We start from the raw sequence: 56,433 nt of genomic DNA on the forward strand, positions 1-56,433 counted from the left end.
CTGACCGCGGCTCGCGGGGCGGCCCGTTCGCCGCACGGGCGGGCGGCCTCCGGAGGCCGCCCGCCCGTCCCCGAGTGCCGCCCGGGGCCCGTGAGCGCCGCCGCGGCGCGTATCCTCGCTGCGTGATTGACACGCGGCGGCTGCGTACGCTGCGGGCGGTGGCCGACCACGGCACGGTCACCGCCGCCGCGGCCGCGCTGCACCTGACGCCCTCCGCCGTGTCCCAGCAGCTCGCCGCGCTGGAGCACGAGGTGGGCCACCGCCTGCTCAACCGCGACGGGCGCGGCGTGCATCTCACCGCCGTCGGCAGGATCATGCTGTCCCACGCCAACGAGGTGCTCGCCCAGCTCGAACGGGCCGAGGCGGAGGTGGCGGCGTACACGACGGGCGAGGCGGGCGAGGTCACGGTGGCCTGCTTCGCCACGGCCATCAGCGCCGTGCTCTCCCCCGCGATCGCCGCGCTGCGCGGCACCGCGCCCGGCGTGCGGGTCCGCGTCCACGACGCCGAGGGCGACCAGGGCCTCGCCATGCTCCTCGACGAGCGCGCCGACCTGACCATCGCGGTCGAATATCGCGGCGCCCCCGACGCCGCCGACCGCCGCCTGTCGCGCCACCCCCTGTACGCCGAGCCGTTCGACCTGGTGCTCCCCCGCGACCACCCCTTGGCGGGCTCGGCGACCCTCGTCTCGCTGGCCACCGAGACCTGGATCGGCCCCTACCCGGGCAACCCGGTGCACGACGTGATCACGTTCGCCTGCCAGCAGGCCGGCTTCACGCCCGGCCTCGTCCACTGCTCCGACGACTTCCGCGCCGTGGTCGCCCTGGTCGGGGCCGGTGCCGGGGTGGCGCTCGTGCCACGGCTGGCGCTGCGCGACATGGCGCTGCCCGGCGTCGTCGTCCGCCACACGCCGGGTCCTGAGCGCCGGGTCTTCGCCGCCGTACGCCGGGGGTCCGACGCCCATCCCCTCCTGCGCCCGCTCCTCGCCGCGCTCCGCGAGGTGGCCGGATCCCTCGGAACGGGCGACGCGCCGACCCCGACGACATCGCGGATGTGATCGCCGAGACGTCCACCACCGCCTGGCACCTGGCTGCTGACCGTCTCCCCCGCCGCGCTCAGCATCGAGCAGGAGGGCGGCTGCCCGATCGCCTGATCTTCGAGAGGTAGCCTGCGCCCATGACGGGCGACCTTTCCTACCGGAGGCTGCTCGGCCTGCCCGGGGTCGCGGCGCAGGCCGTGCTCGGGTTCCTGGCGCAGCTCACGCAGCAGGTGGCGCCCGTCGGCATCGTGCTCGTGACCCAGCACGCCACCGGCTCGCTGGCCTTCGCGGGGGCGACGGCGGCGGCGTTCGCGGTGGGGGCGGGCATGGGACGCCCGGTGCAGGGGCGGCTGATGGACCGGCGCGGCGCCGGCCCGGTGCTGGCCGGCACGGCGGTCCTGCATGTGGCGGCGCTGCTGGCGCTGCTCGCCTGCGCCCGCGCCGGCCGGCCGTGGTGGCCGCTGCCCCTGCTGGCCTGGACGGCGGGCATCGGCCTGCCGCCGATCTCGGTCAGCATGCGCATCGCGTGGGGCGCCAGGATGGCCGCCGAGGGGCGGACGGCCGCCTACAGCCTCGTCTACCTCGTCCAGGAGACGGCCATGATGGTCGGGCCGCTGGTGTTCGGGCTGCTGATCGCGGTGGCCTCGTCGTCGCCGGCGCTGGGCGTGGTCGCGGGGGCGGCCGGGGCAGGGACGCTGGCCTTCGCCCGCGCGCTGCGCACGGGGCATGTCGCGGCCGTCCGGCAGCGGGGGCGGGTGTTCGCCGACCGGCGGATGCTCATGCTGCTGGCCGTGACCACGCTGCTCGGGGCCGTCGTGGGGGCGCTACAGGTGGGCGTGCCCGCGCTGGCCGCCGCCCGCGACGTCCCGGCCGCGACCGGGCTGCTCGTGGCCGCCCTGTCGCTGGGCGGCATCGCGGGCGCCGCCGCGTACGGGGCCCGCGTCTGGCGGTCGCGCGTCCCGGTGCGGCTCGCCTCGCTGCTGCTCGTGCTCGGGCTCGTTCTCGCGCCGCTGGCGCTGGCGGGGCCGCTGGCGGTGTTCTGGGTGGCGCTGTTCGCGGGCGGGCTGGTGCTCAATCCGTCCCTCACGACGTCGTCCCTGCTGGTGGACGAGTACGCGCCGGCCGCCCAGGGCGAGGCGTTCGGCTGGGTGTCCACGGCGATCGGCATCGGCGGCGCGCTGGGCTCGGCGGCGGCCGGCGTGGCGGGCGAACGGTTCGGCCCGTCGGCCCCCTTTCCCGCCGCCGCCGTCTTCGCCCTGCTGGCCGCGGCCCTCGCCGCGACCCTGATCAACCGCGGGCCACGGTGACGGCTTCGGTGAAGCGGGCGTAGGTGGCCAGTTCCGCATCCACCGGCTCCAGCACCAGCTCACGGCCGACCTGCGCGATGGCCGTACGGAGTGCCTTGGCCGTACGCCTGGCCCTGCGCCGCCCGCCCAGCCAGGCCGCAAGCCGCGACGCCAGCGCGATGAGCACGCCCGCCACCGCCCCGCCCAGCAGCAGCACCGTCGGCCACGGCACCTCGCCGGCGGTCGGGAGCGGCGGCTGCGGCAGCCGCAGGTAGTCCATCGCGAACAGCACGCCCAGCCACAGCGCCCCCGCCAGCAGGGCCCCGAAGACCAGCCACTGCAGGACGTTGACCGCCCGCCACCACCGTGGCCGCCTGGTCGCGCCCGCCGAGGTCGTGGCCACCACCCGGTCCACGGCGTCCGTCAGCTCACCGGCCCGCGACCGCGCCGCCTGCCGCACGGCCGCCGCCCAAGGGCCGGGCAGGCCGTCCGCCGCCGCCTCGCCGACGTCCCTGATCGCGGTCTCGACCCGAGCCCGCTGCGCCCCGGACGCGGCCGGCACCGACGTCCGCCCGACGACGTCCTCGCCCCGGCCCGCCTCGATGCGCAACCTGCGCAGCGGATCGGGCCTGAACCTCCTCAGCCACCGCGTCACCGGCCACCCGGTCGCCACCACGGCCCGATGCCGATGCCCCTTGGCCACCGCCTCCACGACCACCGGCACCCCGGCCGCCACGCACAACGCCTCGGTCAGCCCCCGCTCCGCCCCACCCGGCCGCTTGCCCGTCCCCTCCCGCCCGGTCGCGTCCGGCTCACCGGTGGCTTGTGGATCGGTGGCGAGGTGACCGGCGGCGGTGGTCACGTCGGCGGAGAGGCGGGCCGACCACGAGCGGCGGTCCGCGACGCGCTCGGCCAGCAGACCGCGCAGGTCGTCGAGGCCCTGGCCGGTCCTGGCCGAGACCGCGAGCACCGGGACGCCGGTGAGGCCGTCGCCGTCCAGGAGGCGGCGCAGGTCGTCGAGACAGCGGTCGACGGCGGCGGGCGGCAGCCGGTCCACCTGGTTGAGCACCACCACCGTCACGTCGCGATGCCCGGCCAGCGGGCGCAGGTAGCGCTCGTGCAGCGCGGCGTCGGCGTACTTCTGCGGGTCCACCACCCACACCAGCACGTCCACCTGGCGTACCAGCCGGTCCACCTCCAGGCGGTGGGACAGGCGGATGGAGTCGTGGTCGGGCAGGTCGAGCAGGACGAGCCCGGCCAGGTCGCCGGTCTCGCCCGCCGGGTGGCGGTGCGGCACCTCCAGCCAGTCGAGGAGCGGGCCCGCTCCGTCGCCGTCCCACAGGGCGGCCTGGGCGGTCGAGGTCGTGGGCCTGGTGACGCCGACGTCCGCGAGCTGCCGTCCTGCGAGGGCGTTGTAGAGCGAGGACTTGCCGCTGCCGGTGGCGCCGGCCAGGGCGACCACGGTGTGCTCAAGCGACAGCTCCCGCCGCGCCCCGGCCCGCCCGGCCACCTCCCGAGCCGCCGCCACGACCCCATCCGGCAACCGCCCCGCTCCCAGCTCGGTGGCTTCAACGAGAGCGGCCAGCCGGACGTCCAGCGACGGCCCCTCCTTACGCCGCAGCACCTTCACGCCCCCTCCTCCCGTCCAGAGCCGGGCCGCCCACGCCCCTCCTCGGCAGCAGACGGCCCACGCGGGCCCTCTCCCAGCGCGGGGAGTTCGGCGGTCGGAAGCTCCCTGCGGTGCTCCTGGATGCGGCGGGCGGCGGCGCGCAGGGCGTCGGCGGTGTCACGGGGCGGCTCGACCGCGTCCAGCAGGTCGAGGAAGCGGTCCGCTTCGTCGGCCAGCAGCTCGCGTACGCGGTCACGGAGGTCCTCGCGGGCGCGGGCGGTGAGCGTGCGTACGGCCTGGTCGCCGAAGACGGCCTCCAGGATCTTCTGGGACAGCACGCTCGTGCCGCCCGCGATCCCCACCTCGATCCCGGTGAGCCCGCCGGTGGAGGCGAAGACGGCCAGCATGAGCAGGAGCCCGGCCCCGTTCACGCTGAAGGACGCCATGCGAGCGGCGGTGCGCCGTTCGGCGCCCTCCTCGCGGACGAGGTCCAGCACGTACGCCTGCCACCCCCGCACCGCCGCCTCCGCCCGCTGCGCGAGGTCGGCGGAGGCCCGGCCGAGGCGCGCGGACTCGACGGCGCCGAGCCGGTCGAGCAGCCCTGGACCGCCGGGCGCGGCCGACCACCCCTCAAGGGCGCGTTCCGCGGCGCCGTCGGCGGAACCCCTGATGAGCGCCTCGACCCCACTCTCCAGCGCGTCGCGAAGCTGCACCTCGGGCGCCCGCCCGGTGAAGAACCCGACGACCCGGTCACGCAGCCACCCGACCCGGCTCTCCAGGGAGCGCATGAGGTCGCCGGTGCCGATGAAGTCCTGCCACCGGGCCAGCACCTCGCCCCGCAGCAGGGACCCGTCGCGCATGCCGGCGTCGAAGTCGGCCATGCCGCCCGCGTACGCCGCCTCGACGATGTCACGCAGCGACTCGAAGGCGCCCTGCTGGCGTTCGACGGCGGCGGCCAGCGCCGGCACGCGGGTGGCCAGGCTGTCGAGCGCCCCGGTGAGCGTCTGCCGCACGACCAGGGAGCGCTGGGCGGCGTCGGCGGCCAGCTCGGTGAGCCAGCCGGCGATGGGACGGACGGATGCGGCGGGCAGCCGGGCCTTCTCGTCGGGCAGCGCCGCCTCGGGCACGGTGAACAGCCGGGTGCCTTGGAGCCCGTTCTCGCGCAGCAGCCGTTCGAGGTCGCGGGAGACGGGCTCGACGGCCTCGGGCGGCACCCGGTCGAGGACGACGGCGAGCGCGGTGCTGCGTTCGCGGGCCGAGCGCAGGAAGCTCCACGGCACCTCGTCGGCGTACCGGGCGGCGGTGGTGACGAACAACCACAGGTCGGCGGCGGCGAGCAGCTGGGCGGCCAGCTCCCGGTTGGCGGTCACCACGGAGTCGATGTCGGGCGCGTCGAGCAGCGCGAGCCCCGCCCCGAGCGCGGGCGAGGTGACGACGCGCAGCGCGCCCGGCCCGTCGCCGGTGACGCGGGACAGCCCCGGCAGCACGTTCTGGCCCATGAACCAGGAGCGGTCGGCCGGGCTGACGACGAGCGTCGGCACCAGCGTGGTGGGCCGCAGCACGCCAGGCTCGGCCACGTCGGCCCCGACCAGCGAGTTGACCAGCGTGGACTTGCCGGCCCCCGTGGAGCCGCCGACGACGGCGAGCAGCGGCGCGTCGATCGAGCGCAGCCGCGGCAGCAGATAGTCGTCGAGCTGCCCGGTCAGGTCGCGCAGCGCACGCCGCTCGGCCGCCACATCGCCGACGGCCAGCGGGAACAGCTCCCGGTCCAGCGGCCGCCGCAGCGACTCGAGCGCGCCGAGCAGGTCCATGCCTGCACGCTAACCCGCAGGCGGCTCCCTAAGCACGTACCCGACGCTGCGTAGTGTGTGGATGAGCCGCGGCTCGACGTCGTCCACCTTGCGCCGCAGATACGACACGTACGACTCGACCACTCCGGCGTCGCCGCCGAAGTCGTAGTTCCAGACGTGGTCGAGGATCTGCGCCTTCGACACCACCCGCCCGGCGTTGACCATGAAGTAGTGCAGCAGCTTGAACTCGGTCGGCGACAGGCGTACCTGGCGGCCGGCCCGCCACACCTCGCGCGAGTCCTCGTCCAGCTCCAGGTCGGCGACCTTGAGCTTGCTGACCGGCGCGGCGTCGCCGCGCGTGCGGCGCAGCACGGCGCGGATGCGCGCCTGCACCTCTTCCAGGCTGAACGGCTTGGTCACGTAGTCGTCGCCCACCCGCAGCCCGGCGATCTTGTCCTCGGTGGCGTCGCGGGCGGTGAGGAACAGCACGGGCGCGTCGATCCGCTTGGCCACCTCGAACCCGTCGAGGTCGGGCAGCATGACGTCGAGCACCACCAGGTCGGGCGAGGCGCGTACGGCGACCTCGACGGCCTCCTCGCCGTCGCTGGCGGTCAGCACCTCGAACCCGGAGAAGCGCAGGCTGGCGGCGAGCAGGTCCCTGATGCTGGGCTCGTCGTCCACGACCATGATCAACGCCTCGGCATTCGTCACCTACTTAGAGTGACGCAGCATGCTGAGGGTTTGCTGAACGCTCACTCCAAGGCGAGTGGGAGTTCGACGCGGAAGGTCGAGCCCGACTCGGGCGAGCTGGTCACGGTGACCGTGCCGTCGTGTGCCTTGACGAGGGCCTGCACGATGGCGAGGCCGAGCCCGCTGCCGCGGTCCTCGGCGGAGCGGCGGCGCGAGCGGGCCGAGTCGGCCCGGTAGAAGCGCTCGAAGACGTGCTCGACCTGCTCGGAGGTCAGCCCTGGGCCGCTGTCCGCGACCTCGACGAACACCTTGGCCGTGGTGCCGCCGGCCCGCACGATGATCGGCGAGCCCGGCTCGGTGTGCACGATGGCGTTGGTGACGAGGTTGCTGATGACCTGGCGCAGCCGCACCTCGTCGCCGGAGACGATCAGCGCTGCGCCGCCGACCACGTCGAGCTTGATCTGCCGGTCGGGGGCGATGATCCTGGCATCCTGTACGGCGTCCGCGGCCAGCGCCAGCATGTCCACCGGCTGCACCCGCAGCGGACGCTGCTGGTCCACCCTGGCGAGCAGCAGCAGGTCGTCCACGAGCAGGCTCATCCGCCCCGCGGCCTTCTCCACGCGCTGCATCAGCTCGGTGGTGTCGGCCTGGGGGTTCTGCCTGGCGTACTCGGCGAAGCCGCGGATCGAGGTCAGCGGGGTGCGCAGCTCGTGGGAGGCGTCGCCGACGAACTGCCGCATGCGGTCCTCGGAGCGGCGGGCCGCCTCCTCCGACGCCGACCGGGCGGCGAACGCGGCCTCGATCTGGGCCAGCATGCCGTTGAGCGACCTGGCCAGGCCGCCGACCTCCGTACGCGGGTCGCCGTCGGGCACCCTGCGGCCCAGCTCGCCGCCCGCGATGGCCTCGGCCGTACGCTCGATCTCGCCCAGCGGCCGCATGCTGTGCCGCACGGTCGTGACGCCGGCCACGGCCAGGATGAGCAGGATCCCGCCGCCGCCGAGCAGCTCGATGAGCGCGAGCCGCCGGGTGATGGCGTCCACCTCTTCGAGGTCCACCGCGACGACGAGCGTGCGCCACTGCCCCACGGTCTCCAGCACCCGCCACTCGCCGTCGCCGCTCAGGGCGGGCGCGGTGTAGGGGTCGCGGCCGGGCGCGGCCGACAGCACGGGCTTCGGCTTGGCGTCCACGTCGCGGTCGGTCAGCATCGGGACGAACGCGCCGTCGCGCTCCTTGACCAGCGCGATCGCGTCCGACTCGATGAGGATCGGCCGCTCGTCGGTCTCCCTGTCCTTACGCCAGTCGCTCCTGACCTTCTTCTCCATGCGCGCGCTGAGCAGGTGGAGCTGGCTGTCCACCCGGTCGAGCAGGTAGCCGTGCAGGACGGAGACGCTCACCAGGCCGATGAAGAACATGCCCATGCCGAGCAGGGCCAGCATCGACGCGATGAGCTTGATCCGCAGCGGCAGCCCGCGCATCAGGAGCTCGGTGGCAGGCGCATGACGTATCCGACGCCACGCAGGGTGTGGATGAGCCGGGGGCTGCGGTTGTCGATCTTGCGGCGCAGCACGGACACGTACGACTCGACGATGCCCACCTCACCGCGGAAGTCGTAGTCCCACACGTGGTCGAGGATCTGCGGCTTGGACAGGACGCGGCCGGCGTTCGTCATGAAGTAGCGCAGCAGCTTGAACTCGGTGGGCGACAGCGCGACGGCGGTGCCGCCGCGCCACACCTCGTGGCTCTCCTCGTCCAGCTCGATGTCGGCGAACGTCAGCCGGGGCGGCGCGGCCTGGGCGTCCCCGCTCGTACGGCGCAGCACGGCGTGGATCCTCGCGACCACCTCCTCCAGGCTGAACGGCTTGGTGACGTAGTCGTCGCCGCCGATCGTGAGCCCGCGGATCTTGTCCTCGGTCTCGTCACGCGCGGTCAGGAACACCACCGGCGTGTGCAGCCCGCCGCCGCGCATCCGCCTGACGATCTCGAAACCGTCCAGGTCGGGCAGCATGACGTCGAGCACGACGAGGTCAGGGCGGTGTCGTTGGACGGCGGCGACGGCGTCGTGGCCGCTCTTGGCCGTGGTCACGTCGAAACCCGCGAACCTCAGGCTCGCGGCGAGGAGCTCGAGGATGTTGGGGTCGTCCTCGACTATCAGCAGGCGTGATTCCATCACGTCCTAGGATGCCCTCATTGGACGAGTGCTGGGACAATTCCGGCGATGTGCCGGGCGATCGCGAGGCTCGACGTGGCCGCGGGTGAGGGCGCGTTGCGGACCAGGACGACGCGCCCGTGCACGTCCACGATGAAGTCGTCCACGAGCCTGCCGTCCCGCGCGACGGCCTGCGCGCGGACGCCGCCCTGCGCTCTTTCCAGGTCGGCGGCGGTGAGCTCAGGGACGTAGCGGCGCGCGGCCTCCAGGAAGGCGCGCTTGACGAGGGAGCCGTAGACCTCTTTGACGCCGGTACGCCAGTGGGTGCGCGCCATGCGGAGCGTGCCCGGCCAACCCAAAATTTGCCGAAAATTGTCGCAATTTCGCCACTTGTAGCCTTCGTACGCGAGCGCCAGCACCGCGTTCGGCCCCACCAGCACGCCCCCGCCGATCCGCCGCGTCAGATGCACGCCCAGGAACGGGTAGCGCGGATCGGGCACCGGATAGATGAGGCCGCGCACCAGGTCCTGCGCGACGCCCTTGAGCGCGTAGTACTCGCCCCTGAACGGCACGATCCGCACCTCGCCTGGCGCGCCCGCCATCCGGGCCACCGCGTCGGTGCCCAGGCCGCCGCAGACCACCAGCCGGTCGAAGGCCGGCCGCTGCCGCCCGGCCACCACCTCGACCTTGCCGGCGCGTTCCCTGATGGCCCTGACGGGGGCGTTCAGGCGTACGGACCCGCCCAGCTCCTCGACGTCCCGCGCGAGCCGGCGAGCGACGGCGGGGAAGTCGCAGATCGCGGTGTGCGGCGAGTGGATCGCGCCGACGCCGACCGCGTGCGGCTCCATCTCGCGCAGCGCGAGCCCGTCCAGCTCGGCGATGTCCGGCACGCCGTTCGCCCGCGCCCGCTCGGCCAGGGCCGCGAGCAGCGGCCGCTCGGCGCGCGTGCTCGCCACCACCAGCTTGCCGACCTCCTGGTACGGCAGGTCGTGCGCGGCGCAGTACTCCTTGAGCAACGCCACGCCCTCCCGGCAGAGCCGCGCCTTGAGCGAGCCGGGCGGGTAGTAGATGCCCGCGTGCACGACGCCGCTGTTGTGCCCGGTCTGGTGGGCGCCGACGTGGCCCTCCTTCTCCAGCACGGTCACCTCGGCGCCCCTGGCGCCGGCCAGCTCGCGCGCCACCGCCAGCCCGACGATGCCCGCGCCCACGACTCCGATCTTCTCCGTCACAAGCCGATTTTCCGACTTACCGCCCGTCCCCGCCATATCCGGCACGGGTCCACCGCTGGATCACGTATCAGCGGCGAGGAATCGCGTGACCGCGCCCAGCCACGCCTCTGGCTGATCAATGTGCGCCATGTGTCCTGCCTCCTCCAGAACGACCGCATCCGTGCACGGCGTCAACGGCACCAGCGAGGCCGGGAACGTCATGTCCTGGCGTCCGTGCAACAGGAACAGCGGCACCCCCGACAACCGCTCGACGGCATCGGGATAGCGGGCCGACGGAAACCGGCCCTCCCGCCAGGCCCGCAGATAAGTACCGGTGAAGGTCACCTGCTCCAGTCGCTTGAGATAGCCGGGGAGCGACTCCTCCCGCCAGACATCCAACGGAGCGGTCGCGAACGCCTCGGCCCGTGTCAGGTCTGCCCCTTGCAGCGGCGAGGTCTCCCAGATCGACGGGTGAGCGGCGCTGCGGCGCTCGTACTCCTCCCATCCCTCGAACGCGTCCGCCGGCACCGGCAGGACGCTGCTGGAGGCGACGATCAGGCGGCGGACCAGGTGGGGAGCCTGAATGGCCAGCCGCTGCGCGATGAGACCGCCATAGGAGAAGCCGAGCACGTCCACCTGTGACGCGCCGATGAGTTCGACGAGATCGGCCACCATCGCGTCGGGAGTGAGCGGCTCTGCGGCAGGAGAACGGCCGCACCCGCGCAGGTCGGGGAAGAGCAGGCGATGCTCGCCGGCCAACCTGTTCAGCGGCTCCACGAGGTAACGGTGATCCCAGTCGGGGCCACCATGGATGACCAGCAAGGTGCGATCCGCGGGCCCGTCGAACTCTCGTACGTGAAGACGCATGCCGGGATGCTAACCGCCCACAGTGACCTGAACATCCTGACGACCTCGTGACCCGGAATCGAACGTGAGTACGATGGACTCATGTATCTGCCGCCGGAGTGGCCGCCAGAGGTCCGTCCGCCCAGCGTCCCCGACTGGGAGACCTCGGCCGTGGCCTGGCTGCTCGACGCGGTGCCGCCCGACTACCGGGCGTACGACGTGCTCAGGCGGCACCCCGTGGCGCTGGCCGCGATGGCCCGCCACCACGTCAGGTCCGCCGTCGAGGCCGCCCGCGCCGGCTACCGCGCCGCCGCCGTCGATCTCAAGGGCCACCTGCCGCCCCACGCCATCGAGGCCGTGCTCGACACCTACCGCGAGGAGGGGCCCCGGCTGGTGCGGCTGCAGCGCTCGATCGAGGTGGTCGAGCGGGCGCTGCGCGGCGACATCTTCACCGCCACCATGCGCCGCTAGCGGGTGCGCCGGGCCAGGAGCGTGATCACGCCGATGGCGAGCACGGCGGCGGCCAGCCAGATGAGGACGTCCGTGCCGGTCAGGCCACCGGAGCCGGCGGCCTGCGCGCTCTCCTCGGCATCGGCCTCGGTCTCGTTCTCCGAGGGCGTGGGCGTCGGGGTCGGCGTGGGCGTGGGCTGGGCGGCCTCGGGGATCGGCACCCGATAGACCGGGCTGCGCGGCCCCTCGCTGCCGGTGAGCAGCGCCTTGCCGTCGGCCGTGTACGCGATCGACTCCGCCTGCTTCAGGTCCGGCATCGTCACCCTGGTCAGCACCTCGCCCGAGGGCTTGTAGACGGTGGCGGAGAAGTAGGTGCGGACGACGTACGAGGAGCCGTCGGGCGCGTACGCGGCGTCCGTCGCCATGATGGGCGCGCCGGCGACCTTGCGCAGCACGTTGACCCGGTCGGTACGGAGCTTCTTGGGCGCCGCGTAGACCGACCCGGCGAACTCCTTGGACACGACGTACAGCCGCCCGGTCCTGGGGTTGACCATGATGCCCTCGGCGTTGCGCGCCCCGTCGGCGTACCGGAACCGGTAGCGGACGGCGGGCAGCGTGGCGTCGGTGAGGTTGCGCGGCTCCATCACCTTGTAGACGGAGACGTTCGGCCAGGCGCCGTCGAGGTTGTCACCGATGTCGGCGAACCAGAGCACGCCCCGCCCGGTCGCCGGGTCCTTGGAGGCGGCCATGGCCTCCCAGTCGCGCGCCTCGGCCCCGCGCAACTGGAAGGTGGCGAGCGTGCGCCCGCCGCCGTCCACCGCGTAGAAGGTAGGCGCGGCGGCGCTGTCGTTGTGGGTGTAGTGGACGCCGTCGTGGGTGGGCGAGACGGCGAGGCCGCTCGACTCGGTGATGCGCTCGTCCTTGAAGGTGAACAGCTTCTCCATGCCGTCGTCGCCGGGCGCCGCCAGCGCGGGCGCGGCGGGCAGCAGGCACGCGGCCGCCACGGCGGCGAGCAGTCTGATCACGAAGTCCCCCACGCCGCCATCATGCCCCACCCGCCGCTCAGGCCGTCGCGACCGCGCCGACGCGGGCGCTGTGCCGGTGGAAGCCCAGCCCCTGCAGCACCACCAGCACCGCGTTGGCCGCCGTCATGGCCACCCACAACCCGGTGATGCCCCAGGTCCGCGCCACGGGGACGACGGAGACGAGCAGCAGCCCGTACGCGAGCGCGAAATACCCGAGGCTGGACGACGACCGCTTGAGCGCCGTCAGCCCCATGCCGCGCACCGCCTGCGCCGCGTCGAACGCCGCGGAGGCGAGCATCAGCGGCAGCAGCCCGAGCACCCGCTCCCGCACGGCCGGGTCGTCGGTGAACAGCCCGATGAACGGTTTCCCTGCCACCAGCAGCAGCACCGCGACCACGAGCGTCCCCGAGACGGCGAGCAGCGCCGCGACGCGCCCCGCCCGCCGAGCTCCGGCGGTGTCGGGGGCGCGGGCGATCTCGGGCACCGCGGCCTGCGCGATGGACAGCGACACCATCATGATCAGGCCCGTCAGCGTGGTGAGCACGGCGTGGGCGGCGGTGTCGCGGGTGTTCGTGGTGCCCGCCGCGAACGTCACCACGCCCAGCACCGCGAACTTCACCAGCACGGTCGCGGCCAGCGGGAGGCTGACCCTGGCCAGCTTGACGATCTCGCGCGGCCGCGGCCGGCTCTGCCCCACCGGGCGGCCGACGGCCCTGCGCACGTTGAAGGCCGCCACCCCCGCCGACGTCACGCCGCCCACCAGCCAGGCGATGCCCACCCCCGTCAGCCCCAGCGACGGCACGAGCAGCGCGGTGAGCCCGCCCAGCGCGACGCCGTAGGTCAGGGTGGGCCAGAGCACGTTACGGTTGCGGCCGAGCGCGACCAGGATGGTGCTGGCACCGCCGGTGGAGGCGAAGATGAGCACGTATCCGGCGAGGAACCAGGGCAGCAGCCCCATCTCGGCCACCACCTCGTCCGGCACCCCGGTGGCGGTGGCGAGCAGCGGCACGCAGACCACCGCGACCGCCCCCAGCGCGCCCGCCGCCAGGCTGAGCCAGCGCGCGTCGCGGATCACCGGCACGGCCGCCCCAGGATCGTCGCGGAAGGGCGCGACGAACGGCCCCAGCCCGCGCAGCGCCCCCTGCACGGCCGCGGACGCCGGGTTGAGCACGGCCGTCACCACCGCGAACGCGGCCAGCGTCACCGTGTCGTGCTGCCCCAGCACCGAGGTCACCACCAGCGAGCCGACCATGCCGGCGATCATCGCCAGGCAGAGCGGCACCGCCGCCCGGAGCAGGGTGAGCACGAGCCGATGACCGGGGGGCGACGCGGCGGATTTCACCCGTCGAGCGTATGGCCTGGAGTGCACTCCAGGTCTTTAGGGTTGGACGACATGGACTACGTCACACTCGGACGCAGCGGTCTCCTCGTGAGCCCGCTGTGCCTCGGCACCATGAACTTCGGCCCGCGCACGACGGAGGAAGACTCCTTCGCCATCATGGACCGGGCTCACGAGCTGGGGCTGAACTTCTTCGACACGGCCAACGTGTACGGCGGCGTCAAGGGCGAGGGCATCACCGAGACCATCGTGGGCCGGTGGTTCGCCCAGGGCGGGGGCCGCAGGGAGCGTACGGTCATCGCGACCAAGGTCTACGGCGACATGGGCGACTGGCCCAACGAGCGCCGGCTGTCGGCGCTCAACATCCGCCGCGCCGCCGACGCCTCGCTCAAGCGGCTGCAGACCGACTACATCGACATCTACCAGGCCCACCACGTCGACAGGCTCACGCCGTTCGACGAGTTCTGGGAGGCCATGGAGGTCCTGCGGCAGCAGGGCAAGATCATTTACGTGGGTTCGTCCAACTTCGCCGGCTGGCACCTCGCCAAGGCGCAGGAGACCGCGGCCCGCCGCAACTTCATGGGCCTGGTCAGCGAGCAGACCCACTACAACCTCCTGACCCGCGCGCCGGAGCTGGAGGTGCTGCCCGCGGCCGAGGACTACGGGCTCGGCGTGATCCCGTGGAGCCCGCTGGCCGGCGGCCTGCTCGGCGGCGTGCTGCGCAAGATCGACAAGGGCCGCTCGGCCGCCGAGAACATGGTCAAGCAGCTCGACAAGCACCGCGACAAGATCGAGGCGTACGAGAAGTTCTGCGACGAGCTGAACGAGGACCCGGCGAACGTGGCCCTGGCCTGGCTGCTCAAGCAGCGCGCGGTCGCTGCCCCGATCATCGGCCCGCGCACGATGGAGCAGCTGGAGGGCAGCCTGCGGGCGCTGGAGATCGACCTGGACGAGGCCGCCCTGGCCCGCCTCGACGAGATCTTCCCCGGCCACCGCACGGCTCCGGAGGACTACGCCTGGTAGACCCGGACCGCGTCGCCGTCCGTCAGTGTGGCGGCCGGCGACGCGACCCGGCGAGCAGGAGGGGGCCACACGTCGGGCACAGGCCCTTGCCAGGCGGCCAGGAGCGCCGGCCGGACCCCGGCCGGGCGGTCAGGTGAGCGCGGCTCCGACGATGACGATCAGCAGGAGCAGGCCCAGCACGACGGGCAGCAACCAGGAGCGAGGACGGTCCACGACGTGGAGCCTAGCTCCGCTCGGCGGGTGCCAGCGCCCATTCGGCGAGTGACTCGTACCTCATCTGGGCCCCGGTGTGGCTGCGGACGAGCCGCACCCGCTCGGCCCGCCAGGGCGACCCGCTGAACCCGGAGAGGGCTTCGACCAGCGGCCGGAGATCGGTCTCCGTCTTGGCGCGGGCCAGCGTGAGATGCGGGTGGAAGCGTTTCTCATCCGTCTGTACGGCCCCGGCCCGCCGCGCCCCCGCCTTGACGGAGTCGGCCAGCCTGACCATGGAGTCGCCGGTGAGGCCGGCCCAGAAGACACGTGCACGGCGTACGGACGAGAAGGCCCCGAACCCGTCGAAGGCCAGCTCAGGGGCGGAATGCCGACGTACGGCGCGAGCGAGCCGCACCTCCAGCTCGGGCAGCACCCGCTCGGGCACCTCACCGAAGAACCCGAGCGTGATGTGCCAGAACGCCCGGTCGGGCCACCGCAATCCGGGCACCTGCCCGACGAAGGGCTTGATGGCCTCAGCGACCTCGTCCAGCACCGCATCGGGCGGCACCACCGCCGCGAACAACCTCATGTCCCCTCATCCTGCCGAACGACCCACGCCATAAGAAGCCGCCCAGATGGCACCGGTGTGTCAGGAGAGGTCGAACTCCCCCCTCGACGCGCCGTCCAGGAAGGCCCGCCACTCGTCCCGCCGGAACGTCAGGACAGGCCCCTTCCCGTGGTCCTTGGTGTCGCGCACCACGACGCTGTCGTCCGCCCGGCGCATCACCTCGACGCAACTCCCACCGTTTCCGCCCGACGCCTTGGCCTTCGTCCACACGCCAACGGTCAATCCGACTGTTTCAGGCATAGCTCGCCATCACCTCAGAAATCGTCTCCCGGCTCCTGTCCAGCGGGTACGCCACGCTGGACAGGATCTCCCACCGCACGATAAGCGCTTGTACGGTCTCCGCGCGATTGGTCACACGCCCTTCCTCCGCACTTTCCAAGTACGCGTGGTCCGCGCCGCCGTCGAGGAGCGTCGCCACCTCGAACGCGCCGAGACAGCCCGTCGTCAGCCCTGCTGAGAGCGGCACGATCCGCACCGTGACGTACGGCGGCCGCAGGACGTCGAGGATCTTGGCCAGCTGCGCCCGCATGACCTCCCTCCCGCCGACCGGGCGGCGCAGGACGCTCTCGTCGATGAGGGCCGAGTAGAGCGGCGGGCGGGGGCGGGCGAAGACGGCCTGCCGGTGCATACGGAACCGGACGGCCTGCCGCATGCCCGCCTCGGCGACCCCCGGCTCCCCCAGGAACACCTGAGTGGCGTAGTCCTCCGTCTGCAGCAGCCCGGGGATCAGCATCGGCTCCCACGTCCTGATCGTGTGCGCCGACGTCTCGACGCGCGGCCACTCCCTGAACCACTTCGGGGCCATGGCGTGCCCCTGGATGACCGGCACCAGCTCCATGAGCTGACCGTCGAGACCGAGCGCCTTCTCCACCGCACGGGTGTAGTCGCCGGTCGGCTTGCGCATGAGGCGCTCGACATGGCCGACGGCGCTCTCGCTGTAGGGCAGCAGGCTCGCGAGGCGCTCCTGGCTCAGGCCCCGGCCCCTGCGGAACCTGCGCTGCCGCCTGGCGAACTCCTTCCACGCCTCCCGGCCCGGATCGTCCCCCTCAGCTGCCATCTCGTGCTCCTCGGACACGCAGCGTGCTGGCTTACTAACTGTAAGGGAACTGTAGGTCCGCTCTCAGCCCTTGCCGGCTGGCGGAAAGCTCATGCTGGGGAGATTCCGCGTACGAGCCGGATCGGTGGTGTATCCCCTGCGACGGGCCGAGGTGACCATGCAAAGAGCGCTAGCGTACACGAGCTTCAAGGTCTGGCTGATCGACGAGCTGGACGACCCGAGACGGCTGCCCGCGCTGGCGCGGCGCGAGGTGCGCGCGTGGGTGCGGGACCAACCGGTGCTGGACGACCTGCAGCTCATCGCCTCCGAGCTGGTGGCCAACGCGGTGGAGCACGGCGGCGGCCGCTGGGTGCGGCTGAGCCTGCTCCCCGTCCAGGAGGGCGGAGGCGACTACTGGCGGCTCGCCGTCATCGACCCGGGCGGAGGCGGAGCCGTGCCGCTGCCGCGGCGGCCGGCTCCGGAGGACACGCGAGGCAGGGGCCTGTGGCTGGTGCACGGCCTCACGGGCGGCTGCTGGGGCACGGACGTCACCCGCGTGGGCGAGCGCGTCGTCTGGGCTCTGATCCCCCGCGCAGAACGAAGCGGGCGCCCGCGTACGGACGCCCGCTTCCCCCACGACGACGGCGGAAATGACTCATGCCATCGCTAGCGCCGACCTCTCCACCCGAGTGGTGATGAGGCGGGTCATCAGGACGGCCGCCCCGGTGCCGACGAGGACCAGCACGCCGGACAGCAGCACGCCCGTCCGCGGCCCGCCCAGCTCGGACAGCCAGCCGATCAGCGGCGCGCCCAGCGGCGCCCCGCCGGTGAAGACGAGCATGTAGATGCCCATCACGCGGCCCCGCATCTCGGGCGAGGTGGCGATCTGCACGCTGGCGTTCGCGGCCGTGTTGATGGTGATCAACGCGATCCCGGTCGGCACCAGCAGCAGCAGGTAGATCGGGTAGAACGGCGCGACGGCCGTGGCGATCTGGAACAGCCCGAATCCGATCGCCCCCGCGAACAGCACCTTGCGCGACAGCCTGGCCCGCCGTGCGGCCAGCAGGGCGCCGGCGAGCGCGCCGACCGCGAACATGCTGGAGGCCAGCCCGAACGAGGACGCCCCAGCGCCGAACACTTCGCGGGCCATGAGCGCGATCGACATCGAGAACGACTGCGAGAACATCGACACGAACGCGATCAGCAGCACCGGCATGAGGATCTCCTCGTGCTGGAGCACGTAGCGCAGCCCCTCGCGCAGCTGCCCCTTGGCCCTGGGAACGGGCTCGGACAGGTTGAGCTCGGACTTGCGCATGAAGACCAGGCTGGAGATCACGCCGCCGAAGGTCAGCGCGTTGATCAGGAAGATCGGCCCGGTGCCGCCCAGCACGTAGATCAGCACACCGGCCAGGGCCGGCCCGACCACGCGCGCCAGGTTGAAGATGGAGCTGTTGAGCGCGATCGCGTTGGGCAGGTCGGCGCGGCCGACCATCTCGACCACGAACGCCTGCCGGGTCGGCACCTCCACGCAGGAGATCATGCCGAGCACGAACGCCATCACGTACACGTGCCACACCTGGGCGCTGCCGGTCATCGTCAGGATGCCGATGGTCAGCGCGAGCCCGGCCATGAGGGTCTGGGCTCCGATGAGGATGGGCCGCTTGGGGTAGCGGTCGGCGAGCACGCCGCCGAACATGCCGAACAGCAGCATCGGCAGGAACTGCAGGGCGGTGGCCGTGCCGAGCGCGGAGGCGCTGCCGTGGGTCAGGTCGAGGACCAGCCAGTCCTGGGCGGTGCGCTGCAGCCAGGTGCCCACGTTGGAGACGGCGCCCCCGGCTGCGAACATGCGGTAGTTGCGAATCTTGAGAGACCGGAACATCCCGGTCCTGGGTTCTTCAGGCTCTAGATCTGGCTGAGCTTCTCCAGAATCGGCGCCGCCTGCCTGAGGATCGACCTCTCCTCCGGCGACAGCTCCTTCAACCGCTGCGCCAGCCACGCCTCCTTGCGGCGGCGTTCCTCCTTCAGCAGCTTCTCTGCGGCCTCGGTCACCGAGACGGTCACCTGGCGCCGGTCGGTCGGATGCGGGGTGCGCGAGACCAGCCCGCGTTCCTCGAGCGCGGCGATCACGCGCGTCATCGAGGGCGGCTGCACCTTCTCGAGCTCGGCCAATTCGCCGGGGGTTATCCCGGAATGCCGATGCACCGCGGCGAGTGTCGCGAACTGGGTGGCCGTCAGCGAGTGTGCTGCCGCCTGTCGTCGAAGTCTTCGGTTCAGCCTGGCGAGTGAAACGCGCAGGGCTGAAGCGAGACCTGCGTCGCTGCGCAGGTCCATCTTGGGCTTGGTGTTGGTTAGCATGAGTCATTACCTTTGCTAACTATACGGCATGGCAGGATATTTCCCGAAATCAAGGTCTTCTGTCCCCTTGATACCCGAGAGCCGCCCCGCGTGCGCGGAGCGGCTCCCGAGCCCTCTTTCTACAGGTCCGTACGGCCTCCTCGGGCCGTCAGATGCCGAGCAGCGCCCTGATCGGGCCGATCGCGAAGTAGAGCGCGAACAGCACGGCCACGATCCACAGCAGCGGGTGCAGCTCGCGGCCCTTGCCGCGAACCACCTTGATCAGCACGTACGTGATGAACCCCGCGCCGATGCCGTTCGACACCGAGTACGTGAACGGCATGATGACGATCGTGAGGAACGCCGGGATGGCGATCTCGAAGTCGTTCCAGTCGATGTCGCGGACGGCGGTCATCATCATGAAGCCCACCAGCACCAGCGCCGGGGCGGCGGCCTCGTAGGGGACGACCGTGACGAGCGGTGCGAAGAAGATGGCGACGAGGAACAGCGCGCCGGTCACCACGCTGGCCAGCCCGGTGCGGGCGCCCTCGGCGACACCCGAGGCCGACTCGATGTAGGTGGTGTTCGAGGAGACCGAGCCCGCGCCGCCGGCCGCCGCGCCGATCGAGTCGACGAGCAGAATCTGCTTGGTACGCGGCAGCGTGCCGTCCTCCTGCACCAGCCCCGCCTGGCGGCCGACGCCGACCATCGTGCCCATGGTGTCGAAGAAGTCCGTGATGAGCAGGGTGAACACGAACAGCCCCGCCAGCAGCACATCGATGCGGACAAAGCCACCGAACGGGTCGAACTCGGTGAACAGCGTCAGCGGGTTGTGGAAGCCGAAGATCTGCTCGGGCACGGAGGGGCGGTTGAGCTGCCAGCCGCCGGGGTTCTCCGGCGAGAAGGCGCCGGCCTTGGCGATCGCCTCCACGATGATCGCGAGGACGGTGGTGCCGACGATGCCGATGAGGATCGCGCCCTTGACCTTGCGGGCCACCAGGGCGGCCGTGGCGAGCAGGCCGATGATGAAGACGAGGATCGGCCACGAGGTGAGGTTGCCGCCGATGCCCAGCTCCAGCGGCGTGCCGGCGGCCTTGCGCACGAACCCGGCGTCCACGAACCCGATCAGCGCGATGAACAGGCCGATGCCCACGCTGATCGCGGTCTTCAACGGGGCCGGGATGGCGTGGAAGATCGCCGTCCGCAGCCCGGTGAGCACCAGGATCGTGATGATGATGCCCTCAAGGAAGACCAGGCCCATGGCCTCCTCCCAGGTCATGACCGAGGCGATGGTGAACGTCACGAAGGCGTTCAGGCCCAGCCCGGCCGCCATGGCGAACGGCACCTTGCCGACGACGCCCATGAGGATGGTCAGCACGCCCGCCACGAACGCCGTGCCCGCGGCGACCAAGGCCACGTTGGGCGCGGAACCATCACCGATGTACTCACCGGTGACGTCCTTGCCGGTGCCGATGATGAGGGGATTCAGCACCACGATGTACGCCATGGTGAAGAACGTGGCCAGACCTCCGCGTACTTCACGGGAGATCGTCGAGCCTCGTTCAGAGATCTGGAAGAAACGGTCGATAGCCGTACGAGTGTCACTCACGACGCGAAGAGTGACAGCAGGGATGAGCTGCGAAAAGAGCCAGTGATGAGATCGAGACCCTATTGGAAGCTAGGCTGGATACGTGGACAAGCAGTGGCATCCCGACCCGCCGCCCATCAAAACGAACGACACGGCCGCCATCGGCGTCGGCACCGGCCTGTGGGCGCTCGCTCTCGTCGTGCTGCTGATTTTCCGCCCCGCCCCCGAGAACGCGTGGTGGATCTGGACCTGCGTGACCGGGGTCGCGTTCGGGCTGTTCGGCATCTGGTTCGTCCGCCGTCCCGGCCGCGACTGACATTCGTCATCTCCGCCGGATCCTCGAAGTCACCCGGAAGTGGTGTTTTCACCCACTACATCGGCACATAGCTGTCGAACCATGCTGGACGGCATGAAGAAGCCGATCGTGACGCTCCTGCTGGGAGCGGCGTTCCTCACCGCCTGCGGCAGCGGCGGCTCCCCTTCCCCGCCCAGCGCGACCCCCGCCCCGAGCAGCAGTGACAAGGGCTCCATCGCGTGGGGCGCCTGCACCGACCTCGTGGGCCCCGACGGCAAGCCCGCCACGCCAGGCCCCGGCGTCGAGTGCGCCAAGCTGCCGGTCCCCCTCGACTACGCCGAGCCGGACGGCGAGAAGATCGACCTCGCGCTCATCCGCGTCAAGGCCACCGGCGAGCGCCTCGGCTCGCTCGTGTTCAACTTCGGCGGCCCCGGCGCGTCCGGCGTGGACACCCTCGCCACCGCCTCCGCCGCCTTCACCAAGCTCGGCACCCGCTACGACCTGGTCAGCTTCGACCCGCGCGGCGTGGACCGCAGCGCCGGCGTCCGCTGCGGCGGCACCGTGGGCAAGCTGCTCGCCGCCGGCTACGGCACGGACCAGGACAAGCTGGCCGCCGAGTTCACCGCCGCCTGCGAGAAGGACTCCGGCGAGGTGCTGCCGCACGTCGGCACCGTGAACGCGGCCAAGGACCTCGACCAGATGCGCGTCGCGCTGGGCGACGACAAGCTCAACTACCTCGGCTTCTCCTACGGCACCCACCTCGGCGCCGTCTACGCCACCCACTTCCCCAAGAACGTCGGCCGCGTCGTCCTCGACAGCGCCTTCGACCCGACGGTGACGTTCGAGGAGCGGGCGGTCATCCAGGCGGGCGGGTTCGACGCCGCCTTCGAGGCGTTCGCCGCGGACTGCGTCGCCCAGAGCTGCGAGATCGGCGCGTCCCCCGCCAACGTCGAGAAGAACGTCCTGGACCTGCTCGAACAGCTCAAGACCAAGCCCATCAAGGTGGGCGAGCGCGAGCTGACGTACGGGCTGGCGCAGCTCGCGGTCATCACCCCGCTGTACGCCAAGCAGACCTGGCCGGTGCTGGAGCAGTCCGTCGCCGCGGCGCGCAAGGGCGACGGCACCATGCTGCTCGCCCTGGCCGACGCCTACACCGGGCGGCGGGCCGACGGGACGTACAACACGTCCATGAGCAGCCTGATGGCCATCAACTGCGCCGACAACAGCGAGCGGCCCACCGCGGCCGACGTCGCGCGGATGAACACCAAGATCCGCAAGATCTTCCCGATCCTGTCGGTGGACGGCTCCCCCTCGGCGTGCGCCCACTGGCCGGTGCCGGGCGACGACAAGGCCAAGCGCATCGACGCCACCGGCTCGGCGCCCATCGTGGTCGTCGGCGGCAAGGGCGACCCCGCCACGCCGTACGAGTGGGCCACCAAGCTCACAGACCAGCTCAAGACCGGGATCCTGGTCACGTACGAGGGCGAGGGCCACGGCGCGTACCTGAGCGGCAGCCAGTGCGTGATGGGCCTGGTGGACGCGTACCTGCTGGACGCCGAACTCCCGCGCAAGGGCGCCACCTGCCCCGCCTGACCCGCCCGGGGCCCGCCTGAGCTCAGGTGGGGCGGGTGCGGGCGCGGAAGGCGGCGGCCTTGACGCGGCTCTGGCAGGAGCGGGAGCAGAACTGGCGGACGGCGTTGCGTGAGGAGTCGACGTACACGCGGTCGCAGGGGGTGGCACGGCACACCCCGAGCCGCCCGCCGAGGTCGCTGCCGATGGCCAGGGTGAGCGCGGAGGCGAACCCCGCGCTCCAGCCCACGGCGAGCGTGTCGTCGGCCCCGTGGAAGTGCACCTGCCACGGCTCCCCCGGCGCCCGGTCGAGTTGCGGCCGGGCGCCGGTGCTGACGACGAGGGCGTTGACGACGGCGGCGGCGGCGTCCTCCCGCCCGGCCTCCATCGCCTCGAACACCCGGCGCACCTTGAGCGTGGTGCCGGCCAGGTAGAGCGCCTCGTCCATGGACACCGCCACCCCACCCGGCAGCACCTCCCCGATCGCGCCCGGCAACTCGTCCCCCTTGGGCGCCGTATACGGCCTGCTGCCCTGATGCCCATCGGTGAGCGCGTTGACCATCGCGACCGCCGTGTCGAGCAGGATCGCCACGTGACTATCGAACAGCATTTGACCGGTCACTCCTGAGGCCGTAGTGTGCGTGACCGACGTTACCACCGTCGTCGGTCACGCACAGGGGGAGATCCAGATGCCGCGCACCGTGTGGTGGCTCCTGCTCGCCCGGGCGATCAACCGGCTCGGAGCCTTCTCGCTGGGCTTCCTCACCGTCCTCATGACCACCGACTTCGGCGCCGACCCCGCGACGGCCGGCCTCATCACGGCCGCGTTCGGCGTCGCCACCATCCCGTCCCGGCTGGTCGGCGGCGTGCTCGCCGACCGCTTCGGCCGCCGCCGCACGATCGTCACCGGCCTCACCGCATGCGCCGCGGCCCAGGCGGGCATCGCGTTCGCCGGTTCGGTGGCTCTGGTGGCCGTCTTCGCGGTCCTGCTCGGGCTGGTCTTCGAGCTCTACGAGCCGCCGTCCCAGGCGATCATCGCCGACACCGTACGTCCGGCACGCCAGGCTCAGGCGTACAGCCTGTTCAACACCGCCATGGCCGTAGGCGGCCTGGGCGCGGGCCTGATCGCGGCCGCCCTCGGCCGCTGGGACCTACGCTGGCTCTTCATCGTGGACGCCGCCACCTGCCTGGCCTGCGCCACCCTGATCCTCGCCGTCCTCCCCGAAGACCCGCCCGCCCCGCGCCGCCAGGCCCGCACCACCACGCCCGCCACCGCGCCCCCAGCCCCTCCAAGCCCCGCCCCCGCGCCCGCGCCCGCACCTGCCCCAGCGGTCTGGCGGGACCGTTCGCTGCTGGTGCTGCTGCTCTCCGGCACGCTGTTCGCCCTCATCGCCATGCAGGTGATCATCGCGATGCCCCTCGCCCTGGTGGCGCGCGGGCTGGCGGCGGCCGACGCCGGCCTGCTGACCGCCGTCTCCGCCGTCGTCATGGTGGCCTGCCAGCCGCTGCTGCCCAAGCTGGCGTCCCTGTCGCACCACACCGCGATGACCCTCGGCTACGCGCTGCTCGCCACCGGCCTCGCCGGCTACGCCGTGACGGCCGACCTGCCGGGACACCTCGCCGCCACGGTGGTGCTGAGCGGGGGCGAGCTGCTGATGTTCGGCCGCAGCTACGCCCTGGTCGCCGCGATCGCCCCCGAGCACGCCCGCGCCCGCTATTTGTCGGTCTTCGGCACCTCGTGGGGCTTCGCGACCGTGCTGGCCCCGCTCTGCGGCACCTGGCTCATCGAGCGGACGGGACCGGCAGGGCTGTGGGGCACGCTCGCCCTCACCGCCCTGCTCCTCGCCATCGCGCAGCCCCTCGTCGTCAGGCCGCTGCTGGGCCGCCCCGCCCTGACGACGACGGGATGACAATCAGGACAGATCGGCCTCGGCAAGCAGCAGCGGCACCGCCGCCGGATCACGCAGGAGCGCGGCCACCGCGAGCCGGTCGTTCCACTGCCCGGTGGCCCACGCCAAACCCCTGGCCAGCCCATCGACCCCGGTGCAGTGCACCGACCCCTCGAAGAACCGCCACGCGCACTCCACGCCGTCCACCAGCAGCTTCTCGTGCTCCACATACGTCTCGGGCGCCGTGGGCAGCAACGAGCGCACCTCGGAAGGCACCGGTCGCGTCACCCCCTCGGAGGTGACCTCACCGGAGGTCAGCTCACCGGCGAGCGGCAGGTCGAGCAGCTCGGACAGCGCCTCGGCCAGATCGTACGGGGCCAGCACCAGAGGCCGATCGGCGACAAGCTGGAGCAGGTCGGGCGCCTCCACCACGACGGCGTCGTCGGCCGAGGCCACCACGATGGCCCCGCGCAGCACGGCACGCACCCGCGCGGGCGGCGCCACCCGCGAAGGATCGACGGCGGCGAGCGCCACCCACAGCGACCGCAGCTGCGCCCGATCGACCTCGATCGACTCATCGGCCATCAGGTCGAGCAGCTCTTCCGGCCCGCCGTGGGAGGCCAGCAGGTCGGGCAGCGTCGTACGGACGCCGAGCATGGACAGCGCCGCCTCGTCGAGCCCGGTGGGCGCGTCGGCGTAGAGGCCCTGCAACAGCGGGTCGGCGCCGGGGAGCCGCAGCTCCGAAGGCTTGCGCCCGCCGAGCACCGGGCGGTTGGCCAGCCACCACGCCGTGTAGGACGGCACCTCGACGCCCTCGACCCGCAGCGGATGCAGCGCGGCCCGCAGCGGCGGCGTGGTCAGCAGCCGCAGCGCGGCCGGCCAGTCGGCCACCAGCTCAAGGTCGCGCACCGCCACGAACTCGGGCACCAGCGGCGGCACGTCGAGGTCGGGCAGCAGGTCGAGCACGTGGTCGAGCCAGTCGGCCTCGCCGTCGAGGTCGTGGTCGCAGTCGTCGGGGTCGAGCAGCACGTCGGCGTCGTGGACGACCGCGAACCCGTCGAGCACGCCCGCCGCCGCCAGCACCCGCGGCCCGTACGTCTCCTCCAGCTCCGAGGCCGCCACCCCGAGATGCGTGTCGGGCTCGAGCAGCCCGGCCAGCGCCCCGTCGGCCAGCATCAGCTCGCCCGCCGGATAGAGGTCGCCGTCACTGCCGCGCAGCGCCAGCTCGGCCAGCCACGGCGCCTCGCCGGGCGCCAGCCCCGACGCCTCGACCAGCGACAGCACGGCCTTCGCCACCGGCTCGGGGTCGGGGCTGTCGAGCGACTGGGAGACCGCGGCCTTGGTCAGCGGGTCGTCGAGCACCGTGCGGGGCGTCGCCTCGGCCGCGCCGAGCCGCAGCAGCGCCGGGTGGGCCGCCTCCGGGTGCACGATGCGCAGCCCGAGCGGCGTCAGGTCGAGCTCGGCGCCACCGTCGGTCAGGATGAGGGTCCCGCGCGGGCCGCGTACGAGGCGGCCGTCGGTCAGCGGCACCGGCAGCGCGCCCAGCGACTCGGGGTCGTCGGCCGGCAGCACCTCATAGAGCGAACGCCACCACGACGGCTCGCGCCCCTCCACGGCCTCGCCCGACAGCAGGTCGACGACGTCGGCCAGCTCGAGCCTGCGCACGCCGAGCGCCGCCATGGCGGGGTGGCGGGCGTTCCAGCCGGCGGGCAGCAGGCCGGGCACGAAGCCGGCGATCGCCGCCAGGAACTCGGCGGAGGCGCCGGGCACGACGGCGGCCTCGCGGCCGGCCACCACCCAGCCGTCGCCATCGGGCTCGGGCGCGGGATGCTCGACCCGCCACTCGGCGTCGGGCTCGTAGACCCGCTCGTCGGCGAACGACGGGGTCTGCACGACGGGCGCGGGCGCCGACAGCGCGGGCAGCAGCGGCGTGGCGGGCAGCCGCTGCAGCACCGCCCGGCGGATGCGGGCGTCGAGCTCGCCCTTGCCCATCAGCGACGGCACGAGATCGAGCAGCCTGGACGTGCGGGGCAGCTCGCGCAGCAGGCGTACGTAGGCGTCGGCGACCCGCTCGACCAGGAAGTCGGTCAGCGGCCCCCTGGCGACGTGGCGCCGGTCGGTGGCCATCGGGAACGACGCGATCAGCAGCGCGGGCAGGTCGATCGGCTCGTCGCTGGGGGTCGGCGCGTGCACCACGGGCGGCACGATGGCGGGCAGCGCGCCGGGCTCGCCCGTGCCGGTGACCGGGACGGCCCAGCGCAGCGACCAGAACGGGCGGGCCCGCTCCTCGGTGGGCCGGTCGGCGAACAGCCTCGCGACCTCTTCCTGGGTGAACTCGCCCGACTCCGACACGACGTGCCAGCCCTCGGCCACCACCGTGCGCGTCTCACCGTCGAGCTCGATCTCGATGCGCTCCAGCGCGGGCAGGCCGAGCAGCAGCGCGGGGCTGGTCTCGGCCAGCATCGTGCGGACCGCCTCGACGCTCGCGTGGTCGCGCAGCGGCAGGCGCACGAGGGTGTCGAAGCCCTCGGGGATGTCGACGAACGGCGGCTCGTCGAACGGCAGCCGCAGCAGCGGCACGTGACCGCCCCGGCCGGCCAGCTCGCCCGCCAGCGCCGGGATGTCGGCCACCAGCGCCGCGGTCTCCGTACGGGACCAGCGGACCGCTCCGTGGCCGCGCGAGCCGATCGACGGCGCGTCGCAGACCGACACCACCGCCGCGAACCCGACACCGAACCTGCCCGCCGCCCCGGCCTCGTCACGCTTGCCCGAGGCGCGCAGCGTGGACAGGCTCTCCACGCCGGTGGCGTCGAGCGGCGCGCCGGTGTTGGCGGCCGTCAGCACCTCGCCGCGCAACGTCAGCCGCAGCACGCCCGGCACGCCCGCCCGCAGCGCCGCGTCGGCCGCATTCTGGGCCAGCTCGACGATCAGCCGGTCGCGGTAACCGCCGAGCGCGAAGTCCTCCTCCGCGTTGGCGTCCTCGCGGAACCGGGCAGGCGAGGCCGTCCACGCGGACAGGACGGCCGCGCGCATCCGGTCAGTGCCGTAGGTGTCGCTCATCGATCACGATCCTGGTAGAGAGGGTTGGGGGCCACCGTAGGTTAGCGGCCCGCACCGACACTCACGATCAGGAATGGCCGAGCTCTTCAGAAGCCGACTCGTCGACCGAGCCCGCCTCCTCCTCCATGAGGTCATAGCCCAGGTCATCGAGGATCGGGATCGCCTGCTCGACCGGCGGCGGCGACACGGCGGCCTCCGAGTGGGCGCCGCAGCCGTGGTCGGCGGCGACGACCTTGCCGTCGTCGGGTGCGTATTCGTTAGTGCAGACTCCGAACATCTGCCGCAGCCCACCCGCGAGCAGCCAGTAGAAGCCGCAGGTGGAGCACTGCGCGGGAGCGGCGTGTGCGATCGGCGTGTGCGGCCCGTGCTCGCCCGAGTGCCAGCGTCTGGCAGCCCGGTCCTTGCCGATGGCCGAGAGCACACGTGCCCGGCCCAGGCCGTACTCGAAAACCGCCTGATGCTCGGCGTCGTCGTCGGTCTCGGTGAAACCCGGCGCCAGCCTGTCGTCGTCGTCGGCGGTCGGCAGCAGATCGCCCACCCCGAGGTCGCCGGGGCGCAACCGCTCGCTCCACGGCAGCCACTCGGGCGCCAGCAGCGCGCCGGTGCCGGGGAGCAGGACCGCCTCGCTGACCGTCACCTTCTTCGCCCGCGACGCGCGCGTGACGGTGACGGCCCACCGCCAGCCGCGATAGGCGCGGTCCTGGCAGGCGAAGTAGTGGGTGACGATCCGGTCGCCTTCGCTCTCGTAGCCGAGGTGCTCACCGGGCTCGCCCGGCCGCGCCAGCTCCTCGGCCGCGGCGCGCGCCAGATCGACGGCGGCGACACAGGCCTGGTCGGGAGCGGAGACACGGGCCCTGGTGCGGCTCATCGGCCCGCCTCCGCCGAAAGGTGCTGTTCGCTCACACTTCATTCTCACCCATCGAGCGACCCGCGGGACCCACAACCGCGCATCCCGCCCCCAATTCCCCCACCCATTCCCCACTCGTTCCCCACCCCCTCGGCCTCCCGGGCCCGCCCCTCCGGCGGCCGTCCCGCAGGTCGTGGCCCTTACCCCGTGACGGCGGATTCGGCCTTCTCCCGGGCTGGTTTCCGGCCGTGGGAAAAGGGCTGATGTCCAGGGGCGGACCCGCGCTGAGATCGCGGAGGGATTCGGGTAAGACTGGTAGGCGTGGAGGGTGGCTGGGAGCGAGCACGGGACATCTCGCGGCGGGTGGCGCGTGGCGCCGCCGACGCGGGACGTGCGACGGCGCGCGCGACCAAGGCCACCGCGACCGGCACCGCACGGGCGGGGAAGGCCACGGCGGCGGGTGCGAGGAAGGTCGGGCAGGCCACCCGGCGGCTCACCTATGCCAACGGCGCGGGCCGCACCGGGCTCGGCCGGCTCATCGAGCTGTCGGCGGGCAACAGCGCCAGTGACGCGTTCGTCACCGTCGCGCTGGCCAGCACGGTGTTCTTCGGGGTGCCCGTCGGCGAGGCACGCGGCTCCGTCGCCCTCTACCTGGTCATCACGATGCTGCCGTTCGCGCTGCTGGCGCCGTTCGTGGGGCCGATACTCGACCGGTTCAGGTCGGGCCGGCGTTACGTCATGGCCGGGACGCTGTTCGGCCGCGGCCTGCTCTGCTTCGCCATGGCCGCCGCCGTGGGGCCGGGCGACCTGCCCACGCTGTTCATCGGGGCGCTCGGCGTGCTGGTGCTGTCGAAGGCGTACAACGTGTCGCGGGCGGCGATCATGCCGTCCGTGCTGCCCGCCGACATCACGCTGGTGTCGGCGAACGCGCGGGTGGCGCTGTTCACGCTGGTCTCGGCCGGGGTTGCGGTGCCGGCCGGCGCGGGGCTGACCGCGTGGCTGGGCAGCGCGGTGGCGCTGCGCGTCGCGATGGTGGCGTTCCTGCTGCTCGGGGTCGTCGCCGTACGCCTGCCGCGGCACGTCGACTCGCCTGACCTGGAGGAGGAGGGCGCCGCGCCGCGCTGGCGCACGCTGCTCAAGGTCGGGGCCACCGTCGCCGAGGCGGTCTGGGCGAACGTGGCCATCCGCGTCTTCTCCGGCTTCCTGCTGTTCTTCCTGCTCTTCCTGGTCCAGGACGCGGCCGTGCCGTGGCTGTCGGCCGGTGATCCGGCGGCGCGTGACCCGTTCTTCGACGTGACGAAGACGATCGCGCTGCTGGCGGGCGCCGCCGGGCTCGGCGGCCTGGTGGGCGCCGCCGTCGCCAACTGGACCCGTAATAATTCGCCGCAGCTCATCGTGCTCGTCACGCTCGCCGTCACGGCCGTCACCACCATCGCCGCCGCCGTCTTCTTCGGCATCTGGGCGGCTCTGGCGATCTCCCTCATCACCGCCTTCGCGCAGGAGCTGGGCAAGCTGGCGCTCGACGCGATCGTGCAGCGGGAGATCGGTGAGGAGGTGCGGTCTTCGACGTTCGGCGTGGTCGAGGCGATGCTGCAGCTGGCGTGGGTGTTCGGCGGCCTGGTGGGCCTGGTTCTGTCTTTGACTCAGAGCAGCACGGCCGGCCTGGTCACGCTCGCGGTCCTGCTCACGGCCGCCCTGGGCTGGCTCCTGGCGACCCGCCGCAGGCGCGTGCGCGCGGTGCGGGACCGCCTCCACCGCGAACACGCCACCCCGTCACGCCCTGATCCGGTGGACCCGACGAAGCCCCTGACGAACCCGAACGCGTGACCTGTGAGAGGACGTGTGCGGTCCTCCCACAGGCACGGCGGGTGGGTCAGGCGTCGAGGTCGTCGGCGACGGCGCGGAGGACTTGGGCGATCTTCTTGGCGTGGGCCGCGTCCGGGTGCTTGCCGCGCTGGTACGACGTCGAGACCCCGTCGAGCAGCTTGATCAGATCCTCGACGATGACCACCATCTCGTCCGGCTTCTTCCGCTTGCCCTTGGGCTTGACCTTGGCCAGCGTCGGCGGCTGATCCAGGATCCTGACCGACAGCGCCTGCTGGCCCCGGCGGCCCTCGGCCACGCCGAACTCGACCTTCTGGCCCGGCTTGAGCGGCCCTGCGCCGGCGGGCAGTGCGGATGAATGCACGAAGACCTCACCGCCGTCGTCGCGGGTGAGGAAGCCGAATCCCTTGTCGGCGTCGTACCACTTGACCTTGCCACTCGGCACAGGAGGACCTCGTTCAAACAGTCGAAAAGAAGGACGGATGGAAGTAGGTTATGCCCCGGGAAGCGCCAGGGCGACCGGGTAAATCCCCGATAATTACGCGGGACCTCCGTGATCACGCCAGCCGGCGAACCAGGCGGTGAATTCGGTCAGGTCGCCCAGCGCCACATCAGCTCCGTGATCACGCAGCTCTCCCACCGTGTAAGGACCGGTCGCCACGGTCACGCTCACGGCGCCGCCCGCGCGTGCCGCCTCGATGTCCGCGACATGGTCACCAACATAAGCCGCCGCGCCGAAGCGCGCGAGTGCCGATCCCTTGGCCGCTCCGAAAAGCGAGCCGACCACTTCGTCCACGGCCAGGCCCAGCGCCTTGACGGTGCCGGCGGCGTCGCGGGTGTTCTTGCCGCTCACGACGATGACCCGGCCGCCGCCCCGGCGTACGGCGTCGATGGCCTCGTACGCGCCCGCCATGGCCGTGTGCACCGGAACTCCCAATTTCGGATATATCTCCCGATAGAGGTCGGCCGCCGCGGGCACCTCCTCGGGCGGCAACCAGTTGGCGAGCTCCACCTCCAGCGGCGGCCCCAGCCGTTCCACGATCGCCGCGCTGTCAAATGGCACGCCCAATCGCACGGCCAGCTCGTCGTAAACGGCTGCGATGCCCTCCCGCGTGTCCGCCAATGTCATGTCAAGGTCGAATCCCACCGAAGTCGTCACACGTGAAGGATGCCAAACACTCCCCTACTGCCCGTAACGGGCCTTGTTCTGGGAGCATGGGAATGGGAAGAAAGGAATTACTTATCGGAGAGGAGCGGCCGTGACCGACACCCCCCACCCGCCGCACGCCGGAGACCGGCTCGTCGCGTCCCCCGTCAAGGGCGGTGCCGTCGCGGAGAGCCGCCCGCGCGCCGGGAGCGGGCCCGCCGTGCCGCGCCCGCACCGCCCGGCCCGCCCCGGCGGGAAGGCCGTGACGCCGTGGCGGCGCCTGGTGACCGCCCTGGCCGCCCTGGTACGCCTGGCCGCCCGCGTGGCCGCGCTGTCCGTCCTGCTGTACGCGATCTTCACCGTGCTCAAGGCCAACCCGGCCAACGTGTGGTACCAGTTCGTCGAAACGCTCGCCTCGTCGCTGTCCCTGGGCCTGGCCAACCTCTTCCAGTTCGCCGACCCGCGCTGGACGACGCTCGTCAACTACGGCCTCGCGGCGCTCGTCTGGTTGATCATCGGCTCCGCGGTGGCGGGCCTCATCCGGCGTACCGCTGATTAGCGACTACGCTCCTTACGGAGGTATCAGCACAGACATGAGCAGATCGACCCGCGAGCGGATCGTCGACGAGGCCCTGCGGCTGTTCGCGGAACGGGGCTACTCCGCCACGTCCGTGGCCGAGATCGAGGCCGCCTCAGGGCTGTCCCCCGGCGCAGGGGGGCTCTACCGGCACTTCAAGTCCAAGTACGAGGTCCTCGCCGCGGCCATCAACGAGCACGCCAGCCGCACCAGGATCCAGGTGGCCGAGAGCCTGGCGGAGCTGAGCGCCATGGAGGCGTCGGTCGACCTGGAGGAGCGCCTGGCGCACGTGTGCCGCGCGGGCCTGGCGAAGGTGCGCGAGGAGTCGGAGCTGACGCGGGTCTTCTTCCGCGACCTGAGCCAGTTCCCCGAGCTGGTCGAGGTCGTCCGCGAGGGTCTGCTCCAGCCGATGTTCGACGCCATCGTGAGCTGGTTCCGCGCCCAGCCCGAATACCGCGAAGCCGAGCTCGACTGGACGGGCATCGCGGCGGTGCTGGGCGGCTCGGTGGTGCACTACCGGCTGTTCCAGGAGACGATCGGGGAGCTGCCGGGGCACGCGGAGAAGGACCAGTTCGTCAGCGCGTGGGTACGCCTCGCGCTCGGCCTGCTGCCCAGCCCCGCCCCGGTGAGCTAACGCTCTTCCAGCGCGAGCAGCCGGTAGGCCAGCCAGACGACGCCGAGCCCCGTACCGATCATGAACATCGTGCCGCTGACGTCGAAGAAGTGCTCGATGAACGGCTGCCACCCGGCCTCGACGCCGACCCGCAGGCCGCCGACGAGCACGCCGCCCACGGAGTAGCCGAGCATCGGGGCCCCGATGCCGAGCAGCTTGTCGCGCAGGTTCCAGCTCTCGCTGAACAGCACCAGCGCCGCGCCGAGCGCCCACACCACGACCGGCACCGGGAAGATGGCCAGCGGCGCCAGGTGGAACGGCACCAGCAGCGCGGCCGCCACGAGGATCACGATGGCGGCCGCGTCGCGCGGATGCTCCTTGACGATGGTCCTGGCGTCCCTGCCGCCGGTGGCCATGGGGTTGGCCCGCGCCATCGCCACCCTGCGCAGCCCCGCGAACGGCAGCCCGTACCCCCGCTCCTGCGCCAGATGCTCCTCGGCGAGCCGCCGGTAGACGCGCACGCCGGGCGGCGCCTCCCGCTCGTCCACCACGGCGGGCAGCCGCCGCGTCGCACTTGCCGCCGCCTCAGCGGAGGCGGGGGCGGCGAGGCGGCGGGCCTCGCGTTCGACCAGGTCCACCGGGTCGCCGAACCTGGCCAGCACCCGCGCCACCTGCCGCGCGTCCTGGCTGCCGCCCCGCTCGGTCTCGATCCTGGCGCGCAGCCGCCGGGCGAAGTCGAGCCGCTGGTCGGCGCGCAGCACACCGTGAGCCGCGTCGGCGGCCTTGGAGACGTAGTTCAGCACGAGCTGGTCCGCGCGCTCTATCACGCCTAGCAATGCTGCCTCAATCAGGGGGGACATACCATGGCAACGATGGAGTTCACGGAGTGGATCAGGGGGCGCACCGACGAACAGCTACGGGCGCTCGTCTCCGCGCGTCCCGAGTTGATCACTCCGGTGCCCGCGCATCTGGAAGGTCTCGCGTCCCGCGCGGCGAGCCCGTCGGCCATCGCCAGGGTGCTCGACCGGCTCGACCGGTTCACGCTGGCGGTCGTGGAGACGCTGGCCGTACGCGAGGAGCCGCTGTCGAAGGACGCCCTGCGCGCCCTGATCGCCGCGGCCCTGGCCGCCGACGACCCGGACGACGCCCAAGCGGTCAACGGCAGGCGCGGCGGTAAGCGCGCACGCGGCGCGGACCCCGAGCCTGCGCTGACCGCCGCCCTCGACAGGCTGCGCGAGCTGGCCCTCGTGTACGGCCCCGACGACGCCCTCCACCTGGGCCCCGGCGTCCGCAAGGTGCTCGACGACCCGGCCGGCCTCGGCCCGAGCGCGACGGACGCGTTCCGCCACCACGCGCCCGAGCAACTGACCGAGATGGCCGACGACGTCGCGCCGGGCACCACAGGCACGGGCAAGGAACGCCTCGCGGCGGCGCTGACCGACCCCGCCGGGCTGATCGGCTCGGTCTCCCCCGAGGCCAGAGCGGCGCTCGACCAGCTCGCCTGGGGCCCGCCCACCGGCCGCGTGCCGAACGCCAGGCGCGAGGTCCGCATCGAGTCGGCCCGCTCCCCCATCGAGGAGCTGCTGGCCCGCGGCCTGCTGGCGGCGACCGGCGAGGAGAGCGTGACGCTGCCCCGCGAGGTCGCCCTCTACCTGCGCGGCGGCCGGGTGCACCGGGGTCTGCTCGCGGTGCCGCCGCCGCTCCAGGGGGCCGCGCGCGACCAGAAGCTGACCGACCGTACGGCGGCGGGGCAGGCGTTCTCGTTCGTCAGGTCGGTGGAGGAGCTGTGCGAGCGGTGGAGCGTCGAGCCGCCCGGCGTGCTGCGTACCGGCGGGCTCGGCGTACGCGATCTGAAGCGCGCCACGATCGAGCTGGACGTGCCGGAGTGGGTGGCGGCGCTGGTGATCGAGGTCGCGCACGCGGCCGGCCTGATCGCGGCGGGCGGCGGCGTCGACGGCGAGTGGCTGCCGACCGCGGGCTACGACCTGTGGCGGGTCAGGTCCACCGCCGACCGGTGGGTGACGCTGGCGGCCACGTGGCTGCACATGGACCGGGTGCCCGGCCTGGTCGGCGACCGCGACGAGCGTGACAGGCCGCTCAACGCCCTGCACACCGACCTGCGCCGCTCGTCGGCGCCCGGGGTGCGGGCGGCCACGCTGGGCGTGCTGGCGGCGGCGCCAGGGCTCGCGCCCGACCGCGACGCGGTGCTCGAACGGCTGGCGTGGGAGCAGCCCCGCAGGAGGGGGCCGCTGCGCCAGCAGCTCACCGAGTTCACGCTGCGGGAGGCCGAGCAGGTGGGCGTGACCGGGCTGGGCGCGCTGTCGGCGCACGGCAGGCTGCTCACCGAGGGCGGCGACGCGGCGGGCGCGCTGGCGCCGCTGCTGCCGGAACCGGTCGATCACGTGCTGCTGCAGGCCGACCTCACCGCGGTCGCGCCCGGGCCGCTCACCAGCGAGCTCAACCGGTGGATGACGCTCACCGCCGACGTCGAATCGAAGGGCGGGGCCACCGTCTACCGGTTCAGCGAGCAGTCGATCAGGCGGGCGCTCGACGCCGGGCACGGGGGCGAGGAGCTGGTCTCGATGCTGGCCCGCCACTCGGCGACGCCGGTGCCGCAGGCGCTGTCGTACCTGGTGACCGATGTCGCGCGGCGGCACGGGCGGATCAGGGTGGGGACGGCGAGCGCGTACATCAGGTGCGACGACCCCGCGCTGCTCGACCAGATCACCGCCGACCGGCGCTCGGCCGCGCTGCGGCTGCGCCGGCTGGCGCCGACCGTGATCGCCTCGCGCTCGTCCAGGGCGGCGCTGGTCGACTCGTTGCGCGCCATGGGGTACGCGCCGGTCGCCGAGTCGCTCGACGGCGACGTGATCATCTCGCAGCTGGAGAGCCGGCGCACCGAGGCGCTCGCCCCCGCCCGCGCGATGGCGCCCAACGGCCTCGACCCCGAGGTGGCGGCGGCGGCCGTACGCGCGCTGCGGGCCGGCGACGCGGCGCACCTGTCGCGGCGCGAGCCTGCGGACGCGCCGGGCGGCGGCGTCCCGCGCGGCCCCGCCACGGCCACCATCTCGGCCCTTCAGGAGGCCATCAAGCAGGGCGTGCGGGTGTGGATCGGCTACCTCGACTCGCAGGGGAACGCCACCTCGCGCATCCTGGAGCCGGCCAGGATGGAGGGCGGCTACCTGACGGCGTACGACGAGACCCGCGCCGCCGTCCACCGCTTCGCCCTCCACCGCATCACGGGCGTCGCCGGCCTCTGAGCAGTGACTGGGCGGCCACCGACGCGACGGGCCCGCCGGACGACTCCAGCCGGCGCAGGTGCCGAGCGCAGTCGTCCGGGTAGCGGACGGCCAGCCCGCCGCCCAGCACCACCGCCGCCACCGTCGCACGCGGATCGCGGGGGTCGGCCGACCACTCCAGCACGATCCTGAGCGCCTCAGGGGCGAGGGTGTCGTCGCCGCACATGTACGACAGCACGTTCGCCGCCGCGACCTGCTCGGCCGCGCTCCCCAAGGCCCACACCTCCAGGAACTCCTGCCGCACCTCCCTGCCCGAGTGCCGTGCGAGCAGCGCGAGCCCGGCCGCCGCCCGCACCTGGACGGCCGGCCCCTGCCCGGGCAGCGATCTGACCCAGTCGCGCAGCGGCTGCCACAGCCAGAACCCGTAGCGTCCGACCAGCTCGGCCAGCACCTGCCCGCGCTGGTGCGGCGCGCGGAAGCCGACGAGCCCGTCCTCGACGCCGACGAGCGGCCCGGCGAGCGGCCGGCGCGCGGTGTCGCCGCAGAGGCGTTCGAGCCTGGCGAGCTGCGCGTCGAAGGCCCGCTCGGAGAGCCGGTGCGCGAATGCCAGCGCGGCCACTCCCAGCACCTCGCCCATGGCCGGCTTGGTGTCGAACCAGGCGGCCACCTCGTCGGCGGGCGGCTCGCCGCGGGCCAGGCGGGCGGCGAGCCGGACGACCTCGGCGGGCGTGGGCAGGCGCAGCGCCAGGTCCCTGCCCCGGGTCAGCTCGGCGGGGCTGAGCCCGGCCCGCAGGTCGAAGGCGCTGAGGCACAGGTCGTACAGCTCGCCGGGGTCGGGCGCGGCCCACGCCAGCTCGACTTCGACGGCGGGCGACGGCGCGCCGCTCCTGGTGACGACCAGGTACGAGCCCAGCTCGGCCAGCTTGCGGGCCAGCTCGACCAGCTCGGAGCGCTCGGCCCCGGCGATCCAGTCGTGCAGCAGGTACGCCCGGCCCGGCTCGTACTCGACGCCCGTCAGCAGCTCGGACGCCCCGGCGGCCGGGGACAGCACGGTGATGGTGCTCTCGGCCAGCGACATGCGCGACAGCAGCGCGATGGCCCCGAGCCGGCGCCCGCTGTCCTCTTCGCCGACGAGGACGAGCAGGTGGCCCATGGCGAGCCGCCGCACCGCCTCGGGAAGGCAGCTCGGCTCCAGGTATGACCTGAGCTGTGCGTCGGCCGCCCGCCTGGTCAGGTCTCCGGTGGCGGGAGCGGCGGTGGCGCGCACGTGGTCGCTGACCGCTATGAGACTTCCTGTGAGCGTAATGTGGTTCAGGTCGATCTCGCCCGTTTCAGGCGTTTCCGTCACGAAGCACCTCGGAATAAGAGGGAAGGTTTTCTCCAGAAAGACGACCTGCGAGTCAAGGATTTTCTTCGTCTTCGGACGAGAGGCAGCCATCCCGCACCTGACCTGCGGAAATCACTCGCCCCTCACGACGGTCCCGGACATGTGGATCATGCCCGGCGTTGCCCGCACGGGGCTTCACGACCCGTAGATCTCCACAAATACACGATCTAGCGCTACATGCAAACTCGAAACACAATATAACGAGAATTATATCGATTTACGGGCTACGCCACCCATGTCCACAATGATGAGTCAAGGTCACAGCTCTTGACTCCGCCTCCCCGCTCCCATCAGGTTGGGCATGTGACCGAGCACACGCTGGGCCGCCTGGCCGAGGAGTCATGGCAGCGCTTCGACGACCACGACGCGGTGTTCTACGACGGCGTCTGGCACCGCGGCCACGCGCTCGCCGAGCGGGCACGCCGGATGTGCGGCGGCTTCATCGAGGCCGGCATCAGACCGGGCGACCGGGTCGCGGTCATGATGGCCAACTCCCCCGAGGTGCCGATCGTCTACCAGGCGCTGTGGGCGGCGGGCGCGGTGGTGACGCCGGTGGTGTTCCTGGTGGGTCCCGACGAGCTGCGGCACGTGCTCACCGACAGCGGCGCGGCCGCCGTCGTCACCTCCCCCGAGCTGGCCGACACCGTACGCGCGGCCGGCGTGGACATCCCCGCGTACGTGGACACCGCCGAGCTCGAACGCGCCGCCGAGCACGGCCCCGTCACGCGGGACCCCCGCGACCTGGCCGCCCTCATGTACACCGGCGGCACCACCGGCACGGCCAAGGGCGTCATGCTCAGCCACCAGGGCCTCTGGCACGTCGCCAGGGACGCCTTCGCCCTCTCTCACCAGGAGGGCATGAACCGGGCGCTGGTGCCGGTGCCGCTGTCGCACGCGTACGGGCTGATCATCACCGTCGCCTCGCTGCACGCGAGCGAGCCCCAGCAGACCGTGCTGATGCGCTGGTTCGACGCGAAGAAGTTCCTCGAGCTGGCCGCCGAGCAGCACGTCAGGTACGGCACCGTCGTCCCCTCGATGATCCACCAGCTGCTCGCCGAGCCGCTCGAATCCCGCCCGCTGCCCGACCTCGCCTATCTCACCTGCGGCGCGGCCCCGCTCGGCAGGGACGCCCTGCGCGAGTTCGAGCGCAGGATGCCGGGCGTGCAGATCCTGGAGGGCTACGGGCTGACCGAGACCAGCGCGGTCACCACGTTCAACCCGCCGGGCAGGCGCCGGGTGGGCAGCGTCGGCCTGCCGCTGGCCGGCTACTCCCTCACGATCAGGGACTCCGACGGCGAGGTCGTGGAGCCCGGCGACGTCGGCGAGGTGTGCGTGTCGGGGTCGTCGCTGATGCTCGGCTACTGGGGCGAGCACGAGCCCGACCCTGAGGGCACGGCGCTGGTGGACGGTGAGCTGCGTACGGGTGACATCGGGTGCGTGGACGACGACGGCTACCTCTACATCGTGGACAGGAAGAAGGACCTGATCATCAGGGGCGGCTTCAACGTGTTCCCGCGCGACGTCGAGGACGCGCTCGACCGGCATCCCGACGTGGTGCTGTCGGGCGTCGTCGGCCGGCCCGAGCCCGCCCTGGGTGAGGAGGTCGTGGCGTTCGTGCAGCTCAGGCCGGGCGCGACGGTGACGGCCGAGGAGCTCGTCGCGTGGGCGCGCGAGCGGGTGGGCCGGGTGAAGTATCCCCGGGAGGTGCGGTTCGTGGACTCCGTGCCGCTGACGAGCGTGCTCAAGCTCGACCGCAAGGCGCTGCGCGCGCTGCTCGGCTGAGCAGTGCCATCCTCCATACCGGTCGGCCACGGGGTGATTCCGTGATAATTGTTGACCAGTTCGGAGGTGAGGATGAGCCAGCAAGACCCGTCGGGCCACCCGTACATCCCTTACGGCGCGCCCTACGGCGAGCAGCCGCCGCCTCACTACGGCTACGGCTACGGTCCTCCTCCGCCGCCTCCCAGCAGCGGCCCGACCGCCAACGCGATCGTCGCCCTCGTGCTCAACCTGCTCGCGGTCGTCTCGTGCTGCAACGTCTTCAGCATCCCCGGCGCGATCCTCGCCGGCCTCGCGCTCGGCAGGGCCACCACCAGGCCGCAGGTCGCCCGCACGATGCTGGTCTGGAGCTGGGTGCTGTTCGGCGCCGGCCTCGTGATCACCTTCGGCACGTTCATCCTGCTGGGCGTCAACGGCGCCTTCGACGACTGAGCCAGGGGGCCGCACATCGCCGTCCAGGACTAATCCTGGCGTGTCCGTTGTTGGAGACACGGAGCGGGGGAGCCGGGATCACGAGACGATGGTCCTGATGCGTCAGAGCCCCGTACGCGACCCCACGGAGACATGCCAGTGAGCGATGGACCGCTGATCGTCCAGTCCGACAAGACGCTGCTGCTCGAAGTCGACCACGAGCAGGCCGACGCCTGCCGTAAGGCGATCGCGCCGTTCGCCGAGCTCGAGCGCGCTCCCGAGCACGTGCACACCTACCGCGTCACGCCGCTCGCGCTGTGGAACGCCCGCGCCGCGGGCCACGACGCCGAGCAGGTCATCGACGCGCTCATCAGCTACAGCCGCTATCCGGTGCCCCACGCGCTGCTCGTGGACGTCGCCGAGACGATGGCCCGCTACGGCCGGCTGCGCCTGGAGAAGGACCCCGTCAACGGCCTGGTCCTGACCTCCACCGACCGGGCCGTGCTGGAGGAGGTGCTGCGCTCAAAGAAGATCCAGCCGATGCTGGGCGAGCGCATCGGCGCCGACTCGGTCGTCGTGCACCCGAGCGACCGCGGCAACGTCAAGCAGGCGCTGCTCAAGCTGGGCTGGCCGGCCGAAGACCTCGCGGGCTACGTCGACGGCGAGGCCCACCCCATCACGCTGCGCGAGGACGGCTGGGCGCTGCGGCCCTACCAGCGCGAGGCGGCCGACGCGTTCTGGAACGGCGGCTCAGGCGTGGTCGTGCTGCCCTGTGGCGCGGGCAAGACGATCGTCGGCGCGGCGGCCATGGCACACGCCCAGGCCACCACGCTCATCCTGGTCACCAACACGGTCTCGGCCCACCAGTGGAAGACCGAGCTGCTCAAGCGCACGTCGCTGACCGAGGACGAGATCGGCGAATACTCCGGCAACAAAAAGGAGATCCGCCCGGTCACCATCGCCACCTACCAGGTGATGACCACCAGGCGCAAAGGCGTCTACAGCCATCTTGAGCTGTTCGACGCCCGCGACTGGGGCCTGATCGTCTACGACGAGGTCCACCTGCTGCCCGCGCCGATCTTCCGGATGACCGCCGACCTCCAGGCCCGCAGGCGCGTCGGGCTGACCGCGACGCTGGTGCGCGAGGACGGCCGCGAGGGCGACGTGTTCTCGCTGATCGGCCCCAAGCGTTACGACGCGCCCTGGAAGGAGATGGAGAACCAGGGCTGGATCGCGCCGGCCGACTGCGTCGAGGTCCGGGTCACGCTGACCGACGACGAGCGGCTGGCGTACGCGATGGCCGAGGCGGAGGAGCGCTACCGCTTCTGCGCCACCACGCCGTCGAAGACCCACGTCACCGAGGCTCTCGTCCGCCGCCATCTGGGTGAGCAGGTGCTGGTCATCGGCCAGTACATCGACCAGCTCGACGAGCTGGGCGAGCATCTCAACGCGCCGGTGATCAAGGGCGACACCAGGATCAAGGAGCGCGAGCGCCTCTACCAGGCCTTCCGCGACAAGGAGATCCAGGTGCTGGTGGTGTCGAAGGTGGCCAACTTCTCCATCGACCTGCCTGAGGCGGCCGTCGCGATCCAGGTGTCGGGCACGTTCGGCTCGCGCCAGGAGGAGGCCCAGCGGCTCGGGCGGGTGCTGCGGCCCAAGGCCGACGGCGGGGGCGCCCGGTTCTACACGGTGGTCAGCAGGGACACCGTCGATCAGGAGTTCGCGGCGCACCGGCAGCGGTTCCTGGCCGAGCAGGGATACGCCTACCAGATCATCGACGCCGACGACGTGCTCGGCGGGGTTTGACGCGCTCTCGGGCTGAAGCCCAAGGATTGTGGCCTGTGCCGCTGTTCACGCGGCGGCACTTCCGTGGCTTCCTGCTTCGTCGGGCTGTGCCACCACGAGTGGTGGTCTTACCGGCCCTCCACAGGCGTTGAGCCTCTCCGCCCGTCCGGCGGCGAGGATGTTGATCGCGGCGTTGACGTCCCGGTCGTGGGTCGTGCCGCAGGCGCAGGTCCACTCCCGGACGTTCAGCGGCATGGACTGCTGGATGGTTCCACATGCCGAGCACAGCTTGGAGGAGGGGAACCAGCGGCTGATCCGGTGGAACGTCCTGCCGTACAGCTTCGCTTTGTACTCCAGCATCCTCACGAAGCTGGACCATCCAGCGTCGTGGACGCTCTTGGCCAGCCTCGTGCGGGCCAGTCCACTGTCGATCGTGCGCCAGTACATCGAGCAGCAGAACCATCCGGTCTGAACGGGGCAGACGCCGGTCCGCCTGGCAGCAAATCGGCAGTTATTGCCCCGCTACGCGGGACAGCTGGCTTCACCCCCGGGCTGAAGCCCGCAGCACTGCCGACACTCCGGTAGCGGTCGCGATGCCCGGCCGCTCGCCCGAGCGGCCAGGCATTCACCGTGGTGTCACGTCCACGAGACTCCGCGGGCCGACGACATTCGAACCACCCCCCTCACCTGCGTACTATCACGCCGCCTGCGACATACCCCCATGATCCGACAAACCCACCTGAAATGCCCGAATTTTTCGGTATTTCCAGGTTGGTAGCCGACGCCCTTTTCCGCCCGGCTCAGCGTGCCAGCAGGCCGCCGAGGAACAACACGCCCTCGGCCGCGATCCAGGCCACCACCCCGGCGCCCATCAAGCGGGCGAACGTCCGCGAGTCGGCCCTCGACCACGGGACCAGCCAGGCGGCCACCGTGCAGCACGCCGCCAGCGCGGCGAACAGCGCCGACACCGTGGAAACCGTATCAAGGCGCTGCGAACACGTCGACGGGCTCTCATCTCCCGCACAGAACGCCTGCAGCCCCCATCCGGCGAACACCGACAGACCCCACAACGCGGCGAGCAGGAAGCTAGCGATCGTGGGGACGATCGGCGAGACACGGAGCCGGAGCACCTCCTATGCGTACCCGGTCGGCCGCGAGTAAATGCTTTGGAGGCCCGCCGAAGTCACCACTAGACTGGCGGATTCGCTGCCTTGACCACCTCCGTTCACCAGACCAGGGAGGCGCTTTCGCATGCCCGGGCACCAGATGGCCCCAGACATACACCAAGAGACCAGCACAGACCCCGACGACCCGGCCGGCGTCCTCACGGCCGAGCAGGCCCACCTCGCCGAGTCCAGAGCCGCGCTCAAAGCCATGCGCGCGCACGCCCAGTCCCTGTCGGCCGACGCGGCCGGCGACTGGGTCTCGCAGCAGATCCTGCAGTCGCTGCTCGACCAGCGGGTCGCCGCGCTGGCCGATCACCCCGACACCCCGCTCTTCTTCGGCCGCCTCGACCGCGCCGGCGGCGACGACCTGCCGAGCACCATCTACGTCGGCCGCCGCCACGTCCACGACGCCGGCAGCAAACCTCTGGTGATCGACTGGCGGGCGCCGGTGTCGCGCGCGTTCTACCAGGCCAGCCCGGCCGACCCGATGGGCGTCGAGCGCCGGCGGCGCTTCGGCTACCACGGCGGGGCGCTCACCGCGTACGAGGACGAGCCGCTGGCCGACGGCGGCGACATCGGCCCGTCGAAGATCCTCACCGAGGAGATCGAGCGGCCCCGCACCGGCCCCATGCGCGACATCGTCGCCACCATCCAGCCCGACCAGGACGAGATCGTCCGCTCCACGCTGGCCCAGACGGTGTGCGTGCAGGGCGCGCCCGGCACCGGGAAGACCGCCGTCGGCCTCCACCGCGCCGCCTACCTGCTGTTCACCCACCGCGAGCGGCTGGCCAGGTCGGGCGTCATGATCGTCGGCCCGAACAGGGCCTTCCTGTCCTACATCTCCTCCGTGCTGCCCGCGCTGGGCGAGGTCAAGGTCGACCAGACCACGGTTGCCGGGCTGCTCGGCGAACACGCCGCCCCCGAGGACCCCGAGGTCGCCGCCATCAAGGGCGACGCCAGGATGGCCGCCGTCCTTGAGCGCGCGCTCTGGCTGCACATCGTCAAGCCGGAGGAGGGCGTGGTCTTCACCAAGGGCGCCTACCGCTACCGGGTGGCCGACTACGAGGTACGCGAGATCGTCGCCTCCCTGCGCGGCACCACCCGCTACAACCCCGGCCGCGCGGCGCTGGCCCAGCGGCTGGCCCACATGGTGCTCGTACGCATGGAGCAGCGCGGCGAGTCGCCCGACGACCGGGTCCAGGACGCGGTGGCCAGGTCGAAGCCGGTCAAGCAGCTCGTGGACGCCGTCTGGCCCAAGCTGACGCCCGAGCAGGTGCTCCATCGCCTGCTGTCCGACCCCGAGTTCCGCGCCAAGGCCGCCAAGTCCGACCTGACGGCCGAGGAGCAGGAGCTGCTCGCCTGGCGCAAGCCGTACCGGAGCTGGAAGTCCGCGAAGTGGTCGGCGGCCGACGCGGCGCTCCTCGACGAGCTGCGCGACCTCATGGAACGCACGCCCTCACTGGGTCACCTGGTCGTGGACGAGGCGCAGGACCTGTCGGAGATGCAGCTCAGGGCGCTCGGACGGCGCTGCCGCAACGGCTCGGCCACCGTGCTCGGCGACCTCGCGCAGGGCACCACCCCGTGGTCCACCACCTCGTGGCAGGCCGTGCTCGAACACCTCGGCCAGCGCGAGGGCGAGGTGACGGAGCTGACGCTCGGCTTCCGCGTGCCGCGCGAGGTGCTCGACTACGCGGCCCGGCTGCTGCCCTCCATCGCCCCCGGCCTGGCCGCGCCGCGCTCGCTGCGTCCCGGCGCGGGCTCGCTCACCGTGCTTCCCGGCGGCTCGGTCATCGAGGCGGCGCGGCAGGCGCTGGCCAAAGAGGGCTCCATCGGCGTCATCGTTCCCGACGCCCTGGTCGAGACCGTCTCGCAGGCGCTGGCCGAGCTGCCGCACACCGTGCTCGACCCCGACTCCCCCGACGAGCAGCGCCTGCTCGTCGTGCCCGCCACGCTCGCCAAGGGCCTCGAGTACGACCACGTCATCGTGGTCGAGCCGGCCGACATCGTGGCCGCCGAGCCAAGGGGCCTGGCCCGGCTCTACGTCGTGCTGACCCGTGCGGTCACCTCGCTGACCGTGCTGCACGACAAGCCGCTGCCCGCCGAGCTGGCGGCGTGAGCCGCGCGGGCACGGCGCTTCTAGGATGGCTGGGCAAGCACCTAGCTCTCACCCAAGGAGGATGCCGTGCCCGCACCGCTTCCCCATGAATTCCTGCCATCGGTCCCCGCGCTCGCGGTCGAGAGCGACGACATCCAGGACGGCGAGCGCCTGCCCGACCTCCACGTCTTCAACGACTGGGGCATGACGGGCGGCAACCAGTCGCCGCACCTGCGCTGGTCCGGCGCCCCCGAGGGCACCAGGAGCTACGCCGTCACGTGCTTCGACCCCGACGCGCCGACCGGCAGCGGCTTCTGGCACTGGGTGCTGTTCGACCTGCCGGCGTCGGTGACCGAGCTGCCCACCGGCGCGGGCTCGGCGCCCGACTTCAAGGGCCTGCCCGAGGGCGCCGTGCACGCCCGCACCGACTACGGCACCAAGGCCTTCGGCGGCGCCGCCCCGCCTCCCGGTGACCCGCACCGCTATGTCTTCACCGTGCACGCGCTCGGCGTGGACAAGCTGGGGGTCGACAGCGACACCAGCCCGGCCGTGGTCGGCTTCAACATCAACGCCAACCTGCTGGCCCGCGGCTTCATCGTGGCCCACTTCGGCGTCTGAGAAGCGTCAGAGCGCCCCGCCGGGAGCCCGGCGGGGCGCTCGTCATGTCGGGGTCAGCGCACGAGGGGCGCCTGGGGGCAGCCGACGAGCCCCGGCAGCAGCGAGTCGACGACCGGAATGCCGGTGGTGGTGGCGCCCGGCAGGCAGAACGGGTTGTTCAGCTGGCGCAGCAGGCTGAACGTGCTCGTCAGCTCGTCGTCGGCATGCGCGGGAGCCGCCGCGGCGGTGACGGCGGCCAGGGCGATGGCCGCGATACCGAAAATGCGCTTGCTGCGGGAGAACATCCGCCACTCCTTCGTTGAGGTGAGTTATGGCTGACCACCTTTCCTCACCATGAGTAGCGGATCAATGGTGAAACGTAATGGCAGCTCCACAAGAAAAAGAGCGGCCCGGAAAATTCCGGACCGCTCTTCGCCTGTGCGACGGATAAAGACCTAGAAGTCCATGTCGCCGCCGCCGGGCATGCCGCCGCCGGGAGCGGCCGCAGCCTTCTCGGGCTTCTCGGCGATGACGGCCTCGGTCGTCAGGAACAGCGCCGCAATGGAGGCGGCGTTCTGCAGCGCGGAGCGCGTCACCTTGGCCGGGTCGATGATGCCCGACTCGAACATGTTGACGTACTCGCCCGACGCGGCGTTGAGGCCCTCACCCGGGGTGAGGTTGCGCACGCGCTCGACCACGACGCCGCCCTCGAGGCCGGCGTTGACCGCGATCTGCTTGAGCGGCTCCTCCAGCGCCTTCTTGACGATGGCGGCACCGGTGGCCTCGTCGCCGTTGAGCTCGAGCTTGTCGAACGCCTTGGCGCCGGCCTGCAGCAGCGCCACGCCACCGCCGGGGACGATGCCCTCCTCGACGGCCGCCTTCGCGTTGCGGACGGCGTCCTCGATGCGGTGCTTGCGCTCCTTGAGCTCGACCTCGGTGGCGGCACCGGCCTTGATGACGGCGACGCCGCCGGCCAGCTTGGCCAGACGCTCCTGGAGCTTCTCGCGGTCGTAGTCGGAGTCGGTGCGCTCGATCTCGGCGCGGATCTCGTTGACCCGGCCGGAGATCTGCTCGGCGTCACCGGCGCCGTCGACGATCGTCGTCTCGTCCTTGGTCACGACCACCTTGCGGGCGCGGCCCAGCAGGTCGAGGGTGGCGGTCTCGAGCTTGAGGCCGACCTCCTCGGCGATGACCTGACCGCCGGTCAGGATCGCGATGTCGTTGAGCATGGCCTTGCGGCGGTCACCGAAGCCCGGGGCCTTGACGGCGACGGAGCGGAACAGGCCGCGGATCTTGTTGACGACCAGGGTCGCCAGGGCCTCGCCCTCGACGTCCTCGGCGATGATCAGCAGCGGCTTGCCCGACTGGACGACCTTGTCGAGCAGCGGCAGCAGGTCCTTGTTGGCGGAGACCTTGCTGTTGACGATCAGGATGTAGGGGTCTTCGAGCACGGCCTCCATGCGGTCGGAGTCGGTCACGAAGTACATCGACGTCATGCCCTTGTCGAAGCGCATGCCCTCGGTGAGCTCGAGCTCGAGGCCGAAGGTGTTGCTCTCCTCGACGGTGATGACGCCTTCCTTGCCGACCTTGTCCATCGCCTCGGCGATGAGCGAGCCGATCTCGGGGTCGGCGGCGGAGATGGAGGCGGTGGAGGCGATCTGCTCCTTGGTCTCCACGTCCTTGGCCAGCTTGGAGAGCTCCTCGCTGACGCGCTCGACGGCGGACTCGATGCCCTTCTTCAGGGCCATCGGGTTGGCGCCGGCGGCGACGTTGCGCAGACCCTCGCGCACCAGCGCCTGGGCGAGCACGGTGGCCGTGGTGGTGCCGTCACCAGCCACGTCGTCGGTCTTCTTCGCGACCTCCTTGACCAGCTCGGCGCCGATCTTCTCCCAGGGGTCCTCGAGCTCGATCTCCTTGGCGATGGACACACCGTCGTTGGTGATCGTGGGAGCGCCCCACTTCTTCTCCAGCACGACGTTGCGGCCCTTGGGACCCAAGGTCACCTTGACGGCGTCGGCGAGCTGGTTCATACCGCGCTCGAGACCGCGCCGGGCGTCCTCGTCAAACGCGATCATCTTGGCTGCCATAAGGCTAGACCTCCCAGATGCAGGGTGGCTTGTCGTGGACCGAGCCGACGCCCGCGACGGCATGGGTCAGCATCTCCTTCGGCAGACCCCATCGTCCCGATCCGGTGTTGGCACTCTGCTGCACAGAGTGCCAACGAACTGTTTAGCACTCTACCCTGTCGAGTGCAAGCGAACGCCCACCTGCCCCACGTTTCCGCCCAGGTCAGTCAGTACGCCGGTACGGCGAGCCGCCCTGAGCGGCCCACCGTACGCGAGTCGACGAAAGAGAGATGACGGCTCGCACGGACTGCGCTGCCGTGCGAACCCGCCCGGTGCATACCAGGATGTCGATCAGACCGTTCGGACGGACTCCGCCTGCGGTCCCTTCTGGCCCTGCGTGATCTCGAACTCGACGCGCTGTCCCTGCTCGAGAGATCGGTACCCGTCCATCAGGATCGCTGAGTAATGGACGAATACATCCTTACCACCGTCTACCGCGATGAAGCCGTAGCCCTTGTCCGCGTTGAACCACTTGACGGTGCCCTGCGCCACTTCCGACTCCTCTTACTGGTCTCCCAGATCTCGCCCATTCCTCCGCGAGACCTGTAATCGCCCGACTTAACAGAAAATCAGCCGGACGATCGCCCTCGACCATACCTGTGGGGAGGGGTTTGGCAACAGAGTCAATCTGGGAACTGCCTATTTCTTCTTCCCGAACGTGGTTCAACATTGAATTAGGCCCGGAAAAGGAGAAGGCGCCCACAAGGGGCGCCTTCTGGATGTGAGCCGCGACACTCAGCCGCCGGCGACCGCCGGGATGATGGAGATCTGAGTGCCGTCAGGGGCGGGAGTGTCGAGACCCTCGGCGAAACGGACGTCCTCTTCCCCCACGTAAACGTTGACGAAACGACGAATCTTGCCCGATTCATCCAGAATTCTCGCGCCGATGCCCGGGTAGTCGGCGTCAAGCTTGATGAGCACGTCACGAAGCGTCGCGCCCTCGCCACTGACCTCCGCGTTGCCCCCGGTGTAGGTGCGCAGAATGGTGGGAATCCGCACAGAAACGCTCATGGTTTAAGTCGCCTTTCCTGGTTGTCAGACAGTCGCGCGGAACGCGTCGAGGGAGGGCCGGATCACGGCCGTGGGTGCGGCGTCGTCGCTGATCGCGTCGAGCGTCTTGAGCCCGTCACCGGTGTTGAGCACCACGGTGAGGGCGTCGGGGTCGAGCACGCCGTTCTCGGTGAGCTTCTTCAGCACGCCGACGGTGACGCCGCCCGCGGTCTCGGCGAACACGCCCTCCGTCGAGGCCAGCAGCTTGATGGCGGCCACGATCTCGGCGTCGGTGACGTCCTCGACGGCCCCGCCGGTGCGCCGGGCGATGTCCAGCACGTACGGGCCGTCGGCCGGGTTGCCGATGGCCAGGGACTTGGCGATGGTGTCGGGCTTGACCGGCCGTACGACCTCGTGCCCCGCCTTGTACGCGGTCGACACCGGCGAGCACCCGGCCGCCTGCGCCCCGAAGATCTTGTACGGGGTGTCCTCGACCAGCCCCAGCTTCACCAGCTCCTTGAAGCCCTTGTCGATCTTCGTGAGCTGGGACCCGGAGGCGATGGGGATGATGATCTGCTCGGGCAGCCGCCAGCCGAGCTGCTCGGCGATCTCGTACGCGAGCGTCTTGGAGCCCTCGGCGTAGTAGGGCCGCAGGTTGACGTTGACGAATCCCCACTTGTCGCCCAGCGGGTCGCCGATGAGCTCGGAGCAGAACCGGTTGACGTCGTCGTACGTGCCCTCGATGCCGATGAGCTTCCCGCCGAAGACCCGCGCCATGGCGATCTTCGCCTGCTCCAGATTGGCCGGGATGAACACGCACGCGTCGAGCCCGGCCCGGGCGGCGGCGGCGGTGACGGCGCCGGCGAGATTGCCGGTGGAGGAGCAGGAAAGCGTGTGGAAACCGAAGTTCCTGGCCGCTTCGACGGCCATGGCGACGACCCGGTCTTTGAAGGAGTGGGTGGGGTTGCCCGAGTCGTCCTTCACGTAAAGGGACTTGATGCCGAGCGTTCGGCCGAGGTTTCCGGCCTTGACCAATTTCGTCCAGCCGGGGTTCATATTCGGCTTTTCGGTCACGTTCGCCGGCACCGGAAGGAGCGCCCGGTAACGCCAGATGTTGGCCGGACCCGACGCGATCTGCTCGCGGGTCACCTGGCCGAAGTCGTAGGCCGCCTCGAGCGGCCCGAAACACTCCTGACACGCGAAGCTGGGACCCAGCGGGTAACGCGCGCCGCACTCGCGGCAGGACAGAGCGGTGGCAGGACCAAAGTCAAGCGACATGAAGCGAGGCCTTCCCTCATCTTCGCCCGCGGCCACCTTGACCGCGAACCGGAATTGGCACCTTGTCCCGGTCGGCCTCGCCTGGTCGCGAGTCGAAAGCCGGGAGGGTTGCCGGGGCTTCGCAGGGCCGGTCCCTCCACCCCTCTGGATGAGCAATATGAAGTTGTTGAAACGGACTCTACCCGCTTAAGTGGCCGCAATTACCACCCGTCTCAACATGTGAGACGGGTGATCTCAGCGATAGTCCTCGCCCAGCACACCCTGCACGTACTTGCGCGCCTGGTGGATGCGGGATTTCGCGGTGCCCAGCGGGATGCCGAGCTGCTCGGCCACCTCGTTGTAGTCGAGCTGGACGATGTCGCGCAGCACCAGCGCCTGCGCCAGGTCGGGCTTGTCGGCCTCCAGCGCCTCCATCGCGTCGAGCAGGTCGAGCCGCGAGCCCGCGATCACGCTGACCCGCCGCACGTCGGGCTTCTGCATCGGCAGCTCGTCCGAGCTCTGCTCGGCCGCCCGCCGCTTCAGCGACCGGTACGTCGTGCGCGCGCAGTTGGCCGTCACGATGTGCAGCCACGTACTGAACCTGGCGCGCCCCTCGAACCGCCCGATATTACGCGCCACGGCCAGCAACGTATCTTGCGAGGCCTCCTCCGCGTCCTGGTGATAAGGCAGGATTCGGGCGCAGTGCCGCATCACATCGGGCTCTATCCGCGCCAGGAGCTCGCCGAGTGCGCGATGATCTCCGGCAGCGGCTGAGCGGGCGAGTTCCTCGGTTAGCTCATCAAGCGCCATAGCTGGGATCCTATGATCGAAAGGAGCCTAGATGAACAGCGTGCTGTTGGCCTCCAACAGAGGGCCGGTCTCCTTCACCGTCTCCGACGACGGCGAACTCACCATGAAGCGCGGCGGCGGCGGCCTCGTGTCGGGCCTGTCGGGCGTGGCCAAGGGCGACGGCGTGCTGTGGGTCTGCGCGGCGCTGTCCGACGGCGACCGCAGCGCCGTGCGGCAGGCCGGCGGCGGCCGCGTCGACCACGCGGGCTACGACACGGGCCCGATGCGCATGCTCGACATCCCGCCCGCCACCTTCCACCGCGCCTACAACGCGGTGGCCAACTCGACCCTGTGGTTCGTCAACCATCTGCTCTACGACATCCCCAACTCGCCCAACTTCGGCACCAGGTTCGAGCGCGAGTGGGAGTCATACCGCGACTACAACGGCGCTTTCGCGCTGGCGCTGGCCGAGGAGGCCGGCCACGGCGCGCGCGTGATGGTGCAGGACTACCACCTTACGCTGACCCCCGCCATGCTCAGGGCCGAACGGCCCGACCTGCGCATCGCGCACTTCAGCCACACCCCGTGGGCGCCGCCCGAATACTTCTCCCTGCTGCCCGACGACGTCGCCAAGGAGGTGCTCGAAGGCATCCTGGGCGCCGACCACGCCGGCTTCCTCACCGACCGGTGGGCGCAGGCGTTCATGGACTGCTGCGAGCGGCTGCTGGGCGCCGAGGCCGACCGCGTCGGGCGCAGCGTCACCCACGCCGGCAGGACCACCCGCATCGGCGTCCACAGCCTGGGGGTGGACGGCGCCGCGCTGTGGGAGCGGGCCTGCGAGCCCGACGTCGAGTCGCACATGACGGCGCTGCGGGAGCAGGTCGGCGGGCGCAGGCTGATCGTCCGCATCGACCGCACCGAGCTGTCGAAGAACATCGTGCGCGGGCTCAACGCCTACCGCGAGTTCCTCGCCGCCCACCCCGAGTGGCACCGCCGCGTGGTGCACCTCGCCTTCGCCTATCCCAGCCGGCACGACCTGCCCGAATACCGCGAGTACACCGCGTCGGTGCAGCGCTGCGCGCAGGAGATCGAGGACGAGTACGCCACCGAGGACTGGGACCCGCTCATCCTCAACGTCAACGACGACTATCCGCGCTCGCTGGCCGCCTACCGGATGGCCGACGTGCTGCTGGTCAACCCCATCCGCGACGGCATGAACCTGGTGGCCAAGGAGGGCCCCGTGCTGTCGCCGCACTGCGCGCTCGTGCTGTCGCGGGAGGCGGGCGCCGCGGCCGAGCTGGGCCAGCACGCGCTGCTCGTCAACCCGTACGACATCAGCGGCACCGCGGCCGCGCTGCACCAGGCGCTGGTGATGCCGGAGGACGAGCGGCGCACCCGCCGCGACAAGCTGCGCGCCGCCGCGACCGCGCTGCCACCGCAACAGTGGCTCGCCGCCCAGCTCGAAGCCCTGGCCTGACGCGTCACGAGCGGGTGATCGCCGAGACCAGCTCCTCCAGCAGCCGCACCACGCCGTCGGGGCCGTCCACCACCAGGTCGGCGCGCTCCGCGAGCGCGGTGACCTCGGTCGAGCCGCTGCACACGGTCACGCCGGGCAGCCCCGAGGCGCGTACGGCGTCGAACGCCGCCAGGTCACCGAGGTCGTCGCCGACGAACATGACCGAGCGCGCCTCCCGCTCCGTGAGGAACAGGCCGAGCGCGTGGCCCTTGTCCATGCCCGGCGGCCGCAGCTCCAGCACCATGCGGCCGGGCTCGATCACCAGCCCGTGCTCGTCGGCCAGCTTGGCGAGCGGCTCGCGCAGCGCGGCGAGCGTGCCCTCGGGGTCGGGGCTGCGCCTGGTGTGGACGGCCACGGCCCGCCCCTTGTCCTCGATGCGCACGCCCTGCACGCCCAGCGATTCGAGCAGCAGCGGCAGCTCGGCCTCCGCGTTGGGGACGCCGGGCGGCGGCGGGGGCGCGGAGACGCGGCCGTCCTCCCAGCGTTCGAAGCCGTAGTGGCCGAGCACCACCAGGCCGGGCACGTCGGCCAGGCCGGGGCCGAGCTCCAGCGCGGTGGCCGCGGGCCTGCCGGTCACGATGGCCACCGCTCGGACGCGGGCGCCCAGCTCGGCGAGTACGCCGGGCGCCTTCGGATGGATCACGGCCTGGGCGGGGTCGGGCACGATCGGCGACAGGGTGCCGTCGAAGTCGAGCCCGATCACGGCGCCCGCCGGATCGTGCACGATCGCTTCCATTCCAGGGATGTTCTTCACCCGGCTGCCGTACCCAGACGGTCAGGGACGCATGCCGAGCCTTCTGGCCGCACGGTCGCGCCGGCGCGTGGATCGTAACCTGCGCAGCCGCTTGACCAGCATCGGGTCCTGCTCCAGCGCCTCCGGCCGGTCGATCAACTCACCGAGGAGCTGGTAGTAGCGCGTGGCGGAGAAGCCGAACGTCTCCTTGATGGCGTGCTCCTTCGCGCCCGCGTAGCGCCACCATTGGCGTTCGAAGGCGAGGAGATCGAGATCGCGTTGTGAGAGTGGTTGTCGGGACGGTTCCTGGGCAGCATTGTCACCGCTGAGCGGTGCTCCCATGGTGTCCTCCTCGAAAGGGGCGGGTGACGATCTCGCCGCCCGCACGCGGCCCGTTCGCCATCGTAATGTGCGGAGTGCGGCTGTTCACGACGGATTGGGAGACGTACAGTCACCAGATGTGACCTCTGTCATCACGCTCCTCACCGACTACGGGTTAGAGGATGGATATGTGGCGGCCTGTCATGGAGTGATCGCCGGGATAGCCCCTGAGGCCCGGGTGATCGACGTCTGTCACCTCATCCCGGCCGGTGATGTGCGGCGCGGCGCGGCGGTTCTGGCGCAGACCATCCCGTACCTCCCCGAGGGTATCCACATCGGTGCGGTCGACCCCGGGGCGGGTGGCGCGCGGCGGGCGGTGGCCGTCGAGGCGGGCGGCCGGGTGTTCATCGGGCCCGACAACGGGCTGCTGTCGTGGGCGGTGCACGCCAGCGGCGGCGCGCGGGCGGCGTACGAGATCGCCAACGACGCCCACTTCCTGCGCCCGGCCTCGCCGACGTTCCCGGGGCGTGACGTGTTCGCGCCGGTGGCGGGGCGGCTGTACGGCGGGCTGCCGGTGGCCGAGCTGGGGCCGCGGCTGCCGGTGTCGCGGCTGGTCACGCTGCCCGAGCCGACCACGCTGCTGCGCGACGGCTCGGTGGAGGGCGAGGTGGTCTCGGTCGACCGCTACGGCAACACGCAGCTGTCGATCGGGGCCGGTGACCTGCAGTCGCTGGGCGTGCGGGTGAGCGACACGCTCGGGGTGTGGCTGGGGCGGCGGCAGCTCGCGCTGCCGTACCGGGAGACGTACGCGGCGGTGCCGCCGGGCGAGCTGGTGGCGTTCGCGGACTCGGCGGGGCTGATCGCGATCGCGGTCAACTGCGGTGACGCGGCCCAGCGGCTGGGCCTGCCGCCCGGTGCACATGTCCGACTTTCCCCCTCTCCATAGGACAAAGAAGATAGTTCTGGAACTACTCCTCGTATCGGTCTGTTTACTGAAGCGTCCGTCCGTCGGCGTATCCGCGTGTCAGAATGCGAGCTGACCGGAGGTCCCTCCCCTCCCGCTCGAGGTCGACGTGTTCCAGTTGCCCGTTGTGCTGTCCTTCCTGCTGTCCGTGACCTGGCCCGCTCCCGTCCCGCCCGTGTCCGAGCGCTGGCGCGCCTGGCCGGTGACCCGCGTCTTCCCCGCCACGGTGCCGGGGCACAGCCCCTCCGGGGCGCGGGTCACGTACGTGCTGGCCGGGGTCGCTCCCGAGGCCGCCTGCCCGGCCGCCTTCCAGGCCGCGGCCGTGCTGCCCTACTGGCCCTACTGCCGCGTCGCCTTACGTGCCACCTACGCCGACAGCACCCAGACCTTCGTCGTCACCGCCGGCATCGCCGTGCTCGACCGGCCGGGGTTCTTCCGCCACGGCTCGGGGCGGCCCGCGACCGTGCGGCCCGCGGCGTTCCCCGGCGGGCCCGCCGCCCGCTTCGGCGACCGCCAGTACGTCACCGGCGTCGTGCTCGGCTCACCCGGCCGCTACCTGGTGGCGACGGCGGCCGGGTACGCCGACGGGCGGGCCTACCGTCCCGGCGACCCGGTGGCCTCCCGCCTGCGCGCCGCCGCCCGCCAGGTCGCCACGTCGCTGCACCGGGCGCTGACGCGATGAGACGGATCGCCGTACCGGTCCTGCTGACCGTGCTGCTGTCGGGCCCCGTGCCAGCCCTGGCCACGAGCGCGGGGGACGGCAGCGACGAGATGGCCGCCGCCGCGAGGGCCGGGCAGTGGCAGCTCGGCGCGCTGCGCCTGCCCGACGCCTGGCGCACCAGCAAGGGCGAGGGCGTCACGGTCGCGGTGCTCGACACCGGCGTCAACCCCGGGCACCCCGACCTGCGCGGCGCCGTCATCGAGGGCCCCGACCTCACCGACCCCGTCGGGGACGGGCGCGGGTGGGGCCCCCATGGCACCGCGATGGCCGGGCTGATCGCCGGGCGCGGGCACGGCGAAGGCGGCAAGGGCGGCGTGCTCGGCGTGGCGCCGGCCGCCACGGTGCTGTCGATCAGGGTCACGCTGGAGAACGGCGACCCGCGCCGCGCCCACCGGCAGCCCGGCTGGCGCGACGCGCTGGCCAGGGGCATCAGGTACGCCGCCGACCACGGCGCGGGCGTGATCAGCATGTCGCTGGGCGGCGGCAGCGGCGCGTGGGAGGGCTCGGCCGCCGAGGAGGAGGCCGTCCAGTACGCCATCGGCAAGGGCGCGGTGCTCGTGGCGTCGTCGGGCAACGACGGAGCCGCGGCGAACAGGAAGAACTTCCCCGCCGCCTATCCCGGGGTGATCGCCGTGGGCGCGGTGGACCGGCGGGGCAGGGTGGCCCGCTTCTCCAACAGGCAGGACTACGTGTCGGTGGTCGCACCAGGCACGGACATCGTGACGGCCGACGGCGGCGACTCGTACGTGGTGAGCGACGGCACCAGCTCGGCCGCCGCCATGGTGGCGGGCATCGCGGCGCTGATCAGGTCGGCGCATCCGCACCTGTCGCCGTACCACGTGCGGCTGGCCATCGAGGAGGGCACCAGGCGCCGGCCCTGCGACGGCTACAGCCCGGCCTACGGGCACGGGGTGGCGGACGCGGCGCTGGCGCTGCGCGAGGCCGCCCGGCTGGCCGCGCCCGCCGTCGTGCCGCCGCTGCCCGGCCCTTACTTCGGCGACGGTCCCTATCCGGCGTCCAGGACGGCGGTGGTGGCGGGGATGGTGCTGCTGGTGGTCGTGATGTCGGGGTGGGTGGTGCTGCGCTCGCGGGAGCGGCGGAGGGATTCAACCTAGCAAGCGCTTGTGTGATACTCCGAGCTATGACGTACGCGATCGACGGCTGGTTCGCGGTCGAGCCCGGCGGTGTCCGCCTGCTCGGCACCCGGTGCGCGGGCTGCGGCACCGTCTGCTTCCCGCCCCGCCGGGACTCCTGCCCCAACCCGCGCTGCGCGGTCACCGACATGGAGGAGATCCGGCTGCCCAGGCGCGGGCGGGTCTGGTCGTACACCAACGCCTGCTACCCGCCGCCCGCGCCGTACGTGGCGGCGCAGCCGTACGAGCCGGTCACGCTCGCCGCGGTCGAACTGGACGAGGTCGGCATCGTCGTGCTCGGCCAGGTCAAGGGGCTGACGGTGGAGCAGCTCGCGGTGGGCATGGAGCTGGAGCTGACCTCGGGCGAGCTGGCCGACGGGCCGCTGATGTGGATGTGGGGGCGGGCCTCATGAGCGTGGCCGTGCTGGGCACCGGGATGCACCCGTGGGGCAAGTGGGGCCGCCCCTTCCTCGAGTACGGCCTGGCCGCCGCCCGCGCCGCCCTCGACGACGCCGGGCTGGCCTGGACCGACGTGCAGTTCGTCGTCGGGGCCGACACGATCAGGAACGGCTACCCCGGCTTCGTCTCCGGCGCCTCCTACGCCAGGGCGCTCGGCTGGTCTGGCGCCAGGGTCGCCTCCTGCTACGCGGCCTGCGCGTCGGGGGCGCAGGCGCTGGACATCGCGCGTACCAGGATCCTCGCCGGGCTCTGCGACGTCGCGCTGGTGATCGGCGCGGACGCGGCGCCGAAGGGTTTCTTCACCCCCGTCGGCGGCGAGCGGCCCGACGACCCCGACTGGCTGCGCTTCCGGCTGCTCGGCGCGACGAACCCGGCGTACTTCGCGCTCTACGCCCGCCGCCGCATGGCCCTGCACGGCTCGACCCCTGCCGACTTCGCCGCCGTCAAGGTCAAGAACGCGCTGGCCGGCTCGCTCAACCCGATGGCCCGCTACCGCGAACCGGTGACCGCCGAGCAGGTGCTGGCCTCCCCCATGGTGGCCGACCCGCTGCGGCTCATGGACGTCTGCGCCACCTCCGACGGGGGCGCGGCGGTGGTGCTGGCGTCGGAGTCGTACGCGCGCCGCCACAGCGTCGCCGCCCCCGTCCGCCTGGCGGCCGTCTCCACGGTCACCCCCGTCTTCCCCAACACCGTGCTGGAGCTGCCCGACTTCGCGACCGACTCGTGCGCCGCCGTGCCGCCGCCCGAGCGGCCGTTCCGCGCCTCGATCGCGTACGCCGCCTACGAGGAGGCCGGCGTCGGCCCTGAGGACGTGTCGCTGGCCGAGGTCTACGACCTGTCCACGGCGCTGGAGCTGGACTGGATGGAGGACGTCGGGCTCTGCCCGCCCGGCGAGGCCGACAAGCTGCTCAGGGACG

55 protein-coding genes and 1 riboswitch (1 of these 56 only partly in view) are annotated in these 56,433 nt (G+C 71.8%); of the genes, 23 read left to right on the top strand and 32 right to left on the bottom strand.

Features of this window, described 5'->3' with window-relative positions:
- Positions 1–122 precede the first annotated feature (122 nt).
- Both AB0K12_RS45810 and AB0K12_RS45815 read left to right on the top strand, forming a co-directional pair.
- A complete protein-coding gene (locus AB0K12_RS45810) occupies positions 123–1,055 on the top strand; it encodes a LysR family transcriptional regulator (protein WP_364575176.1) in 933 nt (310 codons plus the stop codon).
- 119 nt (positions 1,056–1,174) lie between these two features.
- A complete protein-coding gene (locus AB0K12_RS45815; protein ID WP_364575178.1) occupies positions 1,175–2,344 on the top strand; it encodes an MFS transporter in 1,170 nt (389 codons plus the stop codon).
- On the opposite strand, the gene AB0K12_RS45820 is transcribed toward AB0K12_RS45815, so the two are convergent.
- The 7 genes from AB0K12_RS45820 to AB0K12_RS45850 are packed head-to-tail and all read right to left on the bottom strand — an operon-like array spanning position 2,325 to position 10,633.
- Positions 2,325–3,953, bottom strand: coding sequence for a GTPase (locus AB0K12_RS45820; RefSeq protein WP_364575180.1), 1,629 nt, complete (start codon positions 3,951–3,953; stop codon positions 2,325–2,327). The two genes, AB0K12_RS45815 and AB0K12_RS45820, sit on opposite strands and share 20 nt — an antisense overlap.
- Positions 3,950–5,743, bottom strand: coding sequence for an ABC transporter (locus tag AB0K12_RS45825; protein ID WP_364575182.1), 1,794 nt, complete (start codon positions 5,741–5,743; stop codon positions 3,950–3,952). The genes AB0K12_RS45820 and AB0K12_RS45825 overlap by 4 nt, the downstream gene beginning before the upstream one ends.
- Positions 5,744–5,752: 9 nt before the next feature.
- The gene (locus tag AB0K12_RS45830; RefSeq protein ID WP_345391119.1) at positions 5,753–6,433 is read right to left on the bottom strand and encodes a response regulator transcription factor; all 681 of its coding nucleotides are present in this window, start codon (positions 6,431–6,433) and stop codon (positions 5,753–5,755) included.
- A 41-nt stretch (positions 6,434–6,474) separates the two neighbouring features.
- On the bottom strand, positions 6,475–7,887 hold the full coding sequence (locus AB0K12_RS45835) for a HAMP domain-containing sensor histidine kinase (RefSeq protein ID WP_364575185.1): 1,413 nt from the start codon (positions 7,885–7,887) through the stop codon (positions 6,475–6,477).
- Positions 7,887–8,579: a response regulator transcription factor gene (locus AB0K12_RS45840; protein ID WP_355414940.1), complete on the bottom strand. Its 693-nt coding sequence runs from the start codon at positions 8,577–8,579 to the stop codon at positions 7,887–7,889. The genes AB0K12_RS45835 and AB0K12_RS45840 overlap by 1 nt, the downstream gene beginning before the upstream one ends.
- A 17-nt stretch (positions 8,580–8,596) precedes the next feature.
- On the bottom strand, positions 8,597–9,823 hold the full coding sequence (gene lhgO, locus AB0K12_RS45845; RefSeq protein ID WP_364575303.1) for an L-2-hydroxyglutarate oxidase: 1,227 nt from the start codon (positions 9,821–9,823) through the stop codon (positions 8,597–8,599).
- A gap of 24 nt (positions 9,824–9,847) precedes the next feature.
- Positions 9,848–10,633: an alpha/beta hydrolase gene (locus AB0K12_RS45850; RefSeq protein WP_364575187.1), complete on the bottom strand. Its 786-nt coding sequence runs from the start codon at positions 10,631–10,633 to the stop codon at positions 9,848–9,850.
- Positions 10,634–10,714: 81 nt separating this feature from the next.
- Here AB0K12_RS45850 and AB0K12_RS45855 point away from each other — a divergent pair, with 81 nt between their 5' ends.
- Positions 10,715–11,083, top strand: coding sequence for a hypothetical protein (locus AB0K12_RS45855; RefSeq protein ID WP_364575189.1), 369 nt, complete (start codon positions 10,715–10,717; stop codon positions 11,081–11,083).
- Here the strand turns inward: AB0K12_RS45855 and AB0K12_RS45860 are convergent.
- Positions 11,080–12,099 carry a hypothetical protein gene (locus tag AB0K12_RS45860; protein ID WP_364575191.1) on the bottom strand — a complete coding sequence of 340 codons (1,020 nt, stop codon included), beginning with the start codon at positions 12,097–12,099 and terminating at the stop codon, positions 11,080–11,082. The genes AB0K12_RS45855 and AB0K12_RS45860 overlap by 4 nt on opposite strands.
- A gap of 25 nt (positions 12,100–12,124) precedes the next feature.
- Positions 12,125–13,393, bottom strand: coding sequence for an MATE family efflux transporter (locus AB0K12_RS45865; RefSeq protein ID WP_364575193.1), 1,269 nt, complete (start codon positions 13,391–13,393; stop codon positions 12,125–12,127).
- A gap of 87 nt (positions 13,394–13,480) precedes the next feature.
- On the opposite strand from AB0K12_RS45865, the gene AB0K12_RS45870 reads away from it, so the two are divergent.
- The gene (locus AB0K12_RS45870) at positions 13,481–14,449 is read left to right on the top strand and encodes an aldo/keto reductase (protein WP_364575195.1); all 969 of its coding nucleotides are present in this window, start codon (positions 13,481–13,483) and stop codon (positions 14,447–14,449) included.
- Between the two features lie 223 nt (positions 14,450–14,672).
- Here the strand turns inward: AB0K12_RS45870 and thpR are convergent, their stop codons facing one another.
- From thpR to AB0K12_RS45885, 3 genes are read right to left on the bottom strand one after another with little or no spacing between them, the layout of a single operon-like run.
- Positions 14,673–15,230: an RNA 2',3'-cyclic phosphodiesterase gene (gene thpR / locus AB0K12_RS45875; RefSeq protein WP_364575197.1), complete on the bottom strand. Its 558-nt coding sequence runs from the start codon at positions 15,228–15,230 to the stop codon at positions 14,673–14,675.
- Between the two features lie 60 nt (positions 15,231–15,290).
- Complete coding sequence (locus tag AB0K12_RS45880) at positions 15,291–15,509, bottom strand: DUF397 domain-containing protein (RefSeq protein ID WP_364575199.1); 219 nt, start codon at positions 15,507–15,509, stop codon at positions 15,291–15,293.
- Positions 15,502–16,326: a helix-turn-helix transcriptional regulator gene (locus tag AB0K12_RS45885; RefSeq protein WP_364575201.1), complete on the bottom strand. Its 825-nt coding sequence runs from the start codon at positions 16,324–16,326 to the stop codon at positions 15,502–15,504. The genes AB0K12_RS45880 and AB0K12_RS45885 overlap by 8 nt, the downstream gene beginning before the upstream one ends.
- Positions 16,327–16,483: 157 nt before the next feature.
- On the opposite strand from AB0K12_RS45885, the gene AB0K12_RS45890 reads away from it, so the two are divergent.
- Complete coding sequence (locus tag AB0K12_RS45890; RefSeq protein WP_364575203.1) at positions 16,484–16,975, top strand: ATP-binding protein; 492 nt, start codon at positions 16,484–16,486, stop codon at positions 16,973–16,975.
- On the opposite strand, the gene AB0K12_RS45895 is transcribed toward AB0K12_RS45890, so the two are convergent.
- From AB0K12_RS45895 to AB0K12_RS45905, 3 genes are all read right to left on the bottom strand, one after another.
- A complete protein-coding gene (locus AB0K12_RS45895; protein ID WP_364575205.1) occupies positions 16,961–18,184 on the bottom strand; it encodes an MFS transporter in 1,224 nt (407 codons plus the stop codon). The two genes, AB0K12_RS45890 and AB0K12_RS45895, sit on opposite strands and share 15 nt — an antisense overlap.
- A 23-nt stretch (positions 18,185–18,207) precedes the next feature.
- On the bottom strand, positions 18,208–18,660 hold the full coding sequence (locus AB0K12_RS45900; RefSeq protein WP_345391160.1) for a MarR family transcriptional regulator: 453 nt from the start codon (positions 18,658–18,660) through the stop codon (positions 18,208–18,210).
- Positions 18,661–18,808: 148 nt separating this feature from the next.
- Complete coding sequence (locus AB0K12_RS45905; protein WP_364575208.1) at positions 18,809–20,248, bottom strand: NCS2 family permease; 1,440 nt, start codon at positions 20,246–20,248, stop codon at positions 18,809–18,811.
- An 82-nt stretch (positions 20,249–20,330) separates the two neighbouring features.
- On the opposite strand from AB0K12_RS45905, the gene AB0K12_RS45910 reads away from it, so the two are divergent.
- Together AB0K12_RS45910 and AB0K12_RS45915 are read left to right on the top strand one after the other, a co-directional pair.
- Positions 20,331–20,543, top strand: a complete 213-nt coding sequence (locus AB0K12_RS45910; RefSeq protein WP_364575210.1) for a DUF2530 domain-containing protein — start codon at positions 20,331–20,333, stop codon at positions 20,541–20,543.
- Positions 20,544–20,636: 93 nt separating this feature from the next.
- Positions 20,637–22,115 carry an alpha/beta hydrolase gene (locus AB0K12_RS45915; protein WP_364575212.1) on the top strand — a complete coding sequence of 493 codons (1,479 nt, stop codon included), beginning with the start codon at positions 20,637–20,639 and terminating at the stop codon, positions 22,113–22,115.
- A gap of 22 nt (positions 22,116–22,137) precedes the next feature.
- Here AB0K12_RS45915 and AB0K12_RS45920 read toward each other — a convergent pair whose 3' ends face one another.
- Positions 22,138–22,701, bottom strand: a complete 564-nt coding sequence (locus AB0K12_RS45920; protein ID WP_364575214.1) for a CGNR zinc finger domain-containing protein — start codon at positions 22,699–22,701, stop codon at positions 22,138–22,140.
- Positions 22,702–22,732: 31 nt separating this feature from the next.
- On the opposite strand from AB0K12_RS45920, the gene AB0K12_RS45925 reads away from it, so the two are divergent.
- On the top strand, positions 22,733–24,001 hold the full coding sequence (locus AB0K12_RS45925) for an MFS transporter (RefSeq protein WP_364575216.1): 1,269 nt from the start codon (positions 22,733–22,735) through the stop codon (positions 23,999–24,001).
- Positions 24,002–24,004: 3 nt separating this feature from the next.
- On the opposite strand, the gene AB0K12_RS45930 is transcribed toward AB0K12_RS45925, so the two are convergent.
- Together AB0K12_RS45930 and AB0K12_RS45935 are read right to left on the bottom strand one after the other, a co-directional pair.
- Complete coding sequence (locus AB0K12_RS45930; protein ID WP_364575218.1) at positions 24,005–27,040, bottom strand: hypothetical protein; 3,036 nt, start codon at positions 27,038–27,040, stop codon at positions 24,005–24,007.
- 67 nt (positions 27,041–27,107) lie between these two features.
- The gene (locus AB0K12_RS45935) at positions 27,108–27,908 is read right to left on the bottom strand and encodes a DUF3027 domain-containing protein (RefSeq protein ID WP_364377466.1); all 801 of its coding nucleotides are present in this window, start codon (positions 27,906–27,908) and stop codon (positions 27,108–27,110) included.
- Between the two features lie 300 nt (positions 27,909–28,208).
- On the opposite strand from AB0K12_RS45935, the gene AB0K12_RS45940 reads away from it, so the two are divergent.
- Positions 28,209–29,714 (top strand): MFS transporter, encoded by a 1,506-nt coding sequence (locus AB0K12_RS45940; protein ID WP_364575221.1) that lies wholly within the window; start codon positions 28,209–28,211, stop codon positions 29,712–29,714.
- A 46-nt stretch (positions 29,715–29,760) separates the two neighbouring features.
- Here the strand turns inward: AB0K12_RS45940 and AB0K12_RS45945 are convergent, their stop codons facing one another.
- A complete protein-coding gene (locus AB0K12_RS45945) occupies positions 29,761–30,156 on the bottom strand; it encodes a cold-shock protein (RefSeq protein ID WP_364575223.1) in 396 nt (131 codons plus the stop codon).
- 93 nt (positions 30,157–30,249) lie between these two features.
- Positions 30,250–30,870, bottom strand: coding sequence for an HAD family hydrolase (locus AB0K12_RS45950; RefSeq protein ID WP_345391207.1), 621 nt, complete (start codon positions 30,868–30,870; stop codon positions 30,250–30,252).
- 100 nt (positions 30,871–30,970) lie between these two features.
- On the opposite strand from AB0K12_RS45950, the gene AB0K12_RS45955 reads away from it, so the two are divergent.
- Together AB0K12_RS45955 and AB0K12_RS45960 are read left to right on the top strand one after the other, a co-directional pair.
- Entirely contained in the window at positions 30,971–31,417 is a 447-nt protein-coding gene (locus AB0K12_RS45955) for a hypothetical protein (RefSeq protein ID WP_364575226.1), read from the top strand.
- 34 nt (positions 31,418–31,451) lie between these two features.
- Positions 31,452–32,069 (top strand): helix-turn-helix domain-containing protein, encoded by a 618-nt coding sequence (locus tag AB0K12_RS45960; RefSeq protein WP_364575228.1) that lies wholly within the window; start codon positions 31,452–31,454, stop codon positions 32,067–32,069.
- Here AB0K12_RS45960 and AB0K12_RS45965 read toward each other — a convergent pair.
- The gene (locus AB0K12_RS45965) at positions 32,066–32,875 is read right to left on the bottom strand and encodes a hypothetical protein (RefSeq protein WP_364575230.1); all 810 of its coding nucleotides are present in this window, start codon (positions 32,873–32,875) and stop codon (positions 32,066–32,068) included. The two genes, AB0K12_RS45960 and AB0K12_RS45965, sit on opposite strands and share 4 nt — an antisense overlap.
- 45 nt (positions 32,876–32,920) lie before the next feature.
- Here AB0K12_RS45965 and AB0K12_RS45970 point away from each other — a divergent pair, with 45 nt between their 5' ends.
- Positions 32,921–35,308 (top strand): helicase C-terminal domain-containing protein, encoded by a 2,388-nt coding sequence (locus AB0K12_RS45970; protein ID WP_364575232.1) that lies wholly within the window; start codon positions 32,921–32,923, stop codon positions 35,306–35,308.
- Here the strand turns inward: AB0K12_RS45970 and AB0K12_RS45975 are convergent.
- Entirely contained in the window at positions 35,286–36,635 is a 1,350-nt protein-coding gene (locus AB0K12_RS45975) for a hypothetical protein (protein ID WP_364575233.1), read from the bottom strand. The two genes, AB0K12_RS45970 and AB0K12_RS45975, sit on opposite strands and share 23 nt — an antisense overlap.
- A 342-nt stretch (positions 36,636–36,977) precedes the next feature.
- Here AB0K12_RS45975 and AB0K12_RS45980 point away from each other — a divergent pair, with 342 nt between their 5' ends.
- From AB0K12_RS45980 to AB0K12_RS45990, 3 genes are all read left to right on the top strand, one after another.
- Positions 36,978–38,456: an AMP-binding protein gene (locus AB0K12_RS45980; protein ID WP_364575235.1), complete on the top strand. Its 1,479-nt coding sequence runs from the start codon at positions 36,978–36,980 to the stop codon at positions 38,454–38,456.
- A 72-nt stretch (positions 38,457–38,528) separates the two neighbouring features.
- Positions 38,529–38,885: a hypothetical protein gene (locus AB0K12_RS45985; protein WP_364575237.1), complete on the top strand. Its 357-nt coding sequence runs from the start codon at positions 38,529–38,531 to the stop codon at positions 38,883–38,885.
- A gap of 132 nt (positions 38,886–39,017) precedes the next feature.
- Positions 39,018–40,670 (top strand): DNA repair helicase XPB, encoded by a 1,653-nt coding sequence (locus tag AB0K12_RS45990; protein ID WP_364575239.1) that lies wholly within the window; start codon positions 39,018–39,020, stop codon positions 40,668–40,670.
- A 45-nt stretch (positions 40,671–40,715) separates the two neighbouring features.
- Here AB0K12_RS45990 and AB0K12_RS45995 read toward each other — a convergent pair whose 3' ends face one another.
- Entirely contained in the window at positions 40,716–41,096 is a 381-nt protein-coding gene (locus AB0K12_RS45995; protein ID WP_364575241.1) for a transposase, read from the bottom strand.
- Positions 41,097–41,449: 353 nt separating this feature from the next.
- Complete coding sequence (locus AB0K12_RS46000; protein ID WP_364377482.1) at positions 41,450–41,779, bottom strand: hypothetical protein; 330 nt, start codon at positions 41,777–41,779, stop codon at positions 41,450–41,452.
- 136 nt (positions 41,780–41,915) lie between these two features.
- Here AB0K12_RS46000 and AB0K12_RS46005 point away from each other — a divergent pair, with 136 nt between their 5' ends.
- Together AB0K12_RS46005 and AB0K12_RS46010 are read left to right on the top strand one after the other, a co-directional pair.
- Positions 41,916–43,931, top strand: a complete 2,016-nt coding sequence (locus AB0K12_RS46005; RefSeq protein ID WP_364575244.1) for an AAA family ATPase — start codon at positions 41,916–41,918, stop codon at positions 43,929–43,931.
- Positions 43,932–43,997: 66 nt separating this feature from the next.
- Positions 43,998–44,528: a YbhB/YbcL family Raf kinase inhibitor-like protein gene (locus AB0K12_RS46010; protein ID WP_364575246.1), complete on the top strand. Its 531-nt coding sequence runs from the start codon at positions 43,998–44,000 to the stop codon at positions 44,526–44,528.
- Positions 44,529–44,581: 53 nt separating this feature from the next.
- On the opposite strand, the gene AB0K12_RS46015 is transcribed toward AB0K12_RS46010, so the two are convergent.
- The 6 genes from AB0K12_RS46015 to AB0K12_RS46040 form a co-directional block, all read right to left on the bottom strand.
- Positions 44,582–44,812 (bottom strand): hypothetical protein, encoded by a 231-nt coding sequence (locus tag AB0K12_RS46015; RefSeq protein ID WP_364377488.1) that lies wholly within the window; start codon positions 44,810–44,812, stop codon positions 44,582–44,584.
- A gap of 150 nt (positions 44,813–44,962) precedes the next feature.
- A complete protein-coding gene (gene groL / locus AB0K12_RS46020) occupies positions 44,963–46,594 on the bottom strand; it encodes a chaperonin GroEL (protein WP_364575249.1) in 1,632 nt (543 codons plus the stop codon).
- 330 nt (positions 46,595–46,924) lie between these two features.
- Positions 46,925–47,125, bottom strand: coding sequence for a cold-shock protein (locus tag AB0K12_RS46025; RefSeq protein ID WP_043633553.1), 201 nt, complete (start codon positions 47,123–47,125; stop codon positions 46,925–46,927).
- Between the two features lie 243 nt (positions 47,126–47,368).
- A complete protein-coding gene (locus tag AB0K12_RS46030; protein ID WP_364575252.1) occupies positions 47,369–47,644 on the bottom strand; it encodes a MoaD/ThiS family protein in 276 nt (91 codons plus the stop codon).
- A gap of 24 nt (positions 47,645–47,668) precedes the next feature.
- The gene (gene thrC, locus AB0K12_RS46035) at positions 47,669–48,901 is read right to left on the bottom strand and encodes a threonine synthase (protein WP_364575254.1); all 1,233 of its coding nucleotides are present in this window, start codon (positions 48,899–48,901) and stop codon (positions 47,669–47,671) included.
- Positions 48,902–48,914: 13 nt separating this feature from the next.
- A riboswitch (SAM riboswitch) is annotated at positions 48,915–49,056 on the bottom strand.
- Between the two features lie 79 nt (positions 49,057–49,135).
- Positions 49,136–49,690, bottom strand: coding sequence for an RNA polymerase sigma factor (locus AB0K12_RS46040; RefSeq protein ID WP_237106268.1), 555 nt, complete (start codon positions 49,688–49,690; stop codon positions 49,136–49,138).
- A gap of 31 nt (positions 49,691–49,721) precedes the next feature.
- Between AB0K12_RS46040 and AB0K12_RS46045 the strand changes: the two genes are divergently transcribed.
- Positions 49,722–51,146 (top strand): trehalose-6-phosphate synthase, encoded by a 1,425-nt coding sequence (locus AB0K12_RS46045; RefSeq protein ID WP_364575256.1) that lies wholly within the window; start codon positions 49,722–49,724, stop codon positions 51,144–51,146.
- 4 nt (positions 51,147–51,150) lie between these two features.
- Here the strand turns inward: AB0K12_RS46045 and otsB are convergent, their stop codons facing one another.
- Positions 51,151–51,921 (bottom strand): trehalose-phosphatase, encoded by a 771-nt coding sequence (otsB, locus tag AB0K12_RS46050; protein ID WP_364575258.1) that lies wholly within the window; start codon positions 51,919–51,921, stop codon positions 51,151–51,153.
- A 39-nt stretch (positions 51,922–51,960) separates the two neighbouring features.
- A complete protein-coding gene (locus tag AB0K12_RS46055; protein WP_355414860.1) occupies positions 51,961–52,260 on the bottom strand; it encodes a DUF3263 domain-containing protein in 300 nt (99 codons plus the stop codon).
- Between the two features lie 118 nt (positions 52,261–52,378).
- Between AB0K12_RS46055 and AB0K12_RS46060 the strand changes: the two genes are divergently transcribed.
- From AB0K12_RS46060 to AB0K12_RS46080, 5 genes are all read left to right on the top strand, one after another.
- Positions 52,379–53,185, top strand: coding sequence for an SAM-dependent chlorinase/fluorinase (locus AB0K12_RS46060; protein ID WP_364575260.1), 807 nt, complete (start codon positions 52,379–52,381; stop codon positions 53,183–53,185).
- A 136-nt stretch (positions 53,186–53,321) separates the two neighbouring features.
- A complete protein-coding gene (locus AB0K12_RS46065) occupies positions 53,322–53,885 on the top strand; it encodes a hypothetical protein (RefSeq protein ID WP_364575262.1) in 564 nt (187 codons plus the stop codon).
- Entirely contained in the window at positions 53,882–55,039 is a 1,158-nt protein-coding gene (locus AB0K12_RS46070) for a S8 family serine peptidase (protein WP_364575264.1), read from the top strand. The genes AB0K12_RS46065 and AB0K12_RS46070 overlap by 4 nt, the downstream gene beginning before the upstream one ends.
- Before the next feature lie 26 nt (positions 55,040–55,065).
- Positions 55,066–55,470 (top strand): OB-fold domain-containing protein, encoded by a 405-nt coding sequence (locus AB0K12_RS46075; protein ID WP_364575266.1) that lies wholly within the window; start codon positions 55,066–55,068, stop codon positions 55,468–55,470.
- Positions 55,467–56,433: the 5' portion of a lipid-transfer protein gene (locus AB0K12_RS46080; RefSeq protein WP_364575268.1), read on the top strand. 218 nt of this gene lie beyond the right edge of the window; only the first 967 of its 1,185 coding nucleotides appear in the window; it begins with the start codon at positions 55,467–55,469; its stop codon lies beyond the right edge, outside the window. Before AB0K12_RS46075 ends, AB0K12_RS46080 begins: the two co-directional genes overlap by 4 nt.

Source organism: Nonomuraea sp. NPDC049419 (genome assembly GCF_040676995.1).
In the GTDB taxonomy this organism is placed as follows: domain Bacteria; phylum Actinomycetota; class Actinomycetes; order Streptosporangiales; family Streptosporangiaceae; genus Nonomuraea; species Nonomuraea salmonea.

Coding starts and splice junctions, on each gene's coding strand:
- AB0K12_RS45815 (WP_364575178.1), top strand. CDS start 1,175: ATGACGGGCGACCTTTCCTACCGGAGGCTGCTCGGCCTGCCCGGGGTC.
- AB0K12_RS45825 (WP_364575182.1), bottom strand. CDS start 5,743: ATGGACCTGCTCGGCGCGCTCGAGTCGCTGCGGCGGCCGCTGGACCGG.
- AB0K12_RS45835 (WP_364575185.1), bottom strand. CDS start 7,887: ATGCGCGGGCTGCCGCTGCGGATCAAGCTCATCGCGTCGATGCTGGCC.
- AB0K12_RS45840 (WP_355414940.1), bottom strand. CDS start 8,579: ATGGAATCACGCCTGCTGATAGTCGAGGACGACCCCAACATCCTCGAG.
- lhgO (WP_364575303.1), bottom strand. CDS start 9,823: ATGGCGGGGACGGGCGGTAAGTCGGAAAATCGGCTTGTGACGGAGAAG.
- AB0K12_RS45850 (WP_364575187.1), bottom strand. CDS start 10,633: ATGCGTCTTCACGTACGAGAGTTCGACGGGCCCGCGGATCGCACCTTG.
- AB0K12_RS45855 (WP_364575189.1), top strand. CDS start 10,715: ATGTATCTGCCGCCGGAGTGGCCGCCAGAGGTCCGTCCGCCCAGCGTC.
- AB0K12_RS45870 (WP_364575195.1), top strand. CDS start 13,481: ATGGACTACGTCACACTCGGACGCAGCGGTCTCCTCGTGAGCCCGCTG.
- thpR (WP_364575197.1), bottom strand. CDS start 15,230: ATGAGGTTGTTCGCGGCGGTGGTGCCGCCCGATGCGGTGCTGGACGAG.
- AB0K12_RS45880 (WP_364575199.1), bottom strand. CDS start 15,509: ATGCCTGAAACAGTCGGATTGACCGTTGGCGTGTGGACGAAGGCCAAG.
- AB0K12_RS45885 (WP_364575201.1), bottom strand. CDS start 16,326: ATGGCAGCTGAGGGGGACGATCCGGGCCGGGAGGCGTGGAAGGAGTTC.
- AB0K12_RS45890 (WP_364575203.1), top strand. CDS start 16,484: ATGCAAAGAGCGCTAGCGTACACGAGCTTCAAGGTCTGGCTGATCGAC.
- AB0K12_RS45895 (WP_364575205.1), bottom strand. CDS start 18,184: ATGTTCCGGTCTCTCAAGATTCGCAACTACCGCATGTTCGCAGCCGGG.
- AB0K12_RS45900 (WP_345391160.1), bottom strand. CDS start 18,660: ATGCTAACCAACACCAAGCCCAAGATGGACCTGCGCAGCGACGCAGGT.
- AB0K12_RS45915 (WP_364575212.1), top strand. CDS start 20,637: ATGAAGAAGCCGATCGTGACGCTCCTGCTGGGAGCGGCGTTCCTCACC.
- AB0K12_RS45920 (WP_364575214.1), bottom strand. CDS start 22,701: ATGCTGTTCGATAGTCACGTGGCGATCCTGCTCGACACGGCGGTCGCG.
- AB0K12_RS45930 (WP_364575218.1), bottom strand. CDS start 27,040: ATGAGCGACACCTACGGCACTGACCGGATGCGCGCGGCCGTCCTGTCC.
- AB0K12_RS45935 (WP_364377466.1), bottom strand. CDS start 27,908: ATGAGCCGCACCAGGGCCCGTGTCTCCGCTCCCGACCAGGCCTGTGTC.
- AB0K12_RS45960 (WP_364575228.1), top strand. CDS start 31,452: ATGAGCAGATCGACCCGCGAGCGGATCGTCGACGAGGCCCTGCGGCTG.
- AB0K12_RS45970 (WP_364575232.1), top strand. CDS start 32,921: ATGGAGTTCACGGAGTGGATCAGGGGGCGCACCGACGAACAGCTACGG.
- AB0K12_RS45985 (WP_364575237.1), top strand. CDS start 38,529: ATGAGCCAGCAAGACCCGTCGGGCCACCCGTACATCCCTTACGGCGCG.
- AB0K12_RS45990 (WP_364575239.1), top strand. CDS start 39,018: ATGCCAGTGAGCGATGGACCGCTGATCGTCCAGTCCGACAAGACGCTG.
- AB0K12_RS45995 (WP_364575241.1), bottom strand. CDS start 41,096: ATGTACTGGCGCACGATCGACAGTGGACTGGCCCGCACGAGGCTGGCC.
- AB0K12_RS46005 (WP_364575244.1), top strand. CDS start 41,916: ATGGCCCCAGACATACACCAAGAGACCAGCACAGACCCCGACGACCCG.
- AB0K12_RS46015 (WP_364377488.1), bottom strand. CDS start 44,812: ATGTTCTCCCGCAGCAAGCGCATTTTCGGTATCGCGGCCATCGCCCTG.
- groL (WP_364575249.1), bottom strand. CDS start 46,594: ATGGCAGCCAAGATGATCGCGTTTGACGAGGACGCCCGGCGCGGTCTC.
- AB0K12_RS46030 (WP_364575252.1), bottom strand. CDS start 47,644: ATGAGCGTTTCTGTGCGGATTCCCACCATTCTGCGCACCTACACCGGG.
- thrC (WP_364575254.1), bottom strand. CDS start 48,901: ATGTCGCTTGACTTTGGTCCTGCCACCGCTCTGTCCTGCCGCGAGTGC.
- AB0K12_RS46040 (WP_237106268.1), bottom strand. CDS start 49,690: ATGGCGCTTGATGAGCTAACCGAGGAACTCGCCCGCTCAGCCGCTGCC.
- AB0K12_RS46045 (WP_364575256.1), top strand. CDS start 49,722: ATGAACAGCGTGCTGTTGGCCTCCAACAGAGGGCCGGTCTCCTTCACC.
- otsB (WP_364575258.1), bottom strand. CDS start 51,921: ATGGAAGCGATCGTGCACGATCCGGCGGGCGCCGTGATCGGGCTCGAC.
- AB0K12_RS46055 (WP_355414860.1), bottom strand. CDS start 52,260: ATGGGAGCACCGCTCAGCGGTGACAATGCTGCCCAGGAACCGTCCCGA.
- AB0K12_RS46070 (WP_364575264.1), top strand. CDS start 53,882: ATGAGACGGATCGCCGTACCGGTCCTGCTGACCGTGCTGCTGTCGGGC.
- AB0K12_RS46075 (WP_364575266.1), top strand. CDS start 55,066: ATGACGTACGCGATCGACGGCTGGTTCGCGGTCGAGCCCGGCGGTGTC.